General features: G+C 65.8%; 62 protein-coding genes and 1 pseudogene (1 of these 63 only partly in view). 25 read left to right on the forward strand and 38 right to left on the reverse strand.

The window, feature by feature from the left end; all coding sequences use genetic code 11:
* The 5 genes from ARTSIC4J27_RS02455 to ARTSIC4J27_RS02475 form a co-directional block, all read left to right on the forward strand.
* The coding region (locus tag ARTSIC4J27_RS02455; RefSeq protein WP_050053632.1) for an MFS transporter at window positions 1-1,047 on the forward strand (1,047 nt) is incomplete at its 5' end.
* 59 nt (window positions 1,048-1,106) lie between these two features.
* Window positions 1,107-1,856 carry an SDR family oxidoreductase gene (locus ARTSIC4J27_RS02460; protein ID WP_050053633.1) on the forward strand — a complete coding sequence of 250 codons (750 nt, stop codon included), beginning with the start codon at window positions 1,107-1,109 and terminating at the stop codon, window positions 1,854-1,856.
* Between the two features lie 42 nt (window positions 1,857-1,898).
* Window positions 1,899-2,843 (forward strand): 2-hydroxyacid dehydrogenase, encoded by a 945-nt coding sequence (locus ARTSIC4J27_RS02465; RefSeq protein ID WP_050053634.1) that lies wholly within the window; start codon window positions 1,899-1,901, stop codon window positions 2,841-2,843.
* Entirely contained in the window at window positions 2,840-3,610 is a 771-nt protein-coding gene (locus ARTSIC4J27_RS02470; RefSeq protein ID WP_050053635.1) for an SDR family oxidoreductase, read from the forward strand. The genes ARTSIC4J27_RS02465 and ARTSIC4J27_RS02470 overlap by 4 nt, the downstream gene beginning before the upstream one ends.
* Complete coding sequence (locus ARTSIC4J27_RS02475) at window positions 3,610-4,671, forward strand: L-idonate 5-dehydrogenase (RefSeq protein WP_050053636.1); 1,062 nt, start codon at window positions 3,610-3,612, stop codon at window positions 4,669-4,671. The genes ARTSIC4J27_RS02470 and ARTSIC4J27_RS02475 overlap by 1 nt, the downstream gene beginning before the upstream one ends.
* 55 nt (window positions 4,672-4,726) lie before the next feature.
* On the opposite strand, the gene mmsB is transcribed toward ARTSIC4J27_RS02475, so the two are convergent.
* The 4 genes from mmsB to ARTSIC4J27_RS02495 all read right to left on the reverse strand — a co-directional run bounded on the left by mmsB (window position 4,727) and on the right by ARTSIC4J27_RS02495 (window position 9,797).
* A complete protein-coding gene (gene mmsB, locus ARTSIC4J27_RS02480) occupies window positions 4,727-6,019 on the reverse strand; it encodes a multiple monosaccharide ABC transporter permease (protein ID WP_050053637.1) in 1,293 nt (430 codons plus the stop codon).
* Between the two features lie 3 nt (window positions 6,020-6,022).
* Entirely contained in the window at window positions 6,023-7,552 is a 1,530-nt protein-coding gene (gene mmsA, locus ARTSIC4J27_RS02485; RefSeq protein ID WP_050053638.1) for a multiple monosaccharide ABC transporter ATP-binding protein, read from the reverse strand.
* A gap of 112 nt (window positions 7,553-7,664) precedes the next feature.
* A complete protein-coding gene (gene chvE / locus ARTSIC4J27_RS02490) occupies window positions 7,665-8,795 on the reverse strand; it encodes a multiple monosaccharide ABC transporter substrate-binding protein (RefSeq protein WP_407681110.1) in 1,131 nt (376 codons plus the stop codon).
* Window positions 8,796-9,188: 393 nt separating this feature from the next.
* A complete protein-coding gene (locus ARTSIC4J27_RS02495; protein WP_050053640.1) occupies window positions 9,189-9,797 on the reverse strand; it encodes a TetR/AcrR family transcriptional regulator in 609 nt (202 codons plus the stop codon).
* A 182-nt stretch (window positions 9,798-9,979) separates the two neighbouring features.
* On the opposite strand from ARTSIC4J27_RS02495, the gene ARTSIC4J27_RS02500 reads away from it, so the two are divergent.
* The 4 genes from ARTSIC4J27_RS02500 to ARTSIC4J27_RS02515 all read left to right on the forward strand — a co-directional run bounded on the left by ARTSIC4J27_RS02500 (window position 9,980) and on the right by ARTSIC4J27_RS02515 (window position 14,771).
* Complete coding sequence (locus tag ARTSIC4J27_RS02500) at window positions 9,980-11,248, forward strand: hypothetical protein (protein WP_050053641.1); 1,269 nt, start codon at window positions 9,980-9,982, stop codon at window positions 11,246-11,248.
* Window positions 11,249-11,253: 5 nt separating this feature from the next.
* Window positions 11,254-12,867 carry an amidohydrolase gene (locus ARTSIC4J27_RS02505; RefSeq protein ID WP_050053642.1) on the forward strand — a complete coding sequence of 538 codons (1,614 nt, stop codon included), beginning with the start codon at window positions 11,254-11,256 and terminating at the stop codon, window positions 12,865-12,867.
* Between the two features lie 178 nt (window positions 12,868-13,045).
* Window positions 13,046-13,864, forward strand: a complete 819-nt coding sequence (locus ARTSIC4J27_RS02510) for an oxygenase MpaB family protein (RefSeq protein WP_050053643.1) — start codon at window positions 13,046-13,048, stop codon at window positions 13,862-13,864.
* Complete coding sequence (locus tag ARTSIC4J27_RS02515; RefSeq protein ID WP_050053644.1) at window positions 13,857-14,771, forward strand: DUF817 domain-containing protein; 915 nt, start codon at window positions 13,857-13,859, stop codon at window positions 14,769-14,771. The genes ARTSIC4J27_RS02510 and ARTSIC4J27_RS02515 overlap by 8 nt, the downstream gene beginning before the upstream one ends.
* Window positions 14,772-14,814: 43 nt before the next feature.
* On the opposite strand, the gene ARTSIC4J27_RS02520 is transcribed toward ARTSIC4J27_RS02515, so the two are convergent.
* Window positions 14,815-16,194: an LLM class flavin-dependent oxidoreductase gene (locus ARTSIC4J27_RS02520; protein WP_050053645.1), complete on the reverse strand. Its 1,380-nt coding sequence runs from the start codon at window positions 16,192-16,194 to the stop codon at window positions 14,815-14,817.
* A 285-nt stretch (window positions 16,195-16,479) separates the two neighbouring features.
* On the opposite strand from ARTSIC4J27_RS02520, the gene ARTSIC4J27_RS02525 reads away from it, so the two are divergent.
* Window positions 16,480-17,667: a hypothetical protein gene (locus tag ARTSIC4J27_RS02525; RefSeq protein ID WP_152683756.1), complete on the forward strand. Its 1,188-nt coding sequence runs from the start codon at window positions 16,480-16,482 to the stop codon at window positions 17,665-17,667.
* 26 nt (window positions 17,668-17,693) lie between these two features.
* Here the strand turns inward: ARTSIC4J27_RS02525 and ARTSIC4J27_RS02530 are convergent, their stop codons facing one another.
* The gene (locus ARTSIC4J27_RS02530; protein ID WP_050053647.1) at window positions 17,694-18,575 is read right to left on the reverse strand and encodes a helix-turn-helix transcriptional regulator; all 882 of its coding nucleotides are present in this window, start codon (window positions 18,573-18,575) and stop codon (window positions 17,694-17,696) included.
* Between the two features lie 141 nt (window positions 18,576-18,716).
* Between ARTSIC4J27_RS02530 and ARTSIC4J27_RS02535 the strand changes: the two genes are divergently transcribed.
* The 4 genes from ARTSIC4J27_RS02535 (at window position 18,717) to ARTSIC4J27_RS02550 (ending at window position 22,325) form a co-directional block, all read left to right on the forward strand.
* Entirely contained in the window at window positions 18,717-20,024 is a 1,308-nt protein-coding gene (locus ARTSIC4J27_RS02535; RefSeq protein ID WP_083435283.1) for a multidrug effflux MFS transporter, read from the forward strand.
* 110 nt (window positions 20,025-20,134) lie between these two features.
* A complete protein-coding gene (locus ARTSIC4J27_RS02540; protein WP_050053648.1) occupies window positions 20,135-21,175 on the forward strand; it encodes an NAD(P)-dependent alcohol dehydrogenase in 1,041 nt (346 codons plus the stop codon).
* 182 nt (window positions 21,176-21,357) lie between these two features.
* Complete coding sequence (locus ARTSIC4J27_RS02545) at window positions 21,358-22,095, forward strand: hypothetical protein (RefSeq protein WP_050053649.1); 738 nt, start codon at window positions 21,358-21,360, stop codon at window positions 22,093-22,095.
* 50 nt (window positions 22,096-22,145) lie between these two features.
* Window positions 22,146-22,325: a hypothetical protein gene (locus tag ARTSIC4J27_RS02550; protein WP_050053650.1), complete on the forward strand. Its 180-nt coding sequence runs from the start codon at window positions 22,146-22,148 to the stop codon at window positions 22,323-22,325.
* 15 nt (window positions 22,326-22,340) lie between these two features.
* Here the strand turns inward: ARTSIC4J27_RS02550 and ARTSIC4J27_RS02555 are convergent, their stop codons facing one another.
* The 4 genes from ARTSIC4J27_RS02555 to ARTSIC4J27_RS02570 form a co-directional block, all read right to left on the reverse strand.
* Window positions 22,341-22,937 (reverse strand): GNAT family N-acetyltransferase, encoded by a 597-nt coding sequence (locus ARTSIC4J27_RS02555; protein WP_050053651.1) that lies wholly within the window; start codon window positions 22,935-22,937, stop codon window positions 22,341-22,343.
* A complete protein-coding gene (locus ARTSIC4J27_RS02560; protein WP_083435284.1) occupies window positions 22,934-25,009 on the reverse strand; it encodes a penicillin acylase family protein in 2,076 nt (691 codons plus the stop codon). Before ARTSIC4J27_RS02560 ends, ARTSIC4J27_RS02555 begins: the two co-directional genes overlap by 4 nt.
* A gap of 132 nt (window positions 25,010-25,141) precedes the next feature.
* On the reverse strand, window positions 25,142-25,420 hold the full coding sequence (locus tag ARTSIC4J27_RS02565; protein ID WP_050053653.1) for a hypothetical protein: 279 nt from the start codon (window positions 25,418-25,420) through the stop codon (window positions 25,142-25,144).
* 42 nt (window positions 25,421-25,462) lie between these two features.
* Window positions 25,463-26,233: a CPBP family glutamic-type intramembrane protease gene (locus tag ARTSIC4J27_RS02570; RefSeq protein WP_050053719.1), complete on the reverse strand. Its 771-nt coding sequence runs from the start codon at window positions 26,231-26,233 to the stop codon at window positions 25,463-25,465.
* Window positions 26,234-26,454: 221 nt separating this feature from the next.
* On the opposite strand from ARTSIC4J27_RS02570, the gene trxB reads away from it, so the two are divergent.
* Complete coding sequence (gene trxB / locus ARTSIC4J27_RS02575; RefSeq protein ID WP_050053654.1) at window positions 26,455-27,480, forward strand: thioredoxin-disulfide reductase; 1,026 nt, start codon at window positions 26,455-26,457, stop codon at window positions 27,478-27,480.
* Window positions 27,481-27,564: 84 nt separating this feature from the next.
* Here trxB and ARTSIC4J27_RS02580 read toward each other — a convergent pair whose 3' ends face one another.
* The 9 genes from ARTSIC4J27_RS02580 to ARTSIC4J27_RS02620 all read right to left on the reverse strand — a co-directional run bounded on the left by ARTSIC4J27_RS02580 (window position 27,565) and on the right by ARTSIC4J27_RS02620 (window position 33,574).
* A complete protein-coding gene (locus tag ARTSIC4J27_RS02580; protein WP_050053655.1) occupies window positions 27,565-27,762 on the reverse strand; it encodes a hypothetical protein in 198 nt (65 codons plus the stop codon).
* 308 nt (window positions 27,763-28,070) lie between these two features.
* Window positions 28,071-28,868 carry a GAF and ANTAR domain-containing protein gene (locus ARTSIC4J27_RS02585; RefSeq protein WP_083435285.1) on the reverse strand — a complete coding sequence of 266 codons (798 nt, stop codon included), beginning with the start codon at window positions 28,866-28,868 and terminating at the stop codon, window positions 28,071-28,073.
* On the reverse strand, window positions 28,865-29,113 hold the full coding sequence (locus tag ARTSIC4J27_RS02590; protein ID WP_083435286.1) for a hypothetical protein: 249 nt from the start codon (window positions 29,111-29,113) through the stop codon (window positions 28,865-28,867). The genes ARTSIC4J27_RS02585 and ARTSIC4J27_RS02590 overlap by 4 nt, the downstream gene beginning before the upstream one ends.
* Window positions 29,114-29,115: 2 nt before the next feature.
* Entirely contained in the window at window positions 29,116-29,841 is a 726-nt protein-coding gene (locus ARTSIC4J27_RS02595; RefSeq protein ID WP_050053656.1) for a GAF and ANTAR domain-containing protein, read from the reverse strand.
* Between the two features lie 168 nt (window positions 29,842-30,009).
* Window positions 30,010-30,240 carry a hypothetical protein gene (locus ARTSIC4J27_RS02600; protein ID WP_407681111.1) on the reverse strand — a complete coding sequence of 77 codons (231 nt, stop codon included), beginning with the start codon at window positions 30,238-30,240 and terminating at the stop codon, window positions 30,010-30,012.
* Window positions 30,241-30,351: 111 nt separating this feature from the next.
* Window positions 30,352-31,071: a GAF and ANTAR domain-containing protein gene (locus ARTSIC4J27_RS02605; RefSeq protein WP_050053658.1), complete on the reverse strand. Its 720-nt coding sequence runs from the start codon at window positions 31,069-31,071 to the stop codon at window positions 30,352-30,354.
* Between the two features lie 105 nt (window positions 31,072-31,176).
* Entirely contained in the window at window positions 31,177-32,553 is a 1,377-nt protein-coding gene (locus ARTSIC4J27_RS02610; RefSeq protein ID WP_050053659.1) for a cytochrome P450, read from the reverse strand.
* A 15-nt stretch (window positions 32,554-32,568) separates the two neighbouring features.
* A complete protein-coding gene (locus ARTSIC4J27_RS02615; protein ID WP_050053660.1) occupies window positions 32,569-32,859 on the reverse strand; it encodes a hypothetical protein in 291 nt (96 codons plus the stop codon).
* Window positions 32,846-33,574 (reverse strand): GAF and ANTAR domain-containing protein, encoded by a 729-nt coding sequence (locus ARTSIC4J27_RS02620; protein WP_050053661.1) that lies wholly within the window; start codon window positions 33,572-33,574, stop codon window positions 32,846-32,848. The genes ARTSIC4J27_RS02615 and ARTSIC4J27_RS02620 overlap by 14 nt, the downstream gene beginning before the upstream one ends.
* A 247-nt stretch (window positions 33,575-33,821) precedes the next feature.
* Between ARTSIC4J27_RS02620 and ARTSIC4J27_RS02625 the strand changes: the two genes are divergently transcribed.
* The 4 genes from ARTSIC4J27_RS02625 (at window position 33,822) to ARTSIC4J27_RS02640 (ending at window position 36,054) form a co-directional block, all read left to right on the forward strand.
* A complete protein-coding gene (locus tag ARTSIC4J27_RS02625) occupies window positions 33,822-34,589 on the forward strand; it encodes a GAF and ANTAR domain-containing protein (RefSeq protein WP_083435287.1) in 768 nt (255 codons plus the stop codon).
* A gap of 180 nt (window positions 34,590-34,769) precedes the next feature.
* Window positions 34,770-35,027, forward strand: a complete 258-nt coding sequence (locus tag ARTSIC4J27_RS02630; protein WP_050053662.1) for a hypothetical protein — start codon at window positions 34,770-34,772, stop codon at window positions 35,025-35,027.
* 2 nt (window positions 35,028-35,029) lie between these two features.
* The gene (locus ARTSIC4J27_RS02635) at window positions 35,030-35,254 is read left to right on the forward strand and encodes a hypothetical protein (RefSeq protein ID WP_050053663.1); all 225 of its coding nucleotides are present in this window, start codon (window positions 35,030-35,032) and stop codon (window positions 35,252-35,254) included.
* Window positions 35,255-35,319: 65 nt separating this feature from the next.
* Window positions 35,320-36,054 carry a GAF and ANTAR domain-containing protein gene (locus tag ARTSIC4J27_RS02640; protein ID WP_050053723.1) on the forward strand — a complete coding sequence of 245 codons (735 nt, stop codon included), beginning with the start codon at window positions 35,320-35,322 and terminating at the stop codon, window positions 36,052-36,054.
* Here the strand turns inward: ARTSIC4J27_RS02640 and ARTSIC4J27_RS02645 are convergent.
* Window positions 36,051-36,782, reverse strand: a complete 732-nt coding sequence (locus ARTSIC4J27_RS02645) for a Type 1 glutamine amidotransferase-like domain-containing protein (protein ID WP_050053724.1) — start codon at window positions 36,780-36,782, stop codon at window positions 36,051-36,053. The genes ARTSIC4J27_RS02640 and ARTSIC4J27_RS02645 overlap by 4 nt on opposite strands.
* Window positions 36,783-36,879: 97 nt before the next feature.
* Between ARTSIC4J27_RS02645 and ARTSIC4J27_RS02650 the strand changes: the two genes are divergently transcribed.
* Entirely contained in the window at window positions 36,880-37,212 is a 333-nt protein-coding gene (locus ARTSIC4J27_RS02650) for an ArsR/SmtB family transcription factor (protein ID WP_050053664.1), read from the forward strand.
* A 14-nt stretch (window positions 37,213-37,226) separates the two neighbouring features.
* On the forward strand, window positions 37,227-37,724 hold the full coding sequence (locus tag ARTSIC4J27_RS02655; RefSeq protein WP_050053665.1) for an SRPBCC family protein: 498 nt from the start codon (window positions 37,227-37,229) through the stop codon (window positions 37,722-37,724).
* An 89-nt stretch (window positions 37,725-37,813) separates the two neighbouring features.
* Here the strand turns inward: ARTSIC4J27_RS02655 and ARTSIC4J27_RS02660 are convergent, their stop codons facing one another.
* The gene (locus ARTSIC4J27_RS02660; protein ID WP_050053666.1) at window positions 37,814-38,335 is read right to left on the reverse strand and encodes a PaaI family thioesterase; all 522 of its coding nucleotides are present in this window, start codon (window positions 38,333-38,335) and stop codon (window positions 37,814-37,816) included.
* Window positions 38,336-38,477: 142 nt separating this feature from the next.
* Here ARTSIC4J27_RS02660 and ARTSIC4J27_RS02665 point away from each other — a divergent pair, with 142 nt between their 5' ends.
* Window positions 38,478-39,074, forward strand: a complete 597-nt coding sequence (locus ARTSIC4J27_RS02665; RefSeq protein ID WP_050053667.1) for a DnaJ family domain-containing protein — start codon at window positions 38,478-38,480, stop codon at window positions 39,072-39,074.
* A gap of 15 nt (window positions 39,075-39,089) precedes the next feature.
* Here the strand turns inward: ARTSIC4J27_RS02665 and ARTSIC4J27_RS02670 are convergent, their stop codons facing one another.
* Entirely contained in the window at window positions 39,090-39,674 is a 585-nt protein-coding gene (locus tag ARTSIC4J27_RS02670; protein ID WP_050053668.1) for a GNAT family N-acetyltransferase, read from the reverse strand.
* Window positions 39,675-39,707: 33 nt separating this feature from the next.
* Window positions 39,708-41,885 carry a transglycosylase domain-containing protein gene (locus ARTSIC4J27_RS02675; RefSeq protein ID WP_050053725.1) on the reverse strand — a complete coding sequence of 726 codons (2,178 nt, stop codon included), beginning with the start codon at window positions 41,883-41,885 and terminating at the stop codon, window positions 39,708-39,710.
* 178 nt (window positions 41,886-42,063) lie between these two features.
* Here ARTSIC4J27_RS02675 and ARTSIC4J27_RS02680 point away from each other — a divergent pair, with 178 nt between their 5' ends.
* Entirely contained in the window at window positions 42,064-42,699 is a 636-nt protein-coding gene (locus ARTSIC4J27_RS02680) for a PadR family transcriptional regulator (RefSeq protein WP_050053669.1), read from the forward strand.
* Window positions 42,700-42,705: 6 nt separating this feature from the next.
* On the opposite strand, the gene ARTSIC4J27_RS02685 is transcribed toward ARTSIC4J27_RS02680, so the two are convergent.
* The 3 genes from ARTSIC4J27_RS02685 to ARTSIC4J27_RS02695 form a co-directional block, all read right to left on the reverse strand.
* Window positions 42,706-44,061 carry an ammonium transporter gene (locus ARTSIC4J27_RS02685; RefSeq protein ID WP_050053670.1) on the reverse strand — a complete coding sequence of 452 codons (1,356 nt, stop codon included), beginning with the start codon at window positions 44,059-44,061 and terminating at the stop codon, window positions 42,706-42,708.
* A gap of 348 nt (window positions 44,062-44,409) precedes the next feature.
* The gene (locus ARTSIC4J27_RS02690; RefSeq protein WP_050053671.1) at window positions 44,410-45,204 is read right to left on the reverse strand and encodes a carbon-nitrogen hydrolase family protein; all 795 of its coding nucleotides are present in this window, start codon (window positions 45,202-45,204) and stop codon (window positions 44,410-44,412) included.
* A gap of 78 nt (window positions 45,205-45,282) precedes the next feature.
* Window positions 45,283-45,519: a DUF2630 family protein gene (locus ARTSIC4J27_RS02695; protein ID WP_050053726.1), complete on the reverse strand. Its 237-nt coding sequence runs from the start codon at window positions 45,517-45,519 to the stop codon at window positions 45,283-45,285.
* A gap of 55 nt (window positions 45,520-45,574) precedes the next feature.
* Here ARTSIC4J27_RS02695 and ARTSIC4J27_RS02700 point away from each other — a divergent pair, with 55 nt between their 5' ends.
* Entirely contained in the window at window positions 45,575-45,973 is a 399-nt protein-coding gene (locus ARTSIC4J27_RS02700) for a hypothetical protein (protein ID WP_050053672.1), read from the forward strand.
* Between the two features lie 18 nt (window positions 45,974-45,991).
* On the opposite strand, the gene ARTSIC4J27_RS02705 is transcribed toward ARTSIC4J27_RS02700, so the two are convergent.
* Genes ARTSIC4J27_RS02705 through lhgO form a run of 3 tightly spaced genes read right to left on the reverse strand, consistent with a single transcriptional unit; the run spans window position 45,992 to window position 47,994 of the window.
* Window positions 45,992-46,327 carry a DUF202 domain-containing protein gene (locus ARTSIC4J27_RS02705; RefSeq protein ID WP_050053673.1) on the reverse strand — a complete coding sequence of 112 codons (336 nt, stop codon included), beginning with the start codon at window positions 46,325-46,327 and terminating at the stop codon, window positions 45,992-45,994.
* Window positions 46,328-46,331: 4 nt separating this feature from the next.
* Window positions 46,332-46,736: a YidH family protein gene (locus tag ARTSIC4J27_RS02710; protein ID WP_050053674.1), complete on the reverse strand. Its 405-nt coding sequence runs from the start codon at window positions 46,734-46,736 to the stop codon at window positions 46,332-46,334.
* Between the two features lie 43 nt (window positions 46,737-46,779).
* Window positions 46,780-47,994 carry an L-2-hydroxyglutarate oxidase gene (gene lhgO / locus ARTSIC4J27_RS02715; protein WP_050053675.1) on the reverse strand — a complete coding sequence of 405 codons (1,215 nt, stop codon included), beginning with the start codon at window positions 47,992-47,994 and terminating at the stop codon, window positions 46,780-46,782.
* Window positions 47,995-48,180: 186 nt separating this feature from the next.
* Between lhgO and ARTSIC4J27_RS22020 the strand changes: the two are divergent.
* A pseudogene (locus ARTSIC4J27_RS22020) lies at window positions 48,181-48,441 on the forward strand (LLM class flavin-dependent oxidoreductase); the annotation flags it as partial.
* Between the two features lie 77 nt (window positions 48,442-48,518).
* On the opposite strand, the gene ARTSIC4J27_RS02725 reads toward ARTSIC4J27_RS22020, so the two are convergent.
* From ARTSIC4J27_RS02725 to ARTSIC4J27_RS02765, 9 genes are all read right to left on the reverse strand, one after another.
* Window positions 48,519-48,731, reverse strand: a complete 213-nt coding sequence (locus tag ARTSIC4J27_RS02725) for a hypothetical protein (RefSeq protein WP_050053677.1) — start codon at window positions 48,729-48,731, stop codon at window positions 48,519-48,521.
* Window positions 48,731-49,015, reverse strand: a complete 285-nt coding sequence (locus ARTSIC4J27_RS02730) for a hypothetical protein (protein WP_050053678.1) — start codon at window positions 49,013-49,015, stop codon at window positions 48,731-48,733. Before ARTSIC4J27_RS02730 ends, ARTSIC4J27_RS02725 begins: the two co-directional genes overlap by 1 nt.
* 104 nt (window positions 49,016-49,119) lie before the next feature.
* On the reverse strand, window positions 49,120-49,911 hold the full coding sequence (locus ARTSIC4J27_RS02735; protein WP_152683757.1) for a DnaJ-like cysteine-rich domain-containing protein: 792 nt from the start codon (window positions 49,909-49,911) through the stop codon (window positions 49,120-49,122).
* A gap of 219 nt (window positions 49,912-50,130) precedes the next feature.
* Window positions 50,131-50,721: a SprT-like domain-containing protein gene (locus tag ARTSIC4J27_RS02740; RefSeq protein ID WP_050053680.1), complete on the reverse strand. Its 591-nt coding sequence runs from the start codon at window positions 50,719-50,721 to the stop codon at window positions 50,131-50,133.
* Between the two features lie 48 nt (window positions 50,722-50,769).
* Window positions 50,770-51,165, reverse strand: coding sequence for a helix-turn-helix domain-containing protein (locus ARTSIC4J27_RS02745; RefSeq protein WP_050053681.1), 396 nt, complete (start codon window positions 51,163-51,165; stop codon window positions 50,770-50,772).
* Window positions 51,165-51,383: a hypothetical protein gene (locus ARTSIC4J27_RS23375; protein ID WP_050053682.1), complete on the reverse strand. Its 219-nt coding sequence runs from the start codon at window positions 51,381-51,383 to the stop codon at window positions 51,165-51,167. The genes ARTSIC4J27_RS02745 and ARTSIC4J27_RS23375 overlap by 1 nt, the downstream gene beginning before the upstream one ends.
* Before the next feature lie 32 nt (window positions 51,384-51,415).
* Complete coding sequence (locus ARTSIC4J27_RS02755; protein WP_152683758.1) at window positions 51,416-51,682, reverse strand: hypothetical protein; 267 nt, start codon at window positions 51,680-51,682, stop codon at window positions 51,416-51,418.
* 59 nt (window positions 51,683-51,741) lie between these two features.
* A complete protein-coding gene (locus ARTSIC4J27_RS02760; protein WP_050053684.1) occupies window positions 51,742-52,554 on the reverse strand; it encodes a hypothetical protein in 813 nt (270 codons plus the stop codon).
* A 221-nt stretch (window positions 52,555-52,775) separates the two neighbouring features.
* Window positions 52,776-52,983, reverse strand: partial view of a sigma factor gene (locus tag ARTSIC4J27_RS02765; protein WP_050053685.1) — the 3' portion only. 596 nt of this gene lie beyond the right edge of the window; only the last 208 of its 804 coding nucleotides appear in the window; its start codon lies beyond the right edge, outside the window; the stop codon is at window positions 52,776-52,778.

Consider the following 52,983-nt stretch of genomic DNA (forward strand, 5'->3'; position numbering starts at 1 on the left):
GTCATCCTGCTGATCAGCGTGGCCACGGCCGGCATCGGCCTGCTGCCTCCTTACGCGGCCATCGGCGTCGCGGCCCCCATCCTGCTGGTGCTGCTGCGCATGCTGCAGGGCTTCTCAGTTGGCGGCGAAGCCGCCGGCGCCATGACCTTCCTCGCCGAGCACGCCTCTGAAGGCAAGCGCGGCATCATCACCTCCTACGCGCAGATCGCCTCCTTCGCAGCACTGCTCACCGGCACCCTGGTGGCCTACTCCATGTCGCCGTGGCTTACCCAGGCAGCGATCGACGGCGGCGGGTTCGGTGCCTTCGCCTGGCGCATTCCGTTCCTGGTGGCCATCCCCATGGGCGTCATCGGCTGGTACATCCGCAAAGCGATCAGCGACACCCCGAACTTCGAGAAGCTCAAGGAAGAGGGCGGGCTGTCCAAGAACCCGCTCAAGGAAGCCTTCGCCTCCGCTGAGCACCGCCGCGCCATGCTGCTGGCCCTGTTCATCCCGCTGATGAACGGCTCCGGCTACTACGTCCTGTTCTCCTACATGCCCACGTTCCTCAAGGGCAAGCAGCTCAACTTCACCATCGGCGAGGCCCTGCTGGTCACCGCCTGCAGCCTGGTGGTCATCTGCATCGCCATCCCGTTCATGGGCGCCCTCTCTGACCGGGTGGGCCGCAAGAAGGTCATCGCCGGTTCCGCCATTGCCATGGCCGTCCTGGGCATCCCGTCCTACGCCCTGATCGCCACGGGCGAGATGGCCCTGGCTATCCTTGGCGCCAGCATCATGGCAGTGGTCTTCGCCGGCCACACGGCAGTGATCCACATCCTGATCGTGGAACTCTTCCCCACCCGCGTCCGCTACTCCGCCTACGGCCTGGGCTACAACATCTCCTCGGCACTCTTCGGCGGCACCGCCCCGCTGCTGATGACCTGGCTGATCTCGTCCACCGGCAACATCTACATGCCCGCCTTCTACGCCGTGATCACCGCACTGGGCACGCTCGCCGCCGTCAGCACGGTGAAGGACCGGGCGCACCTGCCACTCCGCGACGCCTGACCCTCCCGAAACTTCAACAACCAGTGCAGCCCCGCGCTGCACCCCCATAGGAGCCATCCGTGACTTTTTCTGACTACTCCACCGCCCTCGTCACAGGGGCATCCACCGGGATGGGCGCCGCGATCGCGGAACGCCTGGCCAAGCGCGGACTCACCGTGCACGCCGTGGCCCGGAACGAGGACCGCCTGAAGGAACTCGCGGACAAAACCGGGGCAGTGGCCCACGTGGTGGACCTGACGGACACCGCGGCGCTGACTGCCGCCGTCGGAAGCCTTGAAGTGGACGTCCTGGTGAACTGTGCCGGGGTCTCCCGGCCCGGCAATATCCTGGACTCCAGTGAAGGCGACATCGACGAACTCATCGACGTGAACCTCCGCGGTCTGCTGCAGCTGACCCGGCTGGTGCTGCCGGGCATGGTGGAACGCGACCGCGGGCACGTCATCAACGTCAGCTCCATCGCCGGCACGTACAACTTCTACGGCCACACGGTGTACCACGCCACCAAGGCCGCGGTGCACCAGATCTCCCGCCAGCTCCGCAACGACACCGTGGGCAAGCGCATCCGGGTCACCGAGATCTGCCCCGGGCGGGTGGAGACGGAGATCTTCGGCCGCAACATGGGCGGCACTCCGGAGGCCATGGAGGAGGCGTGGAAGACCTACTACGAGGGCTACGAATCGCTTACCACCGATGACATCGTCAACGCCGTGGATTACGCCATCGAAACACCCCGGCACGTAAATGTTGGCATGCTTGAACTCATGCCCACGTTCCAGGTGCCCGGCGGCCTTACGTTCGACCGGCGCTAGCCACCGCCCCGCCAACCAGTTCCACCGATTGATAGGTTCCCGATGCAAACAGTCCGCACCGTCAGCTTCCCCGACCAGCAGCTCCTCGACGATCTCTCACCCCTGCCCGCAGGGCTGCGGGGAGCGGTCTGGGACCTGGAGACGGAACCCGACGGCGGGACGCTGGCTGAGATCGACGGCGTCATCCTGCCGTACATCGGCGCCGGCGCGGTGCTGGGGTCCCTGTCCAAGGTGGAGCAGCTGAAGTTCGTCCAGACGCAGTCCACCGGGTACGACGGCGTCATTGAGGCTGCCGGCCCCGCGGCCGGCGTCGCGAATGCCTCCGGAGTCCACGCGGCGGCGACGGCGGAGCTCGCGATCGGCCTGATCCTCGCCAAGCTGCGCGGCATCGACCAGGCCGTCCGGGACCAGCAATACGGACTGTGGCGGCCGGAGCGGCGGCAGTCGCTTGCGGACCGCAAGGTGCTGCTGGTGGGTGTTGGCGGGATCGGGCACGAGATCGCCCGCCGGCTCGAGCCCTTCGAAGTCACCATTACCCGCGTGGGAAGCTCGGCCCGGACGGATGAGCACGGCCAGGTGCACGCGTCCTCGGAACTGGCCGCGCTCGCCGCCTCGCACGACATCCTGGTATCGGTGCTGCCCCTGAATGAGCACACCCACCAGCTGATCGGCGAAGAGGTCCTGGCTGCCCTGCCGGACGGCGCCCTGGTGGTGAACGTGGGCCGCGGTTCCGTGGTGGACACCGCTGCGCTCACCAAGGAAGTCCTCTCCGGACGGCTGCAGTGCGCCATCGACGTGGTTGATCCGGAGCCGCTGCCTGAGGACCACCCGCTCTGGTCTACCACCAACGCCCTGATCACCCCGCACGTGGGCGGCAACGCCTCGGCGTTCCAGCCGCGGATCCTGAAACTCCTCCGGAAGCAGCTCGACGCGCTGGCCGCCGGCAAGACTCCGGCCAACCTCGTCCAGGCAGGTCCGTTCGCATGAGCTCACTTTTCGACCTGACGGACCGGGTTGCCCTGGTCACCGGTTCCAGCCGCGGGATCGGCAACGCGCTGGCAAGGGCATTGGCCGACGCCGGTGCAACAGTTGTGCTGAACGGCGTCAATGAGGAGCGGCTCAAGGACGCCGCGGCGGCGATGGCTGCCGATTTCCCGCCCGGGCGGGTGCACAGCGTGGCCTTCGATGTCACGAGTGACGCCGAGGCGGCCCGAGGTGTTGCCTGGGTGGAAGAGCAAGTGGGGCCGCTGGAGATCCTGGTGAACAACGCCGGGATCCAGCACCGGGTGCCCATGCTGGACCTGGATGTGAAGGACTGGGAACGGGTGATTTCCACCGACCTGACCAGCGCGTTCCTGGTGGGCCGGGAGGCGGCCCGCTTCATGATCCCGCGCGGGCACGGCAAGATCATCAACATCTGCTCGGTCCAGACGGACCTGGCCCGCCCCACCATCGCACCCTACATTGCGGCGAAGGGCGGGCTGCGGAACCTGACCCGCGCCATGACCGCGGAGTGGGCGGCGTCCGGGCTGCAGATCAACGGCATCGCGCCGGGCTACATCCACACCGAGATGACGCAGAACCTGGTGGACGACGAACAGTTCAATTCCTGGATCCTGGGCCGCACCCCGGCCAACCGGTGGGGAACCGTGCGGGACCTCGCCGGCCCTGCCGTGTGGCTGGCTTCCAGCGGGTCTGACTTCGTGAACGGCCAGACCATCTTCATCGACGGCGGAATGACGGTGGTGGTCTGATGTCCCTGGATACAGCACTCCCCATCACCGGCCCGGCTGTAGTGGCCCATGCCGCCAACGATCTGCGGATTGATGAACTGACCCTGGCCGCTCCGGCCCCGGACGAGGCCGTGATCGAGGTGCACTACGGCGGCATCTGCGGCTCGGACCTGCACTACTGGCTGCACGGCGCCGCCGGCGAATCCATCCTGAAGGCACCGCTGGTGCTGGGCCACGAGATTTCAGGGACTGTGGTCCGTGCCGCTGCTGACGGAACCGGCCCGGCCGCGGGCACACCGGTGGCGGTCCACCCGGCAACCCCCGGCCCCGGCGCTGCCCGCTATCCGGAGGACCGGCCCAACCTTTCGCCTGGCTGCACGTACCTGGGCAGCGCCGCACGGTTCCCGCACAAGGACGGCGCGTTCAGCCGGTACGTGAACCTGCCCACGCGGATGCTGCGGACGCTGCCGGGCAGCATCGACCTGCGCACTGCCGCTCTGATCGAACCGGCCTCCGTGGCCTGGCATGCGGTGGCGAGGGCCGGGGACGTGGCGGGAAAGTCCGCGCTGGTGATCGGCAGCGGCCCCATCGGCGCGCTCGCCGTCGCCGTCCTGAAGCGGGCCGGCGCAAGCCATATCACCGCCGTCGATATGCACAACAAGCCGCTGGAAATCGCCAAAGCCGTGGGGGCGGACCAGGTGATCACCGCCGGTGACGCCCAGGCGATCGCCGCCGTCGAGGCCGACGTCGTGATTGAATCCTCCGGCAACCACCATGGCCTGGCGGCCGCCATCCAGGGCGCCACCCGCGGCGGGACGGTGGTGATGGTGGGGCTGCTGCCCACCGGGCCGCAACCGGTGCTGATCTCCCTGGCAATTACCCGGGAGCTTGAGCTGAAGGGCTCGTTCCGGTTCAACGACGAGATCGACGACGTCATCGCCGCCCTCGCCGACGGCTCGCTGCACATCGAGCCCGTCATCACGCACGAATACCGGGTGGAGGACGCGCTCGAGGCCTTCGGCGTAGCCCGGAACTCCGCGGAATCCGGGAAGGTCCTGCTTAGCTTCGGCGCCAAGGCCTAGGAAGCATAAAAGCCCAGCTACCGGACACTCCCGGCAGTTGGGCTTTTATGTGGCGTCAGACGGATTCGGAGGCCTTTGCCGGAACCGGAGCGGCTGGCTCCTTAGGTGCCGCTGCCTCAGTGGTGGCCGGGGGAACCGGCTTCTTCTTGAAGCGGCTGGTGATGCTGGTGCCGCCGCCGGTGCGGTTCTTGTTGAAGATGTCGAACCCTACGGCGAGCAGGAGGACCAGGCCCTTGATGAGCTGCTGGTAGTCGGTGCCGAGGCCCAGGATGGACATGCCGTTGTTCAGCACGCCCATGATGAGGCCACCGATCATGGCGCCGGCCACTGTGCCGATGCCGCCCTGGACCGCAGCGCCGCCAATGAACGCAGCGGCGATGGAGTCCAGTTCGAAGCCTGTGCCGCCGGCCGGTTGGGCCGAGTTGAGCCGGGCGGTGAACACCAGGCCGGCCAAGGCTGCCAGGACGCCCATGTTGACGAAGAGCCGGAACGTAACGGCTTTGGTCTTGACGCCGGACAGTTCGGCGGCGTGCAGGTTTCCGCCGATGGCGTAGGTGTGCCGGCCGAAGACGCTGTTATTCATCAGTGCGGTGTAGGCGATCACCAGGACGGCCAGCACAATCAGGACGATCGGCGTACCGCGGTAGCTGGCCAGCAGGAACGTGATGATCAGCATAAGGAGGGCGATGAAGGTGGTCTTGGTGGCAAACCAGGCCATCGGCTCGTTCTCGAGATCGAACTTCCGCCGGATCCGGCGTTCCTTGAGCGCCTGGATGAGCAGCGCCACTGTGGCGCCCACGCCAAGGATGACCGTCAGCCATTCCAGCACCGAGTTGCCGCCGGAGATGTCCGGAAGGAAGCCGCCGCCCAAAGCCCGGAGCTCTGCGGGGAACGGGGTGATCTGCTGGTTCTTTAGTGTGATCAGGGTAAGGCCGCGGAAGATTAGCATGCCCGCCAGCGTGACGATGAAGGCCGGGATCCCCACGTAGGCGATCCAGTAACCCTGCCAGGCGCCAACGAGCGCTCCCACCAGGAGGCAGGCGGGGATGGCGAGCCACCAGGCCCAGCCCCAGTGCACAATCATCACGCCGGCAACCGCCCCGATGAACCCGGCGATCGAACCCACCGATAGATCGATATGGCCGGCGATGATGACCATAACCATGCCAATGGCGAGGATGAGGATGTAGCTGTTCTGGACCACCAGGTTGGTGACGTTTTGGGGTTCCAGGAGGATGCCGTTGGTCAAAACCTGGAACAGCAGGACGATCAGGATCAGGGCAACGAAGATGCCAACCTGCCGCAGGCGGCTTGTCAGGAAGCCGAGCGATTCTCGTAAGGCGGACATGTCCTATTCCTTCTCTTTGGTCATGTAGTGCATGAGGGTTTCCTGGGATGCTTCGGCGATGGGAACCTCGCCAGTGACGTGGCCGGCTGAGAGGGTGTAGATCCGGTCGCAGATGCCGAGGAGTTCAGGCAGTTCGGAGGAAATAACGATCACCGCTTTTCCCTCGGCCGCCAGCTTGGCAATGATGGTGTAGATCTCGAATTTCGCGCCGACGTCGATACCCCGCGTGGGTTCGTCGAGGATCAGGACGTCCGGGTCCGAGAACATCCACTTGCTGAGCACCACTTTTTGCTGGTTTCCGCCGGACAGTTTCCCGGTGATGGCGGCCACCGACGGCGCCTTGATGTTCATGCTCTTCCGGTAGCCGTTGGCGACGATGGTTTCCTGGTTCTTGTCCACCCAGCCGCCCTTGACCAGCTTCCGCAGGGCCGCCATGGAGATATTCCGCTTGATGTCCTCGATGAGGTTCAGGCCGTAGAGCTTCCGGTCTTCGGTGGCGTACGCGATGCCGTTCTCGATTGCATGGGACACGGTGGACGTGTTGATTTCCTTGCCGTACTTGTAGACCTTCCCGGACATCGCGGTCCCGTAGGTGCGCCCGAAAACGCTCATGGCCAGCTCGGTCCTGCCTGCGCCCATCAGGCCCGCGAGGCCAACCACTTCGCCCTTGCGGACGGACAGGCTCGCGTTGTGCACCACCATCCGGGAGTGGTCCTGGGGATGCCTGACGGACCAGTCCTCGATCCGGAGGACTTCCTCGCCGATCTGGGGGTTCCTGTCCGGGTAGAGGCTTTCCAGGTCCCGGCCCACCATCCCGCGGATGATCCGTTCCTGGGTGATCTGGCCTTCATCCAGGCGAAGGGTCTCGATGGTTTTGCCGTCGCGGATGATGGTGACGGCGTCCGCCACCTTGCGGATTTCGTTGAGCTTGTGGCTGATGATGATGCTGGTGATGCCCTGGCCCTTCAGGTGGAGTATCAGGTCCAGCAGGTGTCCGGAATCCTCGTCGTTGAGGGCCGCAGTGGGCTCGTCCAGGATGAGGAGCTTGACTTCCTTCGACAGTGCCTTGGCGATTTCCACCAGTTGCTGCTTGCCCACGCTGATGTGCTGGACCGGAGTCACCGGGTTTTCGTCCAGGCCCACCCGGGCCAGCAGTTTCGCGGCCTCCAGGTTTGTTTTCCGCCAGTCCACCCAGCCGTTCTTTGCCTGCTCGTTCCCGAGATAGATGTTCTCGGCGATCGAAAGGTAGGGGCTCAGGGCGAGTTCCTGGTGGATGATGACGATCCCGCGCTTCTCGCTGTCATTGATCCCGGCGAAGTTGCAGGGCTCGTTTTCGAAGAGGATCTCACCGTCGAAGGAGTTGTGCGGGTAAACGCCGGACAGCACCTTCATGAGGGTGGACTTTCCCGCGCCGTTCTCACCGCAGATGGCGTGTACCTCGCCCCGGTTGACGTCCAGGGTGACGTCCTGGAGGGCTTTCACGCCCGGAAAGGTTTTGGTGATTCCCCGCATTTGGAGAATGGGTGTGTTCATCGTCAATTCCCACTGACTGGTTGAAAAACTTGACCGGCCTGCGGCTGCAGGGGTCCTACGGGAAGGGGTTGCGGCCAGGCCGGGATGGCCTGGCCGCAACCGACGCAGATGGTTACTTGACGTCGGCGTCTGTGTAGTAGCCCGAGTCGATGAGTTCCTTCTTGTAGTTGTCCGCCGTGATGATCACGGACTTGAGCAGGTACGCGGGAACTACCTTGACCTTGTTGTCGTAGGTCTTGGTGTCGTTGACCTCAGGCTCCTGGCCCTTCAGGACGGCGTCAACCATCTTTACGGCCTGGGAACCCAGCTGGCGGGTGTCCTTGAAGATGGTGGAGTACTGCTCGCCGGCGATGATGGACTTCACGGAGCCCTTCTCCGCATCCTGGCCGGTGACAACCGGCAGGTCGCCCTTGCCGTAGCCGCCGGTGCTGGTCAGTGCAGAGATGATGCCGATGGAGAGGCCGTCATAAGGCGAGAGCACGCCGTCGAGCTTGGTGCCGGAGCTGTAGGCGGCCGTGAGGATGTCCTCCATGCGCTTCTGCGCAACGGGGGCCTGCCAGCGCAGGATGGCTGCCTGCTCGAATTTGGTCTGGCCGCTGGGCACCTTGAGGGTGCCGGCATCCATGTACGGCTTCAGGGTGTCCATGGCGCCGGTCCAGAAGAAGTTGGCGTTGTTGTCATCCGGGCTGCCGGCGAAAAGCTCGATGTTGAACGGGCCCTTGCCGTCCACCTTTTTCCCGCTGGCGTCCACGAGGCCAAGCCCGGTCAGCAGGGACGTAGCCTGCTGCACACCCACCGTGTAGTTGTCGAACGTGGTGTAGTAGTCAACGTTCGGGGTGCCGTTGATCAGCCGGTCGTAAGCGATGACCTTGACGTTCTGTTCCTTAGCCTTGGCAAGGACGTCGGTCAGGGTGGTGCCGTCGATGGCGGCAATGATCAGCGCCTTGGCTCCCTTGGTGAGCATGTTTTCGATCTGCGATACCTGGGTGGGGATGTCGTCGTTGGCGAACTGCAGGTCGGTCTTGTAGCCCAGTTCCTTCAAGGACTTTTCCACGTTCCCGCCATCGGCGATCCAGCGTTCGGAAGTCTGCGTGGGCATCGAGATGCCCACCAGGGAGTCGCTGGGATTGGCCGAGGCCCCGGCCCCGGATTCAGTCGCTCCGCCCCGGGAGCCGCAACCTGTGGCACCCACAGTGACTGCGAGGGCGACTGCAACGGCGCCCAGGAGTTTCCTAATTCTCACAACTTTCTCCTTCCGCGGAGGTTGTCCGCGAAGTGGTGCTGGGCCGGTAAGCATCTGCGCTTGCCGGCAGGTAATGCAATAAGGGGTGGGGCTTTGAAAGCCGGACCCGCGGTTCGGGAACTCGGAAGGAGCGGTCTGCCCGGCGGTGCAGGAGGCACTCCAGGACAGTCCGCCTTTATTTACTTGTTAGCGCTAACAGGAAACGGTACGTCAGTGTCAATTGTGAGTCAAGTCACTAGGGTATAGGGCATCCGGCAAAGGCGGGCCAAGCAGCGGAGCTATGGCCCGCCCTGGGCTACTCGAAGCTTAACGGAAGAGTCGCGACGGCGGATCATGACGATCTGGCCGTTCGGCGGTTCGTGGATCGTCGGGGCGCCCGAGCAGGGTGCCGAGTCACCCCGCGGCTAGCCGCATCCGAAGCGATTCAAGAAGCAGTTCAAGCCCGGTCTCGAAGGCCTTGTCGCTGCGTGCCCGGCCATGCCCGGAGGCTTTGACCAGCCGGGACAGGGTGGCTGCGGATTCGGTCGGCGCCCACACGTCGTCCGGCGCAGCAAGGTCCAGGCCGGCGCCCAGCGAAAAGGAATCGATCACCGAGATGATGGTCAGCACGTCCCCGTCCGGGAAGCCGCCGGCAACCAGTGCCGAGGCCATGCGTTCGTAGGCGCTGATCACCCCGGGGTCGGTGATGGTTTTGCCAACGATGAGCGGCACCACAAACGGATGGGCCGCGTACATTTCCCGCTGCCCGCGCACAATCATCGAAACGGCCTCATCCCAGCTCACATCCTCAGGCACCTCCGGGATCGATTGGGCGCCCAGCCGCGCGCGCATCAGTTCGACGATCTCGTCCCGCCCCGAAACGTGGTTGTACAGGGATGAGGCGGTGACGCCCAGGCGGCGGGCCAGGGCATTTACGCCGAAGCCGGCCCCTTCATCCACCAGTTCGATGGCGGCATCCGCGATGCGGTCCACGGAGAGGATCGGCGTGCTGGGCCGTGGCATGGAGCTCCCTTCGTCAGATGCCAGTCTAGGGACTCTTCCCTTTGACGCAGGTCACATGCATAATAAAACGAACGCCATTCGTTTTAGCGGGAACTGCCGGACCGACAGCAGGCAGGCCAGATGCAAGGAAGCATCCGGCGGAGTCCCACAACCCGCGCCATATCTTATTCAAAGGACAACCAATGACCCAGGCAGAATCCCAGCGGCTTCCGCTGACCATCAAACGTGCGGTCTCCACCTTCGGCATCGGCGTGGTGGGCTTCATGAGCGCGAACCTGGTCCCGTTCATGATCCTCGCCATCCAGGATTCGCTTGAGGTGGGAGCCACGGAGGCGGGAACGCTGATGACGGCCTGCCTCCTGGCCACCGCCCTCGCGTGCCTCGCCGTGACCCGCTTTACCGAAGGCCGCGGACGCTACCTCGTGGCCCGGCTGGGGCTGCTCTTGACGGCGGCCGGCTTCGGTCTCGCCGCCCTGGACCTTGCACCGGCCGCAGTGATCACCGGAATTATCGCCGGCGGCATCGGGGCCGGCGGCGCCGTCGCCTCCGGCGGGGCTGCATTGGCCGCACTGCGCAATCCGAACCGCGCCTCCGGCATCAGCGGACTCGCGAACCGCGCCATCGTCACCGTTGTCCTGGCCATCATTCCTGCCGTGGGCATCGGGATGGGGAGCGCCTTTGGTTTGGTGGCGGGGCTGGCCCTTGCGCTGCTGTTCACTGCCGGGTGGCTGCCCATGGCGGAGGAACGGGCGGTCCCTGAGGGTGTGCCGCACGCGTCATCAACGGACAGTACGACGACGGCCGTTGCCGCCGCGGACGCTGTCAGCACCAGGACCATCACCATCGCCGGCTTCGCCTTGCTGTCGATCTTCGCCCTTTGGGCGATAGGCGAGGACTCCCTGTGGGCGATGTCCGGAGCCATCGGCGTGGCCCAGGCCGGGATGACGGAGGAACAGTTGGGGCTGGTGCTGAGCGCGTCCACCGGCGGCGGCCTGCTCGCCGCCATCGCACTGATATTCCTCGGAACCAGGCTGGGCCGGGCCCTCCCGCTGGGCATCCTGCTGGCGCTCGGCGCAGCGTTGAAGCTGACGGCCTGCCTGACTACCGACTCCACCACCTACCTCGTCACCATGATCGCCTGGAACACCGTGTACGCAGTCGCCTTTATGTACTTCATCGCCACCGCCGCAGCCCTGGACGCCAGCGGCCGCTGGTCCGGCCCCGTGCTGGGGGTGTACCTGGTGGGATCCAGCTTCGCACCGATGTTCGGAGCCTGGATCGGTGAGGCGTTCGGCTTCCCCGCGCTGGGCTGGGTCCTGGCCGGCTTCAGCCTGGTGCTCCTGGTTCCCGCAGTCCTGATCGCCCGGCTTTCCTCCCGGGTGGAGGCAGTGAACACCGCTAAAACCTCCAACTCACCCGATATCGCCACCATCCGAACTGCAGGAGTATAAAAGCCATGACCGAGCTGTACCGCAATGCCCGCGTCTTCACCGCCGACGAGTCGGCTCCCTGGGCTGAAGCGTTTGTTGTCGACGCCGGCAGGCTCACCCACGTTGGTACCAACGCCTCCGCCCACGAGGCCGCAGGCTCCACCGCGGAGGTCATCGACCTTGGCGGCCGGCTGGTGCTGCCGGGATTCATCGACGCCCACACCCACGTGATGATGCTCGGGGAGGCGCTGGGGAAAGTAGCACTGACCGACGCGCGTTCCCTGTCCGAGATCCAGGAACGCCTCAGCGCCGCCCGGGCAGCGGACCCCGGTGTGCAGCGGATCCTCGGCAGGGGCTGGCTGTTCGATTCCCTGCCCGGTGCCCCCACCGCAGCCATGATCGATGAAGCGGTGTCAGATGTGCCCGTCTACCTCGATGCCAACGACTACCACTCATGCTGGGTGAACCGGGCCGCCTTGAAAGAACTTGGCATCGGCCGCGACACCCCGGACCCGCTCGGCGGGCGCATCGGCCGCGACAGCCAGGGCGAGCCGGACGGAATGCTGTACGAGACTGCCGCGCAGCAGTTTGTCTGGCCGTTCCTGGGGGAGGTGACGTCGGACGCTGACCGGGATGCCGCCGTCGAACGTTCCCTCGCGGCCTATCTCGCCGCCGGGGTGACCGGTGCAGTGGATATGGCATTGGGCGAACTGGACCTGGCCGCTTTCCGGCGGGCCGCGGAACGGCGCGGCGGGAAGCTGCCACTTCGCATTGTGGCGCACTGGTTCATCCACAACACCGGCGATGAGGCGGAAAACCTGGCCCAGGTGGAACGCGCCGTGCTCCTGGCGCGGGAGGTCAACACGGAGTGGCTGCGGGTGGCCGGCATCAAGTTGGCGCTCGACGGTGTGATCGATGCCTGTACCGCGGCCATGAACCGGCCCTACGCGGACGGCTCCCAGGCCGGGCCCATCTGGTCGCCGGAGCAGCTCGGACCCGTAGTGGCAGCAGCCGATGCTGCCGGACTGCAGGTGGCCCTGCACGCCATCGGGGACCACGCCAGCGATATTGCCCTGGACGCACTGGAACACGCGGCGGCAGTGAACGGACCGCGCCACCGCCGGCACCGGATCGAACACCTCGAATACACCTCGCCGGAAACACCCGCGCGGATGGCCCGGCTCGGCGTGACCGCCTCCATGCAGCCCGTCCACGCCGACCCTGCCATCTACGGCAACTGGGTGGCGATGCTCGGCGACGACAGGCCGGACCGCAGCTTCGCCTGGCCCGAATATGTGGCAGCAGGAGCCCTCCTGGCGTTTTCCACCGACGCTCCCACCGCACCCTACGATGCCCTGCAGAACATGTTTGTGGCCGCCACCCGGAAGTCGGCGCTGGACCCGTCCTATCCGCCGAACAACCCGCATTTCGCCCGGCCCCTGGCCGAAGCGATCGGGCACGCCACCCGCGACGCCGCCGCTTCCGTGATGGAGGAGGACCGGAGGGGCCGCCTGGTGGCCGGCCTCGCCGCGGACTTCGCGGTACTCGACGCTGATCCGTTCGTGCACGGGGAGGAATCGCTGCTGAACGCGCGCGTGCTGCGCACCGTGGTGGCGGGCCGCACGGAGTACCTCGCCTGACGCGGCGCTGCGCTGTTCCCGCTACTCCACCGTGAATTCGCCGGAAAGCTGCCGGGACGCCGGAACGCTTCAGCGTCCCGGCAGCGTTCCGGCGATTTGGATGCTGCGCAGGGGAGTGGACGACGGCGGGAAGTCCCGCCGTCGTCCGCGTCCGCGGGGAGTCCGGTACCCTGTTGAAATGGTGCGAGGAATGGCCGAGTACGGGGCAGAAGGCATCCTGCTCGCCGGTGCGGGACGGGCCCTGCTCCTGCAGCTTGCGGATCCGGCTGTGGGCCGCGGCGTTGACGAGCACAGCACGTTCGTGGGCCGCCCGGTCAACAGGCTCAAGGGCACCCTCACCTACGTCTACGCCATTGTGTACGGCACTGATGAACAGGTGAACGAGGTCCGCCGCAGGGTCAACCGCGCCCATGTCCCGGTCCGCAGGGACCATGACGGAACCTCCGCGGGCTACAACGCCTATGATCCTGAACTGCAGCTCTGGGTGGTGGCCACGCTGTACGACACGGCGGTGACCATCATCGAGAAGATCTACGGCCCGCTCGACGACGACGCGGCCGATGCCATGTATCAGGACTACGCGAGGATCGGCACGGCCCTGCAGCTTCCGCCCGCCATGTGGCCGGAGGACCGGGCGGCGTTCAGCCGCTACTGGAACGGGCGCATCGCCACGCTCCGGGCGGAGGAAGGCGGGGTGCGCGTGGGCCGCGGGCTGCTGTACCCGAAGCACACGGCGCTGTGGTACCGCGCCATCATGCCCTCCGCCAGGTTCCTCACCGCCGGGCTCCTGCCCCACCAGCTCCGCCAGGACTTCGGCCTGCCGTGGAACGAGCGCCGCGAGCGCCGTTTCAACCGCACCATGGGGTTCCTGGCCGTGGTGTACCCCAAGCTGCCCCGGAGCATCCGGCACTGGTTCAAGGACTACTGCCTGAACAGCCTGGACGCCGACATCCGGGCAAAAAACCAGTCCGGCAAGCGTCAGGGAGTCCGTGCATAGTTCCACCTCAGTAGAGCAGCGGATCGACGAGCGGGCCCGCCGCTTCCTGGCACAGGGAACGGCCGGCGGTGCCAGGGCAAAGCTCACCGAATTCGTGGTCTTCGGCCTCAAGCAGGGCTGGGCCTGCATCTTCGGAGCAGCCCTCCTGGCGGTGCTGATGGCGGCGCGGCTCTGGTATCCGGACGGCGCCGGACTGGCCAGGAACGACTTCCTGACACTGGCGGCCGTGGCCATCCAGGTCCTCATGGTGGTGTTCAGGCTGGAGACCCTCCGTGAACTGCGCGTCATTATCCTGTTCCACCTGGTGGGTACCGTGATGGAACTGTTCAAGACCGACGTCGGCTCCTGGTCCTACGAGGCGGAGGGCATCCTCCGGATCGGCGCGGTTCCGCTCTTCAGCGGATTTATGTACGCCGCGGTGGGCTCCTACATGGTCCGCGTCTACCGGCTCTTCGACCTTCGCTTCGCCAACTACCCGCGCCGCTGGATCACGACAATCGCTGCAGCGGCCATCTACGCCAACTTCTTTACCCACCACTACATCTGGGACCTGCGCTGGGTGCTGCTGGCCGCCGTCGTGATCATTTACGGGCGGTGCGTTATGCACTTCCGCGTGTTCCGTAAGCACCACCGGATGCCGTTGGTGATCGCCTTCCTGCTGGTGGCACTGTTCATCTGGATCGCCGAGAACATCGCCACCTGGTCCGGCGCCTGGCTGTACCCCAGCCAGATGGAGGGCTGGCATCCGGTTTCGCTGGACAAGCTGGTGTCCTGGTTCCTGCTGATGATCATCTCCGTGGTGCTGGTGGCCTGGGCCTACAAGCCCCGGCCGCCGGACAGTGAGGCAGCCGCGGGCGACGGCGGCATCCGCCCCGGCGCCGCCGTGGAACCCTCCGTTCAGCCTTAGCGGCTGCGGCGCCTGGACAGGTTGAGCCCGGGCTGCCGGCCCATCAGAAGGCCGAACCGATCGAGGCCAGCGCAGGCGCTGCGGCGCCGGCGAACCGGTTGTCCGGGCGCTCCAGGCCATAGTGCTCCCGCAGCGTGGTGCCGGTGTAGCCGGTGCGGAAGAGGCCGCGCTCCTGGAGGATGGGCACCACCTGGTCCACAAACGTCTCCAGCCCGGAGGGCAGCACCGGCGGCATGATGTTGAAGCCGTCGGCCGCGCCGCCGTCGAACCATTCCTGGATGGCATCAGCCACCTGGACCGGCGTTCCCGTGAACGTGCGGTGCCCGCGGCCGCCGCCCAGGCGGCCGATCAACTGGCGGACGGTGAGCTTTTCACGCCGGGCGAGCTGGACGATCAGGGTGTAGCGGCTCTTGGCGCCCTCAATCTCGTCCTCGCTGGGCAGGTCCTGAGGCAGTTCGCGGTCCAGGGGCAGGTCCTCCGGAGCCACGCGCAGGGTCTTGGCCAGCTGGATCCGGGCGTACTCGGGCTTGATCAGCCGGTCCAGCTCCCGCTCCAGCTCCAGGGCTTCCTCCTCGGTGGCGCCGATGACGGGCACGATGCCCGGGAGGATCTTGATGGTCTCCGGGTCCCGGCCGGCAGCAGCGGTGCGGGCCTTGAGATCGCGGTAGAAATCCCGGGCGTCGGCGAGGGTCTGGTGGGCGGTGAAGACGGCGTCGGCGTACCGGGCCGCGAGGTCCTTGCCGTCCTCGGATGACCCGGCCTGGACAATCAGCGGGTGGCCCTGCGGCGAGCGGGGCACGTTGAGCGGCCCGCGGACCTTGAAGTGCTTGCCCTCGTGGTCGATGGTCCGGATCCTGTCCGCATCACCCCACACGCCCTCGGCCTTGTCCGCAACGACGGCGTCGTCCTGCCAGCTGTCCCACAGTTTCTGCGCCACCTCAATGAACTCGGCGGCACGCTCGTACCGGACAGCGTGGGCTGGCTGGTCGTCCACGCCGAAGTTCCGGGCGGCGTCGGGGCCGGCCGTGGTCACCACGTTCCAGCCCGCCCGGCCGCCGCTGACCCAGTCTACGGAGGCGAAGCGGCGGGCCAGGTTGAACGGTTCGTTGTAGGTGGTGGAGGCGGTGGCAATCAGGCCGATGTGTTCGGTGGCGCCGGCGATGGCGGTCAGCAGCACGGTGGGCTCGAGCTTTCCGGCAGGACGGCGGCCCACTTCGCCGAAGAGGACGGGGGAGTCGGCGAAGAAGATGGAGTCCAGCTTGCCGCGTTCCGCTGTACGGGCCAGTTGCTTGTAATGCTCAATATTGGTGCTGGACTGCGGGTCACTTTCCGGCAGCCGCCAGGACGCTTCGTGGTGGCCTGTGCTCATGAGGAAAGCGTTGAGGTGGAGTGTTCGGCTACTGGAGGAATTCTCGGAAGTCATGGGGTTCTCCTGTCTGAGGCTGTGCAGTTCACGACACCTAAACATGGCGATCAAGGCCTTGGCCAGCACGCCGCAAAGAAGGCTCAATGTAGGGAAACGGCGCTACTTATGGCGCCATCAGAAGGACAAACCGGGCAACGCTGCGCCATGCTCCGCAACGATGGTTAATGTGGCTGGCGGATGCATCGCCGTCGTCGTCACCGGGTTTTTCATTGTCCCGGGAGCGGGGCCGGGTATCTAATGAGTTCACCCGGTGCACGGGCATAGGCAGCTTCAGGGGAGTGTATGGAATCTGGACACCGCCAAGGGTTGGAGTCCCTGGGGCCGGGCAGGCCGGCGGCTGAGCTTCTGAACACTGTTGCCGCGCTCGCGCTGCGGGAACCGCGGGTGGACGTTCTGTCCGCAACTGCATCCAGAATCGGGCTTCCCGCACTGAACATGACCACCGGCGGTTTATGGCGGGTGCAGGGAATGGCCGGCGGCGAAGACGCCTCCTTGCCGCCCCGGGAATTCAGCGTAGTGGTGAAGCTCCTTCAATCACCCTTGCTCTGGAGCGGCATTGAGCGCGTGCCGGAGGAATACCGGGAAGCTTTGGCAGCGAACTACCCGTGGCGGACGGAGGCGGAGGTCTACTCGTCCGGACTGTCGGAGGCCATGCCGGCCAACAGCCGCCTGCCGGAGCTGTTCCGCCTGGTGGAGCTCGGACCGGACCGGGCAGCTATCTGGATGGAGGATATTGCGCCTGACGGGAACCCCGAGTGGTCGGACAAGCATTTCCGGGACGCTGCCTGGGTGCTGGGCCTTCTCGCCGGAACTCCGGAAGTGCGGCAATGCAGCGAGGCAATCCAGGACACCAGGCGCCCGGACCGGCTGAAGTACTTCCTCTCCGGCGTGGGCGACGCAGTGTTGATCCCGGCCATCAAAGGACCGGACCTTTGGGAGCATCCCGCTATCTCGGCGCATTCTGATCCAGCACTGGTGGAGGGACTGCGTTCGTTTGCCGATCAGTGCCCGCTCCTGGTGGACGAGATGATGACCCTGCCGGCACTTCCAGCCCACGGCGACGCCTGTCCGCAGAACTTCCTCATCGAAGGCGCAGACCCTGTCACCGGGCTGACAAACTTCGTGCTGGTTGACTGGGGGATGTTCGGGGAGGTCTGCGTGGGATATGACCTGGGGCAGTTGCTCGCCGGCCGGGTCAATGACGGGACCCTGCCGGGTACTGCATTGGAACGCCTCGAGCCGATCTGCGTGGATGCCTACCTTGAGGGGCTGGGCAGGAGTGCTTCCGCCGTGTCCCGGGGCGAGGTCCGGCGCGGCCTGGCCATTTCGATGGCTGTGTTTGCCGGCCTTACCGCCGTGGTCAGTGACCGGCTTGCGGAAGGGGATTCAGCGGAGGTCCGGTCGCTGATGGCAGGAAGGCTGGACATGGCCAGGTTCCTGCTGGACCTGCTTGCGCAAACCCGGTCCTGACGTGCCGCGCGGTTCGAAAGGCGACGTCAGCCCGCGTGCGCCTGCGCCACTTCGGCGATCTTCTCGGTAGCCGCCCACGAGGCCAGGAGCTTGAGGTTTTCCTCGGTGGATGTGCCCGGGGTGGCAGGATAGACGGTCAGGGAATGCCCCGGGTCCTCTTCCAGCCCCAGGACCTGGTAGTTCAGTTCGAGCAGCCCCACCACAGGGTGCTGGAAGAACTTGGTCCCGGCGTAGTGCCGGCGGACATTGTGGGCAGCCCAGCGCGCGCGGAAGTCGTCGCTGCGCATGGACAGTTCACCCACCAGTTCGGCGATGCCCTTGTCGTGCGGGTTCCGCCCGGCCTCACGGCGAAGGATGGCCACGTTGGTGTTCGCTGCCCGCTCCCAGTCGGGGTAGAAGTTGTGGGCGCGGGGGTCCAGGAAGATGAAGCGTGAATGGTTGGCCGGCCGCGCCGGACTGCGGTACATGTCCGAATACAGGGCGTACCCCAAGGTATTGGCGGCCACGATGTCCAGGCGGTTGTTTCCAATGAAAGCCGGCGCTCCCGTGATGGTGTCGAGGAGGTACTGGAGTTCCGGGCGCACGCGGGTTGGCGCGGCGCTCGCCGCACGCTTGCGGCCGGACATGTTGGCCGTCCGGGCGAGGTCGTAAAGATGATCATGTTCCGCCCGGTCCAGTTCCAGGGCGCGTGCGATCGCATCGAGGACACTGTCGGAGACTCCGGAGAGGTTGCCGCGTTCCAGCCGGGTGTAGTAATCCACGCTGACACCGGCGAGCCGGGCCACCTCTTCGCGCCGGAGTCCGGGCACGCGGCGCCGTCCGCCGTACGGCTCGATCCCCGCCTGCTCTGGGGTGATGCGCCCGCGGCGCGTGGAGAGGAACTGGCGGACCTCGGCTCGGTTATCCATAAGGACACGTTACGACGAAGAGCCAACCCGTAAGGAGGGTCTGCCAAAACCCGTTTCAGCAGAGCCCTCGCTGGGACTTCCGGGAGCAGGTTTGATGGGAACATCCCCCTTCCCTCATCAATCAGATGGAGCGCTCAACCAATGTTGCCAACCGCAACGCGGACGCCCTCCGCCGGCGCCGTCCCCGCGACCCTGGTGGCCACGGTCATCTTCCTGACGGCGGTGGCACCCCTGGCCACGGACATGTACGTTCCGGCCTTCCCCCGTGTGGCCGCGGAGTTCGGCAGCCCGGCGTCCGCGGTACAGCTGACCCTCACCACGTTCTTCGCCGCGATGGGGCTGGGACAGCTGGTGGGCGGCCCCTTCAGCGACCAGCGCGGACGGCGGCTGCCGCTGGTGGCCGGCACCGTCCTCATGGCGGTGGCATCGGCGGCGTGCGCCCTCGCCCCGAACATCGCAGTCCTGATGATCGCCCGCTTCCTGCAGGGCTTTGGCGGCGGCTGGGCCATGGTGATCGGACGGGCCGTCATCGTGGACCTGGCCCACGGATCGCAGCTGGTCCGGGTGCTCAACATCGTGATGGGCATCGGCGGCGTGGCACCCATCATCAGCCCGCTGCTCGGAGCGGTGATCCTGCAGCTGACCGGGTGGCGGATGACCTTCTGGACACTGGCCGCCCTGGGCATCCTGATGACCCTCTGCGCCCTGTTCGTCGTCCCGGAATCGCTCCCGCCGGAAAAGCGCCACTCCGGCGGGCTGGCTGAATTCGGCCGCGCGGCCAAGGACGTGCTCTCCAACCGCCGGTTCGTCGGCTACGTGGTGGTGGCGTCGTCGGCCTTTATCGCCCTGTTCGCGTACGTGGCAACGTCCGCGTTTATCCTGCAGAACATGAACGGCCTGTCTCCGGTGATGTACTCCATCGTGTTCGCCGCGAACGCCGGCGGCATGACCATCGCCGCCCTGGTGTCAGCCAGGATGGCCGGCCGGGTGTCCACCCGGAAGGTTATCCTGGCGGGCCAGCTGATCGCCCTCGCCGCGGGAGTGGTTATGCTGGCCGGAGCCCTGTGGTGGGCCACTCCGCTGCTGGTGGCCATGGGCAGTTTCTTTGCCCTCATGGTGGCGCAGGGCCTGATCAATACCAACGGCGGTGCCCTCGCTTCCGCCGAAGTGCCCGAGCACCCGGGCACCAGTTCCGCCGTCCTGGGGCTCGTGCAGTGGACCACCGCAGGCATCGCGGCGCCGACCGCCGGCCTCGGCGGCGGGAACACTGCCGTGCCCATGGCCCTGCTCATGGTCGGCGGGGCACTGCTGTCCCTGTTCGGGCTCCTTGTCCTGGCCCGCCCGCGTTCCAGGCCCTTCGCGCCGGGCGCCCGCACGGCGTGGCACTCGCACGAACGCGGCCAGGACCTGCGTGTCACCGACGACCAGTACGGAGGCCGCCAAGGGTAGGACTGCCAGACCCAGTATCAACAGGGCCACCCTGAAGCCCCCATAGGCCAGTCAGCCGGTCTTCCACCCCGCTAGCATTCTAAAGAACCCCCAAGAACAACAGGAGAGCCATGACTACCGTCAAAGCTTATGCATCCCCGTCCGCCACAGAGGACCTCATCGCCACCACCATCGAACGCCGCGAGGTGGGCCCGCACGATGTCCTGATCGAGATCAAGTTCGCGGGCATCTGCCACTCCGATATCCACACAGTCCGCGGCGACTGGGGCCCGCAGCAGTACCCGCTGGTCCCCGGCCACGAAATCGCCGGCATCGTCACCGAAGTGGGTTCCGCCGTGACCAAGCACGCTGTGGGCGACCGCGTCGGCGTTGGCTGCATGGTCAACTCCTGCCGCGAATGCGCCAACTGCCTGAAGGGCGAGGAGCAGTACTGCCTCAACTCAATGGTGGGCACGTACGGCGCGGTGGACCGCGACGGCACCGTCACCCAGGGCGGCTACTCCAGCCACGTTGTGGTGACCGAAGACTTCGTGGTGCGCATCCCGGAGGGACTGGACCTGGACGTCGCCGCACCGCTGCTGTGCGCCGGCATCACCACGTACTCCCCGCTGCGGCACTGGGGTGCCGGCCCCGGCAAGAAGGTTGCCGTCGTCGGCCTCGGCGGCCTGGGCCACATGGCCGTCAAGCTCGCCCACGCCATGGGTGCGGAGGTGACGGTTCTGTCGCAGTCGCTGAAGAAGCAGGAAGACGGGCTGCGCCTGGGCGCGGACCACTACTTCGCCACCAGTGACGAGAACACCTTCAAGGAGCTCGCGGGCACCTTCGACCTGATCATCAACACGGTCAGCGCGTCGATTGACATCAGCTCCTACCTGCAGCTGCTGGCGCTCGAAGGCGCGCTGGTGAACGTCGGCGCCCCCGCCGAGCCGCTCCCGGTCAACGCCTTCGCGCTGATCGGCGGCCGCCGGTCCTTCGCCGGTTCGATGATCGGCGGCATCCGCGAAACCCAGGAGATGCTGGACTTCTGCGCCGAGCACCACCTGGGCGCCGAGATCGAGGTCATCCCGGCCGGGAAGATCAACGACGCCTACGAGCGCGTCCTCGCCTCGGACGTCCGCTACCGCTTCGTGATCGACACCTCCACGCTCTAATAACAAAACGCGTTCGACGGCGGCCGGCTCCCAAGGGGGCGGGCCGCCGTCGGGCAATATCCCGGTACAGCTTTTCTGTTATCCGCCGCAACGGTTCGGCGCCAATCAGCCTGCGCAAGGTGCGAAACCTGCCTGCGGTTCCAGAATTGGAGGACAGGTTTTACTAGCCCCGGGAGGGTGACATGCGTAGGTCCGGCGGGCTGCTTCCCGCGATGATTCTGGTTGCTGTTGTGCTGGCCGGCTGCGGCCCGCAGGCAGGGCCGCCGACGGCGACCACCCCGGCGGCGACGACCACCGCCCCCGTCACATCCGCTGCCCGCAGTCCTTCCGCCGCCTCGACCGCAACCGTGAAGCCGCCTGCAGAGGGGACAGCATGGATGACCTTTACGACGGCAGACGGGGAGCTCGCGTTTGACCTGCCGGCTGAGTGGGGCGTGCGGGACCCGGCAGGGGAACTGCCCGACGGCGGCGGGGCTTTCGCTGAAGTCACCAACGAGGCCGGCAGGCCGCTGGCCACGCTGCGGACCAACATGGCCACGGGGTCCACCTGCCTGGACAAATACCCGTACTCGGAGTTTGAGTCGCAGGAAATGCCGGCCCTGGCCCAGGACGGCGAAGTGCCCAGGTACGTCTTTGAGACCCGTGGCGACGCCACCACTCCAGGCCCGGCCGACACCCCCGCCGCGGCGTACGGCATCACAACGGTTCCGGCTCCTACTGGGGATTCAGCCTGCCCCATCTTCCACTTCTTCACCTGGCCACCCACCGCGGCGATGTTTGGAGCGTTTTACAACCCGGAGAACAACAGGACTCCAGGCGCAGAATCCCTGCCGTACCTGGAACAGGCCCGGAAGTACATGGACACCACCGAGTACCAGGACATCCGGCGAATGATCACCTCGCTCCGGCCGGCCGGTTAAACCCGACGTTTATCCGCCATCCGAGTCCACCACCACAACGAATAACTGCCATGAACTACTACACCCCGGCGGCGCAGGAACGAGCCCTGGATGCCGCATACGACGCAGTGGAGAAAGTCCTCGACGGAATGTTCGCACCGTTGAGCCGGCACGCGATGAACGCACGCTGGAACCAGGCCTGCGAAGCCATGGCCAAATACCTGGAAGCAAAGGACAGCGGCGAAGAGTAGGCGCCTGCCTCAGCCCTAAAGGGCCGTGGCGGCCTCGAACTTCTCCCGAGTGAGGAACACGAGCTGGGCTTCCTTCTCGGCCAGCTGTACCTTGGCGCCGGCTTCGAAGCCGAAGCCCACGAGACGCCCGATGGCCTTGCTGTTACGCGCGTCCGGCTCCGCCACCACCCGGTCCTTGGCGGGGTCGGACAGCAGGAAGCGGATGAGCCCGGAGAGCAGGGTGGCCGTGAAATTGGGCACCGGCCGTTCGGCGGGGGCGAGCAGCAGGTGCATGCCCGTATCTTCCGGCCGCGCCGGGTATACCTCGCCCACCGGGTCCTGCAGGGGCTCGTACGTTTGGAAGATGCCTGCGGGCCGATCCTCCACGAGCATCAGGTACCCGTGGTGCGTGTCCAGGCTGTCCAGGAAGCCGTAGATATCGCGCACCTCGTCCCGGCTCATTGCGCCCATGCCCCAGAATTTAGCGCGTTCCTCCCGCACCCAGCCGTGGATCAGGTCCGCGTCCGCCCCGGGTGCGATCACCACCAGCCGAAGCCTGCCCAGGCCCGGCAACTCTTCCTCGTAGACGGAATCCCTGGCGGCGAAGGGCAGTGCAGTGTCAGTGCTGGTCATGGGTTCTCCTTGGTGAGCTGGTTCCAGTCGGTAACCACGGGGATGAGTCCGCCTGCCGACCAGAGCGGCAGTTGGCTCGCGAAATGTTGGTGCTGCGGATGTCCCGAGGCGCCAAACGGGACCACCCACCGGCTCTTCGTCCGGTCCGAGAGGTCCCACACGTACCGCGCCACGGGCCCGCGGAAGGAGCCGTCCGTCACACCGGGCAGGCTTTCGGTGGACAGGACGCAGTTGGTGTCCCCCGAAAGCGCGGTACTTGGCAGCGCAGGCGTGGAGGCCCCGGTGGAAGGGTAGTCCGCCAGCGCATGCAGCGGCAGCAGCGTGTGGCTGGTTCCCCACGTTCGACGGGGAGGTGCGGCGGCAACCTCCTCCAGCGCCTGCCGGGCGGCCGCGCGGACATCCAGCCCGAACAGGTGGCCCTTTTGCAGGATGGTTTCGACGGCGAAACCCACCCGGGCGGTCAGGTGCAGCCAGGGTGAAAACAAGGGGGAGCGGCGATGTGCCCCCGTGAGCGGTTCCAGCGCTGGGCTGCCGGTCAGCGCGAGGACCAGCGCCGCACGCCAGGCCGAGAAAACTGCGGCATCCTTGCTGTCCGCGCGCATGTGGCCGTCCCACCCCAGCAACTGCCCACGCAACTGCCCGCCAGGTTCGGAGAGTTCACCCACGCCCTCGAGCAGCGTCCGGAAGGCGGGCCACGAACCGAGCAGGGTGTCCATGTGGATGCCCTGCATATCGTCCGCATCCAGCCCGGAGCCGGCTTCCTCGAGCAGGCTCCGGATGCGGCGGGCGCGGTGTGCGGGAGCAAACTCGAGACTGGTTCTGTCCCCGCCGCCGGAATCCCGGTCGTTGGCATTGACGGCAAGGCTAGTGACAGTGGAGGCGGGCAGGTCCACCCAGGCGCCTGTCCACTGGTGCCCGGGGGACCAGGCAGGCACAGGCCGGACGCGGTTCTCCGGGTTCCGGACCGGAACCTTGCCGGCCACCAGCTGGCGCACGTCCCCGCCCGAGTCGGCGGCCAGCACGCAATTGACGGGCTCAACCCAGGATTCCAGGGCGTTCTCCACTTCGGCCGCCGAGCGGGTCCGAAGGAGCGGAAGGAGGGCCTCGAAACCCAGCGTCCCGGCAAAGCGCGACGGCGTCCGCAGGCTCAGCGCGCCGCCGTCGGGCCCGCCGGACATTACCGGGCCGCGCGCCGTTTCGATCACCTCAACCGTCTCAGGGGAGCCGCCGCGGACCAGGATCTCCTCCTGATGGTGGGCCAGCACCGGTTCCCAGCCGTCCGGTCCCAGCGCCTGGAGGGAGCCGCCGGTTTGCCGCAGTTGCTCAGCGTAGAGGTCCTGATAATCCGCCATGGCGTTGGTGACCGCCCACGCCGCTGTCCCGGTGTGACCGAAGTGGGGGAGCCCGGGGACGCCCGGGAAAGCCAGCCCCACGACGTCGAACTCGGGGCAGGCGAGGCGTACCTGCTGGTACACGCCGGGAAGTTCCATCAGCCGGTGCGGGTCGCCGGCGATCAGCGGAGAACCGGAGTCCGTGAGGCTGCCGGCGGCGGCCCAGGCGTTGCTGCCGGCCCAGACCGGGGCTTCGATGCTGAAGAGTTCCACGGCTTCGGGGCCGAGGTTGGCGGCCACATGCTCCCGCCAGAGCTTGTTGGGAAACGTGCTGAAGAGGATGTGGTGGACCAGGAAGACGCCGAGCGGAGTCCACGGCTCCCACCGTTCGGGTGTGGTGCCGGTATCCCGGAACTCTGGTGCTTCCCGCCGGCCGGACTCCAGGGCCTGGTTGACGCCGTTCACGTAGGCCTTGCACCAGCGCCGGGTCTCCGCTTCGAGGTTGGCGAAGCAGCGCCGGGCGGTGTCATCGATGCGTGCCTGGCGGGCAAACCTGTCCCAGACCAGGCCCTCGGGGCCGAATTTTTCGGCGGTCCGGCCTTCGGAGCGCCAGCGCTCCATCTCGATCTGCCACGATCGGTCCAGGGCGGCGTTGCGTCCCTGCAGGAAAGCCAGCCCATCGGCAGAATCTGCGCGCAGGTGGGGGATGCCCCATGCATCACGGAATGTTTCAGCAGGCACGGGCAGGGCCAGGCGGGGGAGTGGGAGGCACGGTAGTCCTTCTTCTTAGGGGAACCTAAGTAAGCGTAGGTGGCCGGTGCTGTGCTTCCCAAACGGGGCGTGAAACATAGCGGGTGGTGCAGCTTTGCTGCGTTAGCCGCCGTCTGTTTCCTCTTCAATCTCCGCCAGCACGTCGGCTGCATCCCGGTTCCCCGACGCCGCCAGCCGCCGCAGCTCATCCAGGTCACCCTGTTCGCCGGCAGACTCCACCAGCTGGTCCGCCGCGTCCCGGCTGCCGGCATCAGCAAGCCGCCGCAGTACGGCCAGGTCCCCGCGCTCGGCGGCGCGTTCGACGAGTTCACCCACGGCGTCCGGATCCCCGTGCTCCGCACGCTGCCGCAGGGCCTCAAGTTCCGGGTCAGGTGTCTGCACGTTTCAACTATGGGCGCCGCATCAGTGCACGTCCAGACCAGATCAGTACAGGAAAATGTTGATCCACTCACGGTTATGGGCGTGGATGAGCACCAGGAACAGCACGAAATCGAACAGCAGGTGCACACTCACGATGTAGGACAGCGACCGGGTGATGGTGAACAGCCTTGCCTGGAGCAGCGCGAACGGGAAGATGAAGAACGGTGCCCAGGCGTGGAAACCCAGTTCCCACAGGAACGATGTAAAGAGCACGGCCTGGAGCAGGTTGGCCTGCCAGTCCGGAAGATGCCGGCGCAGGAGCGTGAACGCGGTGCAGATAAAGAAGAGTTCGTCCCAGATGCCCAGTACGTTGGTCCCCAGGAAGAGCCGCGCAATGCCCTCCGGGTCGCTGACGGCCGGCCAGTTGTTGTAGACGCCTGTCCGGATCATGTAGACCGGCATCAGCGCGTATCCGATCACCAGGACCGCGGGCAGGTACCACTTTTCGGCGCGGGTCCACGGCTGGCCAGTCCGCACGGGAAAGCGGATGGCATGGTCCTTTATGATGAACCGCGAAACAGCGTAGGGGATACCCACCGCCAGGATCATCGCTGTCCCCATCACGGTCATATGTTCGGTGCTGATATCGGTGGTGATGGGCACCAGGCTCATCGCGGTCAATCCGACGGCGATCAGTGCCAGGTCCATCAGCAGCCGCCGGTTGATGATCCCAGCCAGCACCAGAGCGGCAGCCAGGAGCAGGAAACCAAACAGGCGGTCCTCGCGCACAAACAGGAGAAAGCCCGACGCCGAAACGAGCGCCGCCGGGATCACGTTCAGTGACGTGCCGTGCAGCCCGGCCGTCCCCGCCTGGTGCAGCTGGTCCTGCCTGGGCGGCTGCGCCATGGACTCTTCGGTATTGCCCCGGGTGTTCCGACTTGATGCCACACTCATTCCTTGCCCTGCAGGTAGGTTCTGTACGAGCCGCGCTATTGAACGCGCACAATTAAACGGTATCCCGCCGTCCGTTCCCCCACGAGTCCCAGGAGAGACCAATGACCGCCAGGAAGCCCGCCGTGACCATTGATACGAACAACCAGCACCCCGCCACCGAGCAGCTGATCATCATCGGCTCCGGCCCCGCCGGCTACACCGCCGCCATCTACGCGGCCCGCGCCGGCCTGGCGCCGCTGGTCCTCGCGGGATCGGTCACCGCCGGCGGTGCCCTGATGAACACCACCGAAGTGGAAAACTTTCCAGGCTTCCCCGGCGGCATCCAGGGCCCGGAGCTGATGGACGGGCTGCAGGAGCAGGCCCAGAAGTTCGGCGCCAAGGTGGTGTTCGACGACGTCACTGAGGTTTCGCTGAAGGGTCACCTGAAGACTGTGGTTACCGGCGGCGGCGAAACGCATCGGGCGCCGGCCGTCATCCTGGCAACCGGCTCGGCGTACAAGGAACTCGGCCTGCCGGAGGAGAAGAAGTTCAGCGGCCACGGGGTGTCCTGGTGCGCCACCTGCGACGGGTTCTTCTTCCGTGAGCAGGACATCATCGTGGTGGGCGGCGGCGATTCGGCCATGGAGGAAGCGATGTTCCTGACCCGGTTCGGAAAGTCCGTCACCGTCGTCGTGCGGAAAAACGAACTGCGCGCTTCCCGCATCATGGCGCAGCGGGCCAAGGACAACCCCAAGATCACGTTCGCCTGGAACTCCGCCGTCGCCGCCATCCACGGTGACGGGAAAGTGTCCGGAGTGACACTGACGGACACGCGCTCGGGGGAGACCCGGCACCACGCTGCTACGGGGATCTTCGTGGCCATCGGCCATGTCCCACGCACGGAGTTGCTGACGGGGCAGGTGGATCTGGACGAGGACGGCTACATCAAGGTGGATTCACCCACCACCGTCACCAACATTTCCGGCGTCTTCGCCTGCGGTGACGCAGTGGACCACCGCTACCGGCAGGCGATCACCGCGGCCGGCACAGGGTGCGCCGCCGCCCTCGACGCCGAACGCTACCTCGCCGCCCTGGACGACGCGGACAGCATCGCCACCGCCCTGGTGGAGGAACCCACCCATAGCTGACGGACTATCGGGGAGGGCAGTTAACTGAAGCGGACGACGGCGGTTACCTCCCGCCGTCGTCCGCTTCAGTTTTGTTGATGGGCGCTAGGCGGAGGCCAGCGCGCGGTCCTCGCCGCGGACGCTCAAGGTGAACGTGTTGGGCCCGCTGCAGGTGACGGCGATCCGGCACGTGGTGGTGTTGTGGCGGGCCGAGAGGTCACTCACCGCGGCGTCCAGCGTGTGGTGGAGGGCGGACCGGTCCCAGATTTTGAGGGTCACGGAGTCATTGGCATCGAACGTCATTATTCAACTTCCATTTCATGCGGTTGGCGGCCCGGAATCTTCTTCGCCCGGACCGTGTCCTCGTCGGTGAGGACTGACTGCAGGTGGGAAAGCGCATTCCCTTGCTTCCATGGTGCAGGTTGCAGGAGGGATTAGCAACCGGTGCAGGGATGATGTGACCAATCACACCAAGCCGTCGGGAGCGTCAGCCCGCCGGCGGCCGCACTGCTTTTCCATAGTGCCCAGAGCGGGCAAAGCGTCTCAACCGAAACGGTGATTATTGCAAGTGAGTCTCATCACGTCCGCGCGGCAGCCCACTTACAGGGGGCCTATTCGTCGAAATAGGTGTCGATTTGTTTCTCACCCGAAATAGAGGTGATGACGGCAGCTGCCACGTCCCGCAGCTTGATGTTGCGGGAGCTGGAGGCCTTGGTGAGGATCTGGAACGCAGTGTCCCGGCTGCACCTGTTCTCGGCCATGATGGCACCGATGGCCATATCGATGACGGTTCGGGACTGCATGGCAATGGCGAGGTCGTTCCTGGCCTCACTCAGCTGGGCGATGCGAAGAACCAGCCGAAGCGAACTTGCCGCCTGGTTGGCAAACGCTTCGGCAGTGGAAATGTCCTCGTCAGTGAATCCATTGCTGCAGCCGGAGTACAGGTTCAGGACGGCTTCGGCCTCGCCGGCCAGGTTGAGCGGCACGGCAAGGATGGAGGAGACGCCATTCTCCTGGGCGGCCTTGATGTAGTGAGCCCAGCGCCGCTCCTCGGCCAGGTCAGGAACCAGGAGCGTGGTTCCGTTCCGAAGGGCCGTAAGGCAGGGGCCGTCCTTGAATCCGTTTTGCAATTCGTCCAGCGCGCGCGCCGCCACGTCGCTGCTGGCCACAGCTTCGGGTCTCTTGCGTCGCATGACGGTGACGCCGCTGTGGATCCGGTTGCCCGGGGAGGACAGCCGGGAAGAGGCAATCAACGCCAGGTCGGTCAGGAAGCTGACAACGTCCTTGCTGTCCAGGACCAGTTCCTTCAGCCGCGTCTCCAGGTCCGGGGCGGGGGCCGGGGCAGGGGGCGGGGCGGCCTGCGGCAACGCACTAAAGCTTCCAGCGCCGCCATGCTCGTGGTTTGTCACAGTGATTCGCCTTCCATCAGTTCCGTCATGGCCATGGCGATCAGGGCCACCTGGCCGGCCGGGATGTCAAGGGCCTCATGGAGGTAAGCATCCAGGGACATCTCGTCCATCCCCCCGCCCAGCCCGTAGTAGTAGGTCCACAATTTCGCTAACGGAAGGTCTGTCCTCCGGAAGCGCTCCGCGGTGCCCCGCAGGTCTTCTGCCCGGTCCGGTTGTTCCGGACCGTCGGCCCCAGGGGAATACATTGCTACTCTCCGTCCCGCTGGATTTGGGGGAGTCCAGCACCCCGGACGATGTCAGTGGCGATGTCGTTCATACGGCGATTAGTGGACTTCGCCGCCAGCTGCAGGATGGCCAGGGCATCGTCGCGTCCGCCGCGCTGCTGGGCCATGATCAGGGAGACGGCCGCGTCCACCACGGCGCGGGACTTCAGTGCGGCGCGGAGGTGCTCGGGGTGAACGTCGGTTCCGTGCAGCCGCAGGGCGATCCGCAGGACCCGGGACATGGCCGCGGCGTGCTCTTCGAGAAGCCCTACGGTCTCCGCGTTGAAGGCGCCCACCGTGGTTGCATAGCAGTTCAATCCCGCGTGCGAGAACGGGTCGGTGGGGATGGGAACCGCCAGCACCGAGCGCACGCCTTCCTGGAGTGCTGCTTCGAGGTAGTCGCTCCAGCGCTCGTCGTTTTTCAGGTCCGCGATCAACACCAGGCGCTGCTGCCGGGCGGCAGTCAGGCATGGTCCGTCGCCGAACGCGTACTGCGTTTCGTCCAGCCGGCGGCCCTCCTCATTGCTGCTGGCAACCGTTGCGGCTCCGCCGTCGCGGTCCACCGTGATGGTGCAGGTGATCCGGCCGCCGGAGTCCAGCAGTGAGGCGGAGATCGTGGCCAGACCCAGGAGGAATTCGGGGAATCCGGGACTCTCGAGGAGCAAATCCTGCATCCGGTCCAACGTGGTAAGTCTGCTGTCCTGGGCCATGGGCCCTCGATCCCTAGGTGCGCCCTGGGCAGTGCCCATGGCTGGCGGCCTCCGCTCTTTACGCGGCGGACCCGATCATTCAACCCCTGGATCTGATGACTATCCCGAAATCTCCTACTACCGACACTACGCCGGTACCTGGCCTATTGATATGCCGCCTGCTTGGATCTACTCGTCCGGGTCCGATGGCCGCCCTGTGCCGTCTTCCCGGATCTCTGATGCGGCGGGACCGGGGCCGGGCCCGCCGTCGAAATCGTCGGAATAGGGCGCATGCGGCCGGGGGAGGTCGTCAATCAGTTCATTGGCCGCCAGCGCCAGCAGGTCGCGCTGTACGGGGGGCAGTGACAGCAGCCCCTGGAGGTAGGCTTCCACTTCATATTCGCCGGCATCTCCGGACATGCCGAAATATTTCAGCCACAGTTCCGATATGGAGATACCTGCCGCCCTCATTGCTGAACGGAGCCTGCGCCTTTGTTCCGGTTCATTAGGATCGAAGCCCATGGGCATTCCCTACGATCCGGATGCCGGCGTCCCGGCCAGGACTCGTTCGCTGATGTCCTGCAATGCTGTGTTTTCGTGGCGGGCTTGCCTGATCAGCCAGTGCAGGGCTGCTTCGTGGCTGATGCCCCGGCGCTCCATCAGGACGCCGCAGGCCCGGTTCACGAGGTCGCGGCTGTACAAGGACATCTGCAGGCCCTCAGTCATCTTGTGCGGCGCTTCGCTGGCCTGGATGTGCGAGAGCAGTGTTGCCGCCGGCGCGGCAAAAAGCTGCAGCAGGGTGGTACTGGCCTCGTCATAGATATTCGGTGCGGCGGCGTACAGCTTCAGTGCGCCGAGTGACTCTTTGCCGGCGATGAGGGGAGCGCTGACAACCGAGCGAACTGGCAGGCCTTGCACGGCCTTGCGCCATTCGGTCCAGCGGGACTCATGCTGGATGTCCTTGAGCAGGACCGGTTTTTCCGTGGCCCAGGCGGTCAGGCACGGGCCTTCGCCGCATTCGTACTGGACGGCGTCGGCCTCTGCCACAATCCTGTCGGTGTACCCGCTGCTGGTGCGGCGTCCGCGGGCATCCAGGAGGGACACGCCGGCCCCGATGGTGCCCGGAACCGACTCTTTGGCCGCCTGCGCAAGGAGCCGGACGGCCGTGTTCACCTTTTCCTCGGTCAGCAGCAGCCCCTGGATGCGAGCGATCACCGTGCTGAGCTCGTCAAGGGGAAGTTGCTGCGCCATAGTTCCAGCATAGGGCCAAGGCCTTCCCGCCGCCCCTTGGGCTCACGGGAAGGCTGCCTCCGGCCGGAAGGATTACGACGGCGGGCGCGCACCGTGCGCGCGAGTTCAGGCACTCGGCTCCGGGCTGGGATGCGGCTGCTTCCCGGCGACCGTGAAACTCAAGGAGAAATTGTTGAGCGCTCCGGGAAGCCGCGTGCCTGGACTCAGGGCGTGCGACGATGACAGCGTGAAAGTGGTCTCCCCGATGAGGGAGGCCAGCATGGCGCTGGTGAGCATCAGCACCAGCTGGCGGCCGGGGCAGACCACCGGACCTTCGCTGAAGGGAACCAGGGGCCAGTCCTCGTTCCCGTCGCGGTCCAGCCAGCGTTCCGGTTTGAAGGAGTGCGCCTGGGGAACGTTGGCCTCGTCCCGATGGAAGTAGGGGGCATAGATCAGTACGCCGCAGCCCGCGGGCATGTCGCCGTCGGGCCACTGCACTTCCCTGGTGGTCTGGCGGAGGATCATGGGCGTTGTGGGCCACAACCGCAGGGACTCCAGGACGCAGGCGCGCAGGAAGGGCAGGTGCTGGTATTCCGTGGCATCCTGCTGCACCTCCTCCCTTGCCCGGGCGATGTGTCCCGGATGTGTGGCCAGGAGGGCCAGCGTCCTGAACGTTGCCATGCCGGCCGGCTCGAAGGCGAACAGCCACTGGGGGACCTGGTCTACGGGTGCTGCTTCCTGTCCGGGGTGCATTTTCGCCATGGAAAATCCCAGGCTGCCCGGCTCCGCGTGCTTCAACCGGTCCGTCAAGCGGGTGAGGAACCTGGTACGCAATCCCGTGTCCTTGGGCTTGAGGAAGGACCAGTTCGCGTTCTTCCTCAGTGACGCCAGCATGTTGGTGAGCTCGTGGTCGTCACGGGCCTGGTCGCCGAAGACTGTCCGCCGCACCACCCGGTACCAGGACTGGATGAAGTTGTCCCATCCCAGTTCAGAACTTCCCTCCGGTCTGCCATCCTTGATGCCCTGCAGCAGCTGTCCGGCCTCTTCCTGCACGATCGGCAGGAATGTTGCCGCCAGCCGGTGCACCGGGCTGTGGGTGTCGAGGACCTGCTCCTGCAAAGCACGCCGTGCCGTCCTTTCCCGCCCTTCCGAAATCAGCACGAACCGAGGCTCAAAGTGTGCCAGTGCCGCCTTCTTTTCGCTGCTGGCGGGCGAGAACGGCTCAGGTGAGTTGGCCAGGACATAGTGCAGATGGTCCGGCTGCAGCACCACGGCCTGCGGGCGTCCGGGGATACGGAGCAGCAACGGCCCTTTGCGGTACTTCCCCGCCAGTTTGGCCATCCTGCGGGCTGCCCGGTCATCGAGGCCCAGCCGTTCGGCTCCGGCCTCCATCTTCGGCCGCCTGATGATCGGTCCTTTGGCGACTGTGGGCAGGAAAACGTCGAACAGGAAAGCGGCTGACTCCGAGGCTGTGGCCTTGGGAAGACCGGTGCGGCGAGGCATGGATCGGACTCCTTGTTATTTGATGAGATCCTGCAAGTAGGGCGCCCGGGGCAGCGGCGGCAGTTCGTCGATGAGTTCGTTGGCTGCGTGCGCCAGCAGGTCGCGTTGGCTCGGGGGCAGGGAGAACAGCGACTGGATGTAGGCATCCACCTCGTATTCACCCACCATTCCGCCGATGCTGAAGTAGCGCAGCCACAGATCTCCATGCCGGAGGCCGGAGCGCTGCAGGGCTTTGCGCAGGAGCCGGCTTTGCTCCTGTTCAAGACCCGCCGAAGAGTCGGGGCCGCCTATTTCATGGTCCGTCATCAGGGGCCCTCTTGGTTCCGGTGAGGATCTCGGTGCTGATGCTGAAGAGTGACTGCCTGCTGGTCTTGGAGAGCTCCACGAGCTGCTGAAGTGCCGTGGTCTGGTCAAGGCCGTGCAGGTGCATCAGGAAACCCTGGGCGCGGTTGATCGTGTCCCGGCTGTCCAGGGCAGAAGCGAGGACTTCGGTGAATCGTTGTGGAGCCTCCGAGCTCTGGATATTGTCCAGGAGAGTGGCTGCGGGCACGGCAAGCTTTTCCAGCGGCCGCGCGCTGGCATCGTCATACGCGCCAGGCCGGGTTGAATAAATTTTCAGTGCCCCCAGGCATCGCGTGCCTGCCATCAACGGCGAGCTGATCACGGAGCGGATGGAGAGCTCCCGGACCGCCTGGGACCACAAGGGCCAGCGGCCGTCAGTAGCGACGTCCTGAATCACCACACTGCGTTCGGTGGCCCACGCTGTAATGCACGGCCCCTCGCCGAGCTCGTACTGGGCGGAGTCCGCTTTAAGGACCAGGGGGTCAGTGGCCCCAGTGCTGGTCCTCCTGCCGCTTTCGTCCATGAGCGATGCGCCTGCCCCCGAACTTTCCGGGAAAGCTTCACGGATGCCCTCGGCGAGCCGTTGGACGGCCCTGTCTACCTTTTCCTCGGTCAGGAGAAGGCCCCTTATCCGCGCAAGCGCGAGAGTGAGTTCGTCCAAGGGAAGTTGCTGTGGCATGGGAGCGGACCTTCTGCGAAGGACATTGCTGTCCTTTGGGGGTGCCCCCTGCTGGGCCGGGATCGGAAAGTAATTTTCCCTCCATCACAAGAATAGACCCTGGCGATGCCGTCGCGAGGGGTTCCGGCGCATCGGCTTTCCGGAAGCCCGTCAAATCGATGTAGGCTGATCGAAGCGTTTGGAAGTGGGCGTCTAAAAGGCCGCGTTGGAATCTCCCGCGGTTGAAGCCCGACTTCACGGATATGTAATGGACGCCCTACCCGATACCGCCTCTTTGCATGTTGCCCCCGCAGTTCAGGACGGCATCATTTCCCGCCTCCAGGACCTCGTCCTGCAGGCCGACGATGCCCAGGACTTTTTCAAGGAACTCGCCGTTTTCTCGGCTTCCCTCCTGGCCCCGCCCGGCGAAGCCGTGCATTGCAACCTCACCGTGGTGCGCCGGAAGCGGCCGGTTTCCATCGCCTCCAGTACGCCCACAGCACGCGTGATGGAGGACCTGCAGTACGCCTATGGTGACGGCCCTTGCCTCACGGCCATGCGCACGGGCAAAACCGTGTACGTGGCCGATGTGGCGAGGGAGCACCGCTGGCCGGAATACACCCAGGCGGTCGCAGGACACGGCGTCAGTTCTATTCTGGGCGTGCCCCTGGAGCTGGAGGGGAATTCCTCGGCTGCTTTGAATATCTACTCCTCGGCAGTTGACGGATTCTCTCCCGAGGACATCGCACGCGCCGAATCGTTTGGCGAGCAATCCGCCAAGACGCTGCGGCTGGAGCTGCGCCTTGCCCAGCTGAGGGATGCGAAGGAGGACCTGGAAGCTGCGATGAAATCACGGACCGCCATCGATATTGCCGTCGGCGTGATCATGGCCCAGAACCGTTGCAGCCAGGCCGCAGCCATGGCCATTTTGAGGAAGGCCTCCAACAGCCGCAACATCAAGCTCCGGGATGTGGCCGCAGGCGTCATCGAATCTGTCTCGCCCGATCCCGCCTTGTGGACGCACTTCGAGGAGTAACGCGACGCTCATGCGCCTGCCTGAAGCATGATTGGACAGAAGGACAGCCAGTGCGTACATTTTTAGTGGTAGGCGTCACACCCGCTGGCGACCTACCCCTCCGGGCCATGTGCAGGGCCTTCAGGAGTGACCGCTGTAGCAAGACGGCGGACAGATGCACACCGGCGAAAGAGAGCCATCATGGCTGCCTCGCATTTCTCACAGTTCCTTGCTGAAGCCACCGTTCCGGAATTCGACACCGACTGCCCCCTGTCTGCCGACTGCCTTTATGGGCTTTACGTCAGCTGGTGCCTAATCAACGGTCTGGAAGCCAAGCCGGATGTCACCTTCCGCGCCGCGATGCACCGGGCCGGCATCGACCTCAGTGACACCAGGCTGCGGATGGTGGGCCCGGCAGCGGCCGATTACATTCTTTCCAGCTATCCTGCCGCGGCCTGACAATGTCGATCCATCCTGAGGGACCCAACCATCGGATCGAAGGGGTCCTGGCCTTTAATGGCCAGTACATCCACTGCGGTCAGCCCATGCAGAAGACCGGCTCCGAGCTGCGCAGGCTCAGCGCGCCGGCCTTCACTGACGGGCCGCCGGAGGACTCGCTGGACGTCTACCTGACAACACGGGTGCTGCACTGTTCCTGCGGTTTCCAGATGGAGGTGCCTGAATAGAGATCGCGGCACGTGCGAGAGGCCTCCACTGCGTAACCGAGAGATGGGACAGTAATATGGGCACCATGTCGAGTTCACCGGAAAGCGAGCCCGTTAACCAGTTGCAAAACATCCTGGTGGGTGCGGAAAATGCAGCGGAGTTCCTGTCAGGGCTCTCCGGACTCGCCGCAGCGGCGGTCTCCGAAGCGGCAGGCGATGCCATCGAATGTGCAGTCACCCTTAAGCTGAGGCGCCGGCCCACCACCGTCGCAGGCAGCAGTGATCGTGCCATTGGGCTTGACCACATTGAGCAGGCCATCGGCGATGGTCCATGCATGCGTGCTTTGCGGGAAATGTCTCCGGTCATCGTCGACGACGTAGCAACGGAGTCCAGGTGGCCCGAGCTCACCAAAAAATTCGCCGAGGCGGGCGTCTACAGCTCGCTGGGGGTGCCGCTGGAAATCAACAGCGAAGCAAGCGCTGCCTTGAATTTCTTCGCGTCCAGGCCGGGGGTCTTTACCCCGAACGTCTATGACAAGGCTGTCGGTTTTGGTGCCGCAGCACATAGCACGTTGCACCTTTCCATCCGCATCAAGACGGCCGAAAACCGGGCGGAGGACCTGGAGGCAGCCATGCAGAACCGGACTGCCATCAACCTGGCCTGCGGTGTCATCATGGCCCAGAACAGGTGCTCGCAGTCAGAAGCGATGGAAATCCTCACCAAGGTCTCCAGCAACCGCAACCGCAAGTTGCGGGACGTCGCCACGGAACTCATTGAACAGCTGCAGGGCGCCAGCGTCCAGACACACTTCGACGCTTAGCTGCCGGCTGACCGGACGGAGACGCTGCAGCCGTCGCCGGTCCTGCGGATATCCCAGCAGTTCCCGTTGCCCATTACCTCGAAGTCCGGGGCGCTGCTGGCGGACAGGAATATCGCCGTGGTCTCGTCCACCGCCACGGCCCGGTCCACCAGTCCTGCCGCCACCGCACCTACGGCTCTGCTGAGGGTCCCGGCCTGGGCGGCGTGGACGTCTACGGCGAAGGGAACGAGTCCCAACCCGTCGCGGACGTCCACCTCGTCGAGGTCCTCCGAACATTCCTCCCCGCACACTTCAACGCTGTTGATGCGGTAGCCGCCCATAGTGCCTCGTGCGGGAGCGATCATGGCGCCGGCTGAGAACCCAAGGTATGGCGCGCCGTCGGCCGCCCTGGCAGCGATGGCACCCGCACAGGCTCGAAGCCCTTCCAGGTAAGCCGGAGTGAGCCCGCCGCCCACCACGACGCCGTCAGCGTGGGCGAACACAGCCGGATCCGCCGGACTGCCGGCACCTAGCAGGACTCGTACCACCTCACAGGAAATCAGCGCTTGCAGGGGCCGGACGTAGTCAGCGAAGACCTCTTCCGGGTTCCTGTTGCGGGAGTGGACCACCAAGGCAATCCGGGCCGGGCGCTCTGTCCCCTCTGGCCGGGGGAGGGCCCGGACAAAGTGCTCGAACACGTCGGGAAACGCGTCATAGTCCGGACCGGCCCCGGCGAGGAAAATGCCCATGGGCTTCAAGATACCGTGCGGGCGGTGGCGGTCCATCGCATTAAGGCGGGCGGAAATCCCTTGACGCGAGGAGCAGGCAGGACTATCGTACAACCAAATGGTTGTAGATCAGCCCCGCGAAACCGAACTTGACCGCCTCTTCCAGGCGCTCGCTGATTCCACCCGCCGGGACATTGTTCGCCGGGTGACGGTCGGCGAGTATTCGGTCTCCGGCCTTGCGGGCCTCTACGCCATGAGCTTCGCCGCCGTCCAGAAGCATGTGGCGGTGTTGGAGCGCGCCTCCCTGGTCACCAAGGAGAAGCGCGGAAGGGAGCAGATTGTGCGGGGAAACCACGAAGGGCTGCAGAAGGCCCGCCGGCTGCTCGATGAGTATGAGGCGATCTGGCGGCAGCGTGTGGACCGGATCGCTGACATTCTGGCTGAAGGATAAGGAAGGGTTCTGCAATGTCGGTTATCAGTTCCACCAAAAATCTTGAGGCGCTCAGCTTCATTCTCGTGGCCGAGTTCGACGCCGGAGTCGAACGCGTCTGGCAACTCTGGGAAGACCCGCGCCAGCTGGAGCGCTGGTGGGGGCCGCCCACCTGGCCGGCCACCTTTGAGCAGTTCGATTTTGAATCCGGCGGCAAAGCCGGCTACTACATGACCGGGCCGGAGGGTGAAAAGGCTGGCGGCTGGTGGCGCTTCACTGCCATCCAGGCTCCCCGCAAGCTGGAGTTTGACGACGGTTTCGCCGACGAAAACGGTGCCCCGGTCGAGTCCATGGGCACCACCCACGCCACGGTGACGCTCGAGGACACCGGCGGACGGACCAGGATGACCATCGTTTCCACCTTCGAGTCGGAGGAGCAAATGGAACAGATGGTCCAGATGGGTATGGAGGAGGGCATGCGGGAGGCCGTGGGCCAGATCGATCCCATCCTCGCCGAACACGCGAACGCCTGACCAGCAGAGCCTGCCGGCACCCAAGGGAGACGTACGACGGCGGGACCTCCCGCCGTCGTACGCTTTCCTGGGACCCTCCAGGGCAGGGCTTACTTGGCCTCGCGGGAACCGGCGGCAAAAATCAGCAGCGAACTGGTGGCGGTGGCCAGAAGCTCCCCGCCCGGCCCGGCAATCCGCCCCTCCGCAAAGATCACGCGCTGCCCCTGCTTCACCACGGTGCCCTCCGCCCGAAGAACTGTGTGTTTCAGCGTGATGGGGCGCAGGTAGCTGACCGAAAGATCAATAGAGGTATAGCCGAACCCGAGAGGCAAGGTGCTGTGGGCGGCGCACCCCACCACGGTGTCAAGGAGCGTGCACGCCAAGCCGCCATGCACCACCCCGAGCGGATTGTAATGGGCCTCGCCCGGGCGGCATTCAAACTCCACCCGGCCCGTTTCCACCGCGGTAAGGGCCAGGTTCATCAGCGATGCCATGGGCGGCCGGGGGATGCTCCCGTCGCGCATCCCGCAGAGGTACTCGAACCCGGAAAGGCGCGGCAGATGTTCGAGCCCCACGCGGGGATCCACCCAGCTGAACGTTTCCGTCCGCTCCGCGGCTTTCTTTGCATCCATGGGCAACTCCTCCTCGACTGGCACCGCCTGACCAGCTTAAGCCACCTGTTTGCTTTCGGTTGCTGCGCCTTCCGTTGAAGCGGACCCGAACCTTCTGAATACTGGGAGGAAGCATCATTTCCGACATGGGGCGGTGGCAGCAATGAGCGGCGGGGCAAGGGATATCCGGAAGCGCCTGGAGCGGGCCGCTGAGGTCCGGTCCTACCGGGGAGCCGGTATCAGCGCTGAGGAGGAAGCCGCCCTCGATGCCCTCGATGCGCAGGAGCGGGAGAAGCGCAAGAAGGTCAGCGACGCAGCCCGGGCGGAGTACCTGGTGCGGGACGCCATGGCGCAGGGCAAGTTCGACAACCTCAAGTACGCGGGCAAGCCGATCCCGGGGCTGGGGGAGTCGTACGACCCCGACTGGTGGGTCAAGGGCCTCATCCAGCGGGAAAACATCAGCGGCCTGGGCCCGGCCGCCATCCTGCTCCGGACCGAGGACGCGGAGCTGGACGCCAAGCTTGACGCGCAGTACACCGAGCAGCAGGTGCGGGATATCCTGGCGGATTTCAACCGGCGCGTCGTCGACGCCCGGCGCCAGCTCCAGGGCGGCCCGCCCGTCATCACCAAAACCCGGGATGTGGAGGAAGAGGTGCAGCGGTGGCGGGAGCGCCGCGCTGCCCGGGCGGAGCAGGCTCCGCCGCCTGAACCTGAGCCTCCGCGCTCGTGGTGGCAGCGGCTCTGGAAGGGCGGGGGCTAGTTGTACTGAGTACAGCTAGCCCGGATGCAGCTGGTCCGGCGCGGCCTCGAAGAGCTCGCACGTGGCGTTGTAGTACCTCTTGGTCTGTCCCAGGTGGGTCATCCCGATTCGCAGGCACACCCTCTGCGACGCAGTGTTGGCCGGCGCCGTCACCGCTATCACTCTCTCCAGTCCGCCGTCGAATGCGTAGGCAAGCACGGCGGCGGCCGCTTCCGTGGCGTAGCCGTGCCCCCAGTGGTCCGGGTGGAAGTGCCAGCCGATCTCCGTATCGCCCGAGGGCTGCAGCGGTAGCTCCTCACCCGACGCCGGAATGGACTTGAGCAGCAGGGTCCCGGCCAGTGGTGCTGCGGTATTGGACGGGATTGGCTCCTTCAGTCGGACAGCCTCTTTCAGCTGGACAGCCCAGGCACCGTGGAACGGGTTGTCCATGGCCTGCCACAGGCGGATCCGTTCCTCGGCCTCGGCACGCTCCCTCATCACCTGCGGATGGTTGCCGATGAAGCGCTGCACCTCCCAGCGGGAGTAAAGGTCCAGCACGAAGCCGGCATCCTCCGGCTCCCACGTGCGGAGAATCAGCCGCTCGGTTTCGAGGCTCTTCACCCCGCCAATCCTGCCACTGTGGCGGGACGGAGGTTACCGGCTGGGGGTGGGTGAAGGATTGGAGCCCATCATGGCAGGAGGAGGCGGCGGGAATGGTGCAGCCGGGTAGAGCGGAGCCACGTTCACCATGTAGTTCGCCCACTGCGGCCCGGCGATCATGTAGCCGTCAAGCCGCGGGTAGAAGGTTCCGTTGACAGTGACGTTCTGGCCGGACCGTTTCTGGCCTTCCAGTGCGTCGCCGAAGAAGGAGGCGGTTGAGAGTCCGGAGGTGTAACCCACCACCCAGGTGGACCCGTTGTTGTTCGACGTGCCTGTTTTGGCTGCCGCAGGAACCTTGTCGTGCACCTTCGGGTTGATCCAGACGCCAGAGCCCTTCTTCAGGACATCCTGCAGCACATTGTTGACCCCGCGGGCCACATCGGGTTTGACCGCATCCCGGCATTCGGTGGACTGCGCCGGCAGCTTGCCGCCGCTGGCATCGGTGATATCCAGCAGCGCGATGGGGTTGCAGTAGCGGCCGTCGTTGGCGAAGGTGGCAAAGGCGTTGGCCATGTGCAGGGGGGCCACTCCGGTTGCGCCCAGCAGGTTGCCCAGTTGATGCATGTTGATGGGTGAGCCGTCCAGGCCGCTGTGGAGGCCCACTGTATCCACCATCTTCTGGATCCCGCAGAAGTCCAGTTGGGTAGCGGAGGCGAAAGTGGCAGTGTTGATCGAGTTGTACAGCCCGTAATTCACGGCCATCTTCCGGTAGAAGCCTTCTTCCGCGTTCTGCAGGTCGTCGGCGGCGCCCAGCTCAGGATTGTTCTGTGCGGTGCTGTAGGCGCCCAACACCTTCCCGCAACTGGAGCGCCAAGGGAATCCCAAAGGGTAAACCCGCCGCGAGGCGTCAACTTCGGCGGTGATGGTCTTGCCCTCGTTCAGCCACTGAGCGAATGTAAAAGGCTTCATGGTGGACCCGGTCTGGAACCCGCCGGCACCGTTCAGGTCGTTGCCCTGGGGATCCTTCGAGTCCACGTTGAAGTTCAACTGTGTATCGAACTTGCCCGGCTCGGGCAGGAAGACAGTGTTCTGGGCCATCGCCAGGATCTTGCCGGTTCCCGGTTGGATGCTGACCAGGGCAGCGCCCCAGCGGTCCGGGTTGGCCCCTGCCGTTCCGTCCACCTGCGCCTGGGCCGCCGCCTGCAGCCTGCTGTCCAGCGTGGTGGTGATGGTGAGCCCGCCCCGGTAGAGCTTCCGTTCCCGTTCAGTCGGGTTGGGCCCGAACGCCGGGTTGTTCAGGATGAGGTGTGAAATGTAGTCGCAGAAATACGGCGCCATGGAGGCGTTCGCGCAGCCCTGCCGCTGCGGGCTGACCTTCAGCTCGATCGGCGCGGCAACAGCCTCATCATGCTCTTGCTGGTTGATCTTCTCCAGCCGGAGCATCTCGCCGAGCACCTGGTTGCGGCGGGTCAGCGAGTTCTCCGGGTTGATCGCCGGATTGTAGAACGTGGGGCTGTTGACGAGACCGGCCAGGAGCGCAGCCTGTGGAAGGGTCAGGTCCTTGGCGGTAGTGCTGAAGAAGTACCGTGCTGCTGCTTCCACGCCGTAGGCGTCACTGTTGAAAAACACGATGTTCAGGTAGCCCTCGAGGATCTGGTCCTTGCTGTACTTCTTCTCCAGCGCGACGGCGAGCTTCATCTCCCGCAGTTTGTCACCGATGTCTTTTTGCCCGCTCAGGATCACCTCATCCGGCCTGTCCTGGGACAGCCGCGCCTCGTTGATCACATTCGTGACGTACTGCTGGGTGATGGTGGAGGCACCCTGCTGGTCACCCTTGGTCAGGTTCGCCACCACCGCCCGCAGGATCCCCTGCGGATCCAAGCCGGCATGTTCGTAGAAGCGGCTGTCTTCGATGGCAATGACAGCGTCTTTGATGTGGGGCGACATCTGGTCCAGCGGGATCCGGACGCGGTTCTCGGCATAGAAGGTGGCAATGGGCTGGCCGTCGGAGGTGAGGACTTTGGTGGATTGCGACGGCGGCTGGACGGTCAGTTCCTCCGGCAGGCTGTCGAAAAACCCGATGGAGGTGCTGACTCCGAATCCGGCCGCCGCGACTGCCGGGACCACCAGGCTGGCGGCCAGTACACCGCACATCACACTCGCTGCGAGGAATCCCAGGATCCTTCCCAGGGCAGAACCGCCACGGCGCTTGCGCTTCTTTTTCTTCGCCATTTTCCAGCCCTCGAGCTTGAAGAGTGCCACAAGACTACGTCCGCCGCGACGCGTGATCCAGAGGATGGAAGGTCATGATTTGATGAAGTCTTCTATTGACTCGGCGATAGTTAACGACATATCGTTAGCTATCGCCGAAGAAGCGGCGACAACTAGGCAATGAAAGGAAGATGCCACGATGAAAGGCACTTCGGAAGAAAATTTCCCCGGCCAGCAGCATGGCAGGGGCAGGTTTGAACGCGGCCGTGGAAGGCGCGGACCGCACGGGCACCGGGGCGGGGGCTTCGGACCCGGTTTCGGCGGGGGATTCGGCCCCGGTTTTGGCGGCCCCGGACCAGGCTTTGGCCCCGGCTTCGGGCCCGGTTTTGGCCGTGGCCCCCGCAGGGCCAGCAGGGGCGACGTCCGCTCCGCCATCCTCTCGCTCCTGGCCGAATCACCCTCGAATGGTTACGGGTTGATCAAGGCCATCGCGGAAAAGACCGACGGCGCCTGGCGGCCAAGTCCCGGATCGATCTACCCCACGCTGCAGCAGCTGGTCGATGAGGAACTCATCACGCCGCTCAGCGAAGGCCGCGGGACGGAGTTCTCGCTCACGGATGCCGGAAGGGCCTGGGTGGAAGAACATGCTGAGGAATTGGCGAACGCCTGGAACGCCGGACCTGAAAGCCCGGACCGGGACTTCCACCAGAGCATCGGGAAGCTGATGGCCGCCATCCACCAGTTCCGGAGCGGTGTCACCCAGGAGCAGCGGGCTGCTGCGATCGAGAAGCTGGACGAGACCCGCCGCGCGCTCTACAAGATCCTGGCGGACTGACGGGGCTCAGGCGAAGGAGTCTTCCTTGGCCTGCCGCTGGGGCAGGGTTTCGCCGGCACCGGAAGCGGCTTCGGGCAGAGCGTGCGTTTCTTCCGCGGCGTGCGGAACGGCGTGGTTCAGCGGGCGGAAGCCTCCACCGATTTCCCCGAAGGCATATGCGCTCTCGGCGTGCTCGGCCAGGTCCACACCTGCGGTCTCTGCCTCGCTGCTGACCCGGAAGCCGATGGTCTTGTTGATGGCCCGGCCAATAATCAAGGTACCGAACCCGGAGAGCAGCAACGTGATAACCACGGCCACGGTCTGGGCAATGAGCTGCTGGACGCCGCCGCCGTAGAACAGCCCGCCGCCCTGGCCCTCCAGCGGGAGGGCGATGAAGCCAAGCGCCAGGGTGCCGATGAGTCCGGCACCCAAGTGGACGCCCACTACGTCAAGCGAGTCGTCCAGGCCAAACCGGTACTTGAGGTCCACGAAGACGGCGCAGGCGGCACCGGCAACCAGGCCCAAGCCGATAGCGGCCACTGGGCTGATGTTGGCGCAGGAAGGGGTGATGGCAACCAGGCCGGCCACAACACCGGATGCTGCGCCGAGCGAAGTGGGGTGGCCGTGGCGGATCTTCTCCGTGACCAGCCAGCTGAGCATGGCGGCAGCGGGGGTCACCAGGGTGTTGATCCAGATCAGGCCGGCCTGTTCCGCGGAAGTGGCCGCGCCGCCGTTGAAGCCGAACCAGCCGAACCAGAGGATGGCGGCGCCCAGCATGATGAAGGGGACGTTGTGCGGGCGGTGGTTCGGATCCTTGGCGAAACCGTGGCGCTGGCCAACGATCACGGCAAGGACCAGGGCCGCGGTGCCAGAGCTGATTTCCACTACTGCGCCGCCGGCAAAGTCGATCACCTGGCCAAAAACAGCGGTGACGGCTCCGCCGGCGCTCATCAGCCCGCCGCCCCAGATCATGTAAGCGAGCGGACAGTAGACCACCGTGATCCAGATGGGGACAAACAGGGCCCAAGCGCCGAATTTGGCGCGGTCAGCGATCGCACCGCTGATCAGGGCCACCGTGATGATCGCGAACGTGGCACTGTAGCCGGCCTTAATCAGGTCGGGCGAACCCATCAGGTTCTGCAGGCCGAAGTTGGCGAAGGGATTGCCGAAGAGGCCGAGCACGCCGTCGCCGGTGGTCATGGAGTAGCCCCACAGGACCCAGACCACGCCGACAATGCCGGCGGAGATGAAGCTCATCATGATCATGTTCAGGGCCGCCTTTGCCCGCGTCATGCCGCCGTAGAAGAGGCCGAGCCCGGGCGTCATCAGCAGTACCATCGCGGCCGAAATCATCAGCCAGACATGTTGGGCAGAAATCTCCACCTGAAGGTCCCTTCGCAATTGCGCCTCGAAGCGGGGCGCTCTTGCAGGCCCTCGCATTTCCCCCGCAGTCCATCCTTCGCGGTTCGTGTTTCGGGAAGCGCCCGTGAAAGTTGCGCCCGCGTTACAGAAACGGCCTTTGTGTGAAGTCGCCGTGTCGGCAATGTTTCAGGTATGTAAACAGGCGCCATCGATGCGGGATGGAGGGGTGCGTGAATGGGCAGGAAAACCGCGAGGAGCCAGGGTGACCGAAGGGACGGAAGGTGAGATACCGCCGTCGTACCTAAATCCGTGAAGATTTCAGGGCCGTGAACAGAGACTCACCCTCGGGGCGCAATCTCCGAAGAGGGATCAGAACTGCCGGGCGTTCGCCAGCACGGGGAGCTTGGCGCGGACGTCGTCCACCATTGCGGGATCAATGTCGACGACGGAGAGTTCCGGCTTGCCGCCCAGCGCCACTATCGCAGAGCCCAGGGGAGTGATGACGGCGCTGTGGCCGATGCCGGTGGGAGCTGTGCCTGCGGGGCCGGCGCCGATGGTTTCGGGGTCACCTTGGCCGCAGGCCACCACAAAAGTGGTGCTGTCCAGGGCCCGGGCCCTCACCAGGAGGTCCCACTGTTCCGCCTTGCCCTCCCCGGCTCCCCAGGAGGCGCAGACGATGTTCACCTGTGCACCCGCACGGGCGTTGGCGATGAACAGGGCAGGAAAGCGGACGTCGTAACAGGTGGCCAGGCCAAACACTGTGCCGTTGACCTCGAAGGTCACCGGGTCGGTTCCGGCGTCCACGGTCCGGGACTCCTGGAAGCCGAAGGCGTCGAAGAGGTGCACTTTGTCGTAGGACGTGTCCACGCCCGGGCCGGTGACCAGCAGGGTGTTGCGGACACGGCCGTCCTTCCCCGGGGTGAACATCCCGGCCACGATGGCGATGCCCAGTTCGCCGGCCAGGGCGCGGACCTTCCCCGCCCAGGGACCGGTGAGCGGTTCCGCGATGCCCTTCAGGGAGTGGCCGAAGGAGCGCATGGCAGCCTCGGGGAACACCACCAGATCCGCCCCGGCTGCTTTCGCCTGGGTGGCGTAGTCCCGGATCAGCTCCAGGTTGGCTGCAGGGTCTGCGCTGCTGATGATCTGGGCGATTGCTAGACGCAAGGGAAGCTCCGTTCTGTGGGCATGCCGGTACCACTCTGGCGCAACATTACCGCCAGAGGGAAAGGGAACAGATACGGCCTACTGCTTGTAGCCCTCGACTTCGCTGACGGGCCGGGCTTCGGCGTCGTTGGGGTTCTCGCCGGACTCCGCTTTGGCCCGGCGCTGGCGGAGCAGGTCCCAGCACTGGTCCAGCCGTTCTTCAACCTGCCGGAGCCGGGCCCGGTCCGGTGCCTGGCCGTCGCCGGATCCCCCGCGGAGGGTGTGTTCCTCCTCCACCAGGGCCTGGATGCGGGCCAAAAGATCTTCGTCGTTCATGTCTTCCCCTTCCGCAGCAACGTTTCCCTCAGCGTACGCCTGTACCATCAAATCCATGCCCACTGTGCTCGATATGGCAGGTCCGATTCTGGAAATGCTCACCTGGTTGTGCCTGCCCGCAGGGCTGGGCCTGCTCTTCTACACGGGCTTCCTGCGCCGCTTTGTACACCCGTGGGATGTGGCCGAGGCTGTGGTGTATTCGGACACCACCGGCGTGGGTTTCCGCTGGTTCGACCGCAAGTACCAGGTGCACCACGCGCCCATGTCGCCGCATGACATCAAGGACATGGCTGTGGGGGATACCCTTCCTATCTACTACCACCCCAAGCGGCCCACGCAGTGGCAGACGGCAGTGCCGGAGGAACCCGCCAGGACAGCTGCCGTGCTGGGCCGTTGCCTCACCGCGATTGGTGCCGTTGCGCTGCTCGCAGGTTTTGTCCTGCCCATGTTCTAGGGGCCTGGGCCGCTGGTGCTACCCGGCGAGGACCACGCCGATGCCCAGACCACCCAGCGCGACCCCCGCAAAAGCGGTCCACAGCACTGCGGTGATGTCGGCGTCGAGCTTTTCCCTCGAAAGGCCGCGGGACCTGGCGCTGTAGCGGTGCCGCTGCGTCGCGTAGATGGCCAGCGCGGCGGCTGCCGATATCCCGAACAGCAAAAGGATGGGCAGGCCGTGCCGGGGGAGCCAGCGCAGGAAGATGGCGCTGACCGTCACCAGTGCCAGTACGGTCCTGCCCCACGCGAGGGTGGTCCGCTCCGGCTGCAGGCCGGGGTCGCCGTGGCTGCCGGCAGGGCGGGACGCGGCCATGGGGTCAGCGCCAGAGGATAAAGATCAGTACGACGGCGGCGGCCACCGCGCCTGCCCCGGCCAGCAGCGGCACGATGAGCGGCAGCGGCAGCGGGGCCTTGTTGCGCATGCTGCGCTCCACGCGCAGCCACCGCACGGCAGAGCCTGCGCTGAGCAGCATCCCCAGCAGGAGCAGGACCACCGCGAGGCCCTTCCGGACGGGCTCCAGGAAAAGATCGGCCGTGAACGCCTCGATGGCGATGCCGCCGGCCAGCAGCGCAAGCGACGTCCGGATCCACGCAAGGAAAGTACGCTCGTTGGCAAGGGTGAACCGCGGGTCCGGTTCCACGCCCCCGGGAAGCAGCCGCTCAGCGATTCTCCCGCGCGACGGCGGCTTCCCGGCATTGGCAGGCTGGTCGCTGTTGGTCACGGTGCCAGTCTAGCCACCGGCCCGTGGCCTCTGCGCTCACAGCCTAGGCTGTGCGCAGCAGCACAGCCTTCGACGCCAGGTGGCCGCCGATGGGCAGCGCAGCCGTGGCCGCGGGCGAAGGCGCGTTCAGGACGTGGATCATCCGGGGCGTCTCGGCCAGGAGGAAATCGTGGATGAGCGTGCCGTCGCGGCGGACCGCCTGCGCCCGGATGCCCGCCTCATACGGCAGGAGGTCCTCCTTGGCCAGGCCGGGCGCGTATTTCCGGCATTCCTGCAGGTAGCTGCCCTTGAACAAGGAGTTCCGGACTTCGCGGACAGCGGTACGGGCATGCTCCCGGGCCACATGCCAGAGGCCCGGGAACCTCAGGTACCGGCCCACATCCTGGAGGTCCACCGAGAACTTGGGGTATCCCTCCCGGGACAGGCCCAGCACGGCGTTCGGTCCCACTGTGATGGTGCCGGCCACGGTGGGGGTGAGGTGGACGCCCAGGAAGGGCAGGGCGGGATCCGGGACCGGGTAGATCAGGTGCCGGACATAGCTGGATTTATCTGGCGGTAGCTCAAAGTACTCGCCGCGGAAGGGGATGATCTGCACGTCGATGTCCACGCCCGCGAGCTCCGCCAGCCGGTCCGACTGCAGCCCGGCGCAGGCCACAAGTTTGCCGCAGCTGTAGCGGTTATCGGAGGTGCCAACCTTAACCCTGTCCGCGTGCTCGCTGATGGCGGTGACCCTTGCCCCGGTAATGACCTGTCCGCCTGCGGCGGTGATGAGCGCAGCCAGCTTCCGGGCCACTGCCCTGTAATCAACAATGCCCGTGCTCGGAATGAAGAGGCCCGCAAACCCGGAGACGTTGGGCTCCCGCCGCCGCAGCTCAGGCTGGTCAAGCCGCTCGCACTCCAGGCCGTGGATGCCGGCCCGCGCTTCCAGCTGGTCCAGCCGTTCCTGCTCCAGGGCAGTGGTGGCGACGAGCAGCTTGCCCGGTTCCTGGAACGGAATGCCGTGCTCCCGGCAGAACTCCTTTGTCTGTTGTGCGCCGGCCTTGCTGAAGCGGGCTTTGAGGCTGTCCGGGGCGTAGTAGATGCCGGAGTGGATTACCCCGCTGTTGTGGCCGGTCTGGTGCGCGGCGAGTGTATCCGCCGCCTCCAGCAGGATCAGTGACGCCCCGGGCTCCTTGCACAGCAACTGGTAGGCGGTGGCCAGCCCCACTATGCCGCCGCCGATAATGCAGTAGTCCGCATGCTCCACAAGTCCGCCCATCTGCTTACGTTCTCCGGCCGCGAAGGGGGCCGGCAGTTCCTGCAATTCTGGCAACACCATCCGCGCCCCGGCCAGCGTAAGCGGTACTCGATTATTCCGGACCTGCCGCACCGCGTGGCGCTCAGCGGAACCGGCGGCAGAAGAGCTGCAGGGAATTCCCTGCGCCCCACGCCGGTTACGGGAGTCATGGAGCGCATCGGATTCCTTTCATTCGGCCACTGGGGCCCTGGCCAGGGTTCACAGACCCGGACGGCCGCGGACGCCCTCCTCCAGGCCATCGACCTTGCTGTCGCCGCGGAAGAGCTGGGAGTGGACGGAGCGTTTTTCCGGGTCCACCACTTCGCCCGCCAGCAGGCATCGCCGTTCCCGCTCCTGTCCGCCATCGGCGCCCGCACCAGCCGGATCGAAATCGGCACCGGCGTGATTGACATGCGGTACGAAAACCCATAGCTTCATTTTGAGCGTGTCGCGGCCCGCTCCAGGGCACGAAAAAGCCCCCCAGCGAGTCGCTGAGGGGCTTTCGTTTATGAGTCGCCCAGGAGGGCAGTATGGGCGGCCAGCTTCGCGGCCAGGGCGTCCAGGGAGTCGGCGCGGAAGACGATCTCCGCGACGTGCTGGACTTCCCGCGTGGGAGGCGCCGGAGGCTGAGGGCGCCGGTCATAGGGCGCCGAGGCGTCGCTGAAGACGACCTCCTCGACGACGAGCCGGGCCGTGAAGTGATTCTTCCGGGCGGCCATTACGCCTCCTTCCGGACGTCGCCGACGAGGGCGTGAAAGCCCAGGCCGACGTTTACGGCGTTCGCCGCCGTCGTCGCGACCTGGGCGACCTGGGCGAGGGGCTCGCTCGTCGTGATCCTGGCGGAGCGGCGGGCGACTAGCTGGGAGCCGAAGAGGCGCGGCCCCCGGATCTCGACGACGACGTGAGCGGGGACGTCGAGATCGAGCTTCACGCGGTAGAAGAGCTTTCCGGGGAGCTCCGGCGCTCCAGCGGCGACGAGGTCCTTATACGAGATAGCGGCCATTGTGGCGATCCTTTCGGTTAGTGGTGACGGAGGAGAGGGCCAGCGGCGCGCGTCCTGCTCAGGGCAAAAGAAAAGCCCCTCCAGGAGGAGGGGCGGGGCCGGAGCTAGTCGGCCAGGCGGCGGGCCTTCGTCGGCCGCTTGAAGAAGCCGAAGCTCTCGTCGTCCTGGCTCTTCTCGACCGTGGCCGTGAAGGCGACGCGATCGCCGCGCTCCAGGACGCCGTCCAGGCCGCGAGGGACGGAGCCCCAGACCTTGAAGCCGTCGACCTCGACGAGCATCTTCAGCGTCGCGTTTCCGTAGCCGAAGGGGCTCTCCTGCCACTTCGTCGAGACGATCGAGCCCTGGATCTCGTAGCGGCCTTCCTGGACCGGGCGCTTCGCGGCTTCGCGGGCCTCCAGGCGCTCGATCGCCGGGACGACGGCCGCAAGCTGGCCTTCCGTCAGGAAGCCGACGCCGTTCTCGATCCGGTCCAGGAGCTCCGCCAGGAAGGCGTCCTTCGGGGCGTAAGCCTTCAGGACGGCGATCGTCGCGGCGTGCTCCTCGCGGAAGGCTTCGCGGGCGGCGTCCGCCTCCTGGCGGGCCAGGACGAGCTCCGCCTGGCGCTTCGCTTCGCGGCGGGCCGTCGCGCGGCGGGAGGAGACGAGGAAGGAGTATTCTCCGGAGCCGCCGCACTGGAAGCAGAAGCGGTCAATATCGTTGCCGCGCTGGACCGTGACGCGGCCCCAGTCGATCACGCCGCGACCGGAGCACTTGCCGCAAGTCTCGACGATCCGGTCGGAGCCCTTACGGCCAGGGAAGGGCTCGACGTAGAAGTCGGCGGCGGCGGGGGCTTCGAGCGTTGCGGTCATTTTGAACTCCTTCGGTAGTGGCTGGCTTGTGTAAACAGTGTAAGTCACGAAAGACGACTTACGCAAGTCGAGACACGAAGAAGCCCCCAGCTTGTGCCGGGGGCTTCGGGATCAGCGGCGGCGCCAGGGTTGGGCGACGACCTGGCGCCAGGACTCGACGCCGGTAAAGACGACGAGGGCGAGGAGGAGAGCGGTCACGGAGGGCTCCTTTCGAGGGCCGGAGGAGGGAAGCGAGGCGCCCAGGGCGGACGCCTCGCGGAGGGCGCCTTACGCTTCGACCATGCGCTCCTCGTGGCAAGGGCAGATAGGGGCGCCGAACTCTTCGAGCCACTGGCGCGTCATGCGGGCCTTGTAGCCGGAGCCCTCCGCGCACTCGACTTTCATCATGCGGGTCGTCTGCTTCTTCGGGCCGTCGGCGCCCTGGGCGTTCGCGAGGGCGGCGTGAGGGTACTCGCCGAGCTCCTCGACGATCTCTTCGAGCTTCGCCTTCAGGTCGTCGCCCGCGACCGTCGCCGTCATTTTGCCCTCCAGGCCGAGAGCCTTCGCGATCTTCGCGAAGCGGCCCTTGTGGCCGCTCTGGCAGTCGTCGACCGCGTGGACGAGCTCGTGAGTCAGGACGTCCAGGACGCGGACGGCGTCGTCCAGGACTGGCGAGATAAACAGCTGGGCGACCTTGTCAGCGGAAGCGCCGGTCGCCCAGCACTGGCCGATCACGGAGTTTTTGCGGCCGTTGCCGCCAGGCCAGCCGACGGAGACGCGGACGGTCGGGACCTTCTCGCCGAGCTCCTCGAAGAGCGGCGTCAGGGCGGCGACAGCGGCGACGAGCCATTCTTCGCGGGTCTGGAACTTTGCGGTCATTGTGACTCCTTCAGGTCTGGGGCGGTGTGCCTTGCTTGTGTAAACAGTCTAAGCCACGAAAGACGACTTACGCAAGTCGGACGCGGAAAGAGCGTAATTTGCCTTCGCGACGTCCTCCCGGAACCAACGAAGGCGGCGCGTGTAGTCGATCGCTTCGGCCTTCGTCCACTGGCGGCCAGGCCAGCGGCGCCGGAGCGTCTCCATATCGACGCCGATCGTCCGGTGGATCTCTTTAAAGCTCCAGCCGTCCGCCAGGGCCTCCTCGACCCTGGCGACCGTCTCAGGGGCCAGGGCGGGCGCCGGGCGCGAGAGCCCGAGGGACTTCCGGACGCGGGCGACGGTCGAGACGGCGACGCCGAAGTGAGCGGCGAGCTCCTGGAGGCTCCAGCCCGCCTCGTCCAGGCGGGCGAACTCCTCGCGGTCGACCTTGCGGCGGGCGGGCATTACGCCTCCCAGGGAGCCGAGGAGCTCCCAAGCATGACGTGACGATAGCCTTCGGCCGTCCCGGCGTAACGGGTCGTGCGCCGGTAGGACTTCCCGGCATAGACGCCGTTCTCCGGGACGTCGGCCCAATCCTCGCGCTCAATGACTACGGTCAGGTAGCGACCGGCGTCGATCTTCGAGGAGCGGGCGGATATTTCGGTTACGGTCTTCGCGGCCATTGAGGCGGTCCTTTCGGTAGTAGGGGAAGGGGCTAGGCGGCCAGGCCGAGACGGCGGGCCGTGGCGCGGGATACGCGCATGACCTTGACGACGTCGCCGTCGCCGAAGGTGTTCGTCGCGAACGCGACGTCGACCAGGCGCGGGACGCTCGTCTCGTAGACGTCGCCGGTAAGACGGGCGTAGCCGTCCTCCAGGGCCTCGAAGAGGTCCTTGTTAGAGGTAACGGGGCGGAAGGTCTTCGCGGCGGTCATTCTGGGCTCCTTCGGTAGCGGCTGGCTCGTGTAAACAGTGTAAGCCACGAGCGGCGCCTTACGCAAGTCGGCGGGGGAGGAGCGAGGAGCTCCTCCCCAGGGAGGGCCTAGAGGCTTGCGTCGGCCGGGATCTCCCAGCCGTTGCGGCGGTACTCCTTGACCTTCGCGGCGAACTTCTTCGCCAGGATCGCCTCGACGGAGTAGCCCTCGACGGCGGCGGCGATAGCTTCGGCGATCGTTTTCGCGGCGGCCAGGTCTTCAGCGGCCAGGCCGTCCAGGTGCTCGCGGTGCGAGGCGTCAGCGGCGGCCATGTAGCGGCGGGAGACAACGTTTTCGATCTTCCAGCCGATCTCGTTTTCGGCGGCGCGCTGAGTCTTGAAGACCTTCTTCCCGACGACGATCTTCGCGGCTTCAGCGGCGACCTTCTTCGCGGCGCGGGCGGCGGCTTCGGCCTCGCGAGCCTCGCGCTCCTCGACGAGCGCCGGGATACGGGTCGGGCGATCGACCGGGGCGGACGGGAAGCAGACAGTGCAAGCGACCTCGCCCGCGATCTCGACGATCTCCTTCTCGTCGGCGCCGGAGTATTCCGGGAGGAGCCCCGTCGGCGTCGACCAGCGGAGCGTCGAGCAGTGGAAGCCCCGGTGAAGGTGGCCGCCAGGGACCAGGACGAAGCGGGACCAGTTGCCAGCGGCGGCGATCGCCTCCAGGGGAGCGGCTTCAGCCTTCAGGGCCGCGACCTTCGCCTGGGCGGTCCCCAGGGCGACCTCGCGGGCCTGGCGGTAGTAGTCGCCGCGAGCCTTCGAGACTTCCTTCCGGATGCCCTCGACGCGGGCCTCCCAGAGGGCGATCTCGCGGAGGAGCGGCAGGAGGGCGGCGTCGGTCGTGGCGGCGATCGTGCGGAGGGCTTCGGCGGTGGTCATTGTGACTCCTTCGGTCGGTGGGCTTGCCGTGTGTAAACAGTCTAAGCCACGCAAAACGACTTACGCAAGTCGAGAAGCGAAGACACGACAAAAGCCCCAGCCAGGGGAGGCCGGGGCGTCGTCGGGGTAATAAATAAAAGCGTTGGTCTAATGAGTTGATTAATTGGCGGCGGCCCCCTATGCTCGAAGACATGAAAGACCGCCGCCTTCCGCTAGTCGCTTTACGCGACACCCAGGGCTTGACGCATCTTGCCGAGTGCTCCGGCGCGGACGCGCTGGGTCTTCGGGCGGGACAGGCCCAGGCGGTGAGCGACCTCGACGTCCGGGAGGGGCTCGTAATCAGCGAAGCCGTAGGAGAGGCGGCAGACGGCGCCCTCCAGGTCGTCGACGGCGGAGAAAGCGAGCTCGACCAGGACGGCGTCCTCAGCG

This window comes from Pseudarthrobacter siccitolerans (assembly GCF_001046895.1).
Classification (GTDB): Bacteria; Actinomycetota; Actinomycetes; order Actinomycetales; family Micrococcaceae; genus Arthrobacter; species Arthrobacter siccitolerans.

Coding starts and splice junctions, on each gene's coding strand:
- ARTSIC4J27_RS02465 (WP_050053634.1), top strand. CDS start 1,899: ATGCAAACAGTCCGCACCGTCAGCTTCCCCGACCAGCAGCTCCTCGAC.
- ARTSIC4J27_RS02470 (WP_050053635.1), top strand. CDS start 2,840: ATGAGCTCACTTTTCGACCTGACGGACCGGGTTGCCCTGGTCACCGGT.
- ARTSIC4J27_RS02475 (WP_050053636.1), top strand. CDS start 3,610: ATGTCCCTGGATACAGCACTCCCCATCACCGGCCCGGCTGTAGTGGCC.
- mmsB (WP_050053637.1), bottom strand. CDS start 6,019: ATGTCCGCCTTACGAGAATCGCTCGGCTTCCTGACAAGCCGCCTGCGG.
- mmsA (WP_050053638.1), bottom strand. CDS start 7,552: ATGAACACACCCATTCTCCAAATGCGGGGAATCACCAAAACCTTTCCG.
- ARTSIC4J27_RS02495 (WP_050053640.1), bottom strand. CDS start 9,797: ATGCCACGGCCCAGCACGCCGATCCTCTCCGTGGACCGCATCGCGGAT.
- ARTSIC4J27_RS02500 (WP_050053641.1), top strand. CDS start 9,980: ATGACCCAGGCAGAATCCCAGCGGCTTCCGCTGACCATCAAACGTGCG.
- ARTSIC4J27_RS02505 (WP_050053642.1), top strand. CDS start 11,254: ATGACCGAGCTGTACCGCAATGCCCGCGTCTTCACCGCCGACGAGTCG.
- ARTSIC4J27_RS02510 (WP_050053643.1), top strand. CDS start 13,046: ATGGTGCGAGGAATGGCCGAGTACGGGGCAGAAGGCATCCTGCTCGCC.
- ARTSIC4J27_RS02520 (WP_050053645.1), bottom strand. CDS start 16,194: ATGACTTCCGAGAATTCCTCCAGTAGCCGAACACTCCACCTCAACGCT.
- ARTSIC4J27_RS02525 (WP_152683756.1), top strand. CDS start 16,480: ATGGAATCTGGACACCGCCAAGGGTTGGAGTCCCTGGGGCCGGGCAGG.
- ARTSIC4J27_RS02530 (WP_050053647.1), bottom strand. CDS start 18,575: ATGGATAACCGAGCCGAGGTCCGCCAGTTCCTCTCCACGCGCCGCGGG.
- ARTSIC4J27_RS02535 (WP_083435283.1), top strand. CDS start 18,717: ATGTTGCCAACCGCAACGCGGACGCCCTCCGCCGGCGCCGTCCCCGCG.
- ARTSIC4J27_RS02540 (WP_050053648.1), top strand. CDS start 20,135: ATGACTACCGTCAAAGCTTATGCATCCCCGTCCGCCACAGAGGACCTC.
- ARTSIC4J27_RS02545 (WP_050053649.1), top strand. CDS start 21,358: ATGCGTAGGTCCGGCGGGCTGCTTCCCGCGATGATTCTGGTTGCTGTT.
- ARTSIC4J27_RS02550 (WP_050053650.1), top strand. CDS start 22,146: ATGAACTACTACACCCCGGCGGCGCAGGAACGAGCCCTGGATGCCGCA.
- ARTSIC4J27_RS02555 (WP_050053651.1), bottom strand. CDS start 22,937: ATGACCAGCACTGACACTGCACTGCCCTTCGCCGCCAGGGATTCCGTC.
- trxB (WP_050053654.1), top strand. CDS start 26,455: ATGACCGCCAGGAAGCCCGCCGTGACCATTGATACGAACAACCAGCAC.
- ARTSIC4J27_RS02580 (WP_050053655.1), bottom strand. CDS start 27,762: ATGACGTTCGATGCCAATGACTCCGTGACCCTCAAAATCTGGGACCGG.
- ARTSIC4J27_RS02590 (WP_083435286.1), bottom strand. CDS start 29,113: ATGTATTCCCCTGGGGCCGACGGTCCGGAACAACCGGACCGGGCAGAA.
- ARTSIC4J27_RS02595 (WP_050053656.1), bottom strand. CDS start 29,841: ATGGCCCAGGACAGCAGACTTACCACGTTGGACCGGATGCAGGATTTG.
- ARTSIC4J27_RS02600 (WP_407681111.1), bottom strand. CDS start 30,240: ATGTCCGGAGATGCCGGCGAATATGAAGTGGAAGCCTACCTCCAGGGG.
- ARTSIC4J27_RS02605 (WP_050053658.1), bottom strand. CDS start 31,071: ATGGCGCAGCAACTTCCCCTTGACGAGCTCAGCACGGTGATCGCTCGC.
- ARTSIC4J27_RS02610 (WP_050053659.1), bottom strand. CDS start 32,553: ATGCCTCGCCGCACCGGTCTTCCCAAGGCCACAGCCTCGGAGTCAGCC.
- ARTSIC4J27_RS02615 (WP_050053660.1), bottom strand. CDS start 32,859: ATGACGGACCATGAAATAGGCGGCCCCGACTCTTCGGCGGGTCTTGAA.
- ARTSIC4J27_RS02620 (WP_050053661.1), bottom strand. CDS start 33,574: ATGCCACAGCAACTTCCCTTGGACGAACTCACTCTCGCGCTTGCGCGG.
- ARTSIC4J27_RS02625 (WP_083435287.1), top strand. CDS start 33,822: ATGGACGCCCTACCCGATACCGCCTCTTTGCATGTTGCCCCCGCAGTT.
- ARTSIC4J27_RS02630 (WP_050053662.1), top strand. CDS start 34,770: ATGGCTGCCTCGCATTTCTCACAGTTCCTTGCTGAAGCCACCGTTCCG.
- ARTSIC4J27_RS02635 (WP_050053663.1), top strand. CDS start 35,030: ATGTCGATCCATCCTGAGGGACCCAACCATCGGATCGAAGGGGTCCTG.
- ARTSIC4J27_RS02640 (WP_050053723.1), top strand. CDS start 35,320: ATGTCGAGTTCACCGGAAAGCGAGCCCGTTAACCAGTTGCAAAACATC.
- ARTSIC4J27_RS02645 (WP_050053724.1), bottom strand. CDS start 36,782: ATGGGCATTTTCCTCGCCGGGGCCGGTCCGGACTATGACGCGTTTCCC.
- ARTSIC4J27_RS02650 (WP_050053664.1), top strand. CDS start 36,880: ATGGTTGTAGATCAGCCCCGCGAAACCGAACTTGACCGCCTCTTCCAG.
- ARTSIC4J27_RS02655 (WP_050053665.1), top strand. CDS start 37,227: ATGTCGGTTATCAGTTCCACCAAAAATCTTGAGGCGCTCAGCTTCATT.
- ARTSIC4J27_RS02660 (WP_050053666.1), bottom strand. CDS start 38,335: ATGGATGCAAAGAAAGCCGCGGAGCGGACGGAAACGTTCAGCTGGGTG.
- ARTSIC4J27_RS02665 (WP_050053667.1), top strand. CDS start 38,478: ATGAGCGGCGGGGCAAGGGATATCCGGAAGCGCCTGGAGCGGGCCGCT.
- ARTSIC4J27_RS02675 (WP_050053725.1), bottom strand. CDS start 41,885: ATGGCGAAGAAAAAGAAGCGCAAGCGCCGTGGCGGTTCTGCCCTGGGA.
- ARTSIC4J27_RS02680 (WP_050053669.1), top strand. CDS start 42,064: ATGAAAGGCACTTCGGAAGAAAATTTCCCCGGCCAGCAGCATGGCAGG.
- ARTSIC4J27_RS02695 (WP_050053726.1), bottom strand. CDS start 45,519: ATGAACGACGAAGATCTTTTGGCCCGCATCCAGGCCCTGGTGGAGGAG.
- ARTSIC4J27_RS02700 (WP_050053672.1), top strand. CDS start 45,575: ATGCCCACTGTGCTCGATATGGCAGGTCCGATTCTGGAAATGCTCACC.
- ARTSIC4J27_RS02705 (WP_050053673.1), bottom strand. CDS start 46,327: ATGGCCGCGTCCCGCCCTGCCGGCAGCCACGGCGACCCCGGCCTGCAG.
- lhgO (WP_050053675.1), bottom strand. CDS start 47,994: ATGGGCGGACTTGTGGAGCATGCGGACTACTGCATTATCGGCGGCGGC.
- ARTSIC4J27_RS02725 (WP_050053677.1), bottom strand. CDS start 48,731: ATGGCCGCCCGGAAGAATCACTTCACGGCCCGGCTCGTCGTCGAGGAG.
- ARTSIC4J27_RS02730 (WP_050053678.1), bottom strand. CDS start 49,015: ATGGCCGCTATCTCGTATAAGGACCTCGTCGCCGCTGGAGCGCCGGAG.
- ARTSIC4J27_RS02740 (WP_050053680.1), bottom strand. CDS start 50,721: ATGACCGCAAAGTTCCAGACCCGCGAAGAATGGCTCGTCGCCGCTGTC.
- ARTSIC4J27_RS02745 (WP_050053681.1), bottom strand. CDS start 51,165: ATGCCCGCCCGCCGCAAGGTCGACCGCGAGGAGTTCGCCCGCCTGGAC.
- ARTSIC4J27_RS23375 (WP_050053682.1), bottom strand. CDS start 51,383: ATGGCCGCGAAGACCGTAACCGAAATATCCGCCCGCTCCTCGAAGATC.
- ARTSIC4J27_RS02760 (WP_050053684.1), bottom strand. CDS start 52,554: ATGACCACCGCCGAAGCCCTCCGCACGATCGCCGCCACGACCGACGCC.